General features: G+C 61.5%; 43 protein-coding genes, 6 tRNA genes and 2 pseudogenes. 35 read left to right on the top strand and 16 right to left on the bottom strand.

The features are described 5' to 3' along the window. Positions 1-125: 125 nt before the first annotated feature. The 6 genes and pseudogenes from MM194_RS18075 to MM194_RS18050 form a co-directional block, all read left to right on the top strand. Positions 126-209 (top strand): annotated as a pseudogene (locus MM194_RS18075) (branched-chain amino acid ABC transporter permease); the annotation flags it as partial. Between the two features lie 23 nt (positions 210-232). Beyond that, positions 233-316: pseudogene (locus tag MM194_RS18070) on the top strand (branched-chain amino acid ABC transporter permease); the annotation flags it as partial. A gap of 2 nt (positions 317-318) precedes the next feature. Then, a complete protein-coding gene (locus tag MM194_RS18065) occupies positions 319-660 on the top strand; it encodes an AzlD domain-containing protein (protein WP_033130678.1) in 342 nt (113 codons plus the stop codon). 115 nt (positions 661-775) lie between these two features. Continuing rightward, entirely contained in the window at positions 776-2,302 is a 1,527-nt protein-coding gene (locus MM194_RS18060) for a YjjI family glycine radical enzyme (RefSeq protein WP_241344326.1), read from the top strand. 28 nt (positions 2,303-2,330) lie between these two features. Further along, positions 2,331-3,185, top strand: a complete 855-nt coding sequence (locus tag MM194_RS18055) for a YjjW family glycine radical enzyme activase (protein WP_241344328.1) — start codon at positions 2,331-2,333, stop codon at positions 3,183-3,185. Positions 3,186-3,298: 113 nt separating this feature from the next. Next, entirely contained in the window at positions 3,299-3,622 is a 324-nt protein-coding gene (locus tag MM194_RS18050) for a DUF1820 family protein (RefSeq protein WP_033130680.1), read from the top strand. A gap of 33 nt (positions 3,623-3,655) precedes the next feature. Here MM194_RS18050 and MM194_RS18045 read toward each other — a convergent pair whose 3' ends face one another. The 4 genes from MM194_RS18045 to MM194_RS18030 all read right to left on the bottom strand — a co-directional run bounded on the left by MM194_RS18045 (position 3,656) and on the right by MM194_RS18030 (position 8,261). Beyond that, a complete protein-coding gene (locus MM194_RS18045; RefSeq protein ID WP_241344325.1) occupies positions 3,656-4,585 on the bottom strand; it encodes a LysR family transcriptional regulator in 930 nt (309 codons plus the stop codon). A 79-nt stretch (positions 4,586-4,664) separates the two neighbouring features. Further along, positions 4,665-5,861 carry an amino acid aminotransferase gene (locus MM194_RS18040; RefSeq protein ID WP_033130682.1) on the bottom strand — a complete coding sequence of 399 codons (1,197 nt, stop codon included), beginning with the start codon at positions 5,859-5,861 and terminating at the stop codon, positions 4,665-4,667. Positions 5,862-6,018: 157 nt separating this feature from the next. Further along, positions 6,019-7,623, bottom strand: a complete 1,605-nt coding sequence (locus MM194_RS18035; protein WP_241344324.1) for a diguanylate cyclase — start codon at positions 7,621-7,623, stop codon at positions 6,019-6,021. A gap of 362 nt (positions 7,624-7,985) precedes the next feature. Next, positions 7,986-8,261, bottom strand: a complete 276-nt coding sequence (locus MM194_RS18030; RefSeq protein WP_033130683.1) for a metal/formaldehyde-sensitive transcriptional repressor — start codon at positions 8,259-8,261, stop codon at positions 7,986-7,988. 71 nt (positions 8,262-8,332) lie between these two features. Here MM194_RS18030 and dmeF point away from each other — a divergent pair, with 71 nt between their 5' ends. Next, positions 8,333-9,289 carry a CDF family Co(II)/Ni(II) efflux transporter DmeF gene (gene dmeF / locus MM194_RS18025; RefSeq protein WP_241344323.1) on the top strand — a complete coding sequence of 319 codons (957 nt, stop codon included), beginning with the start codon at positions 8,333-8,335 and terminating at the stop codon, positions 9,287-9,289. Positions 9,290-9,391: 102 nt separating this feature from the next. On the opposite strand, the gene MM194_RS18020 is transcribed toward dmeF, so the two are convergent. Next, on the bottom strand, positions 9,392-9,784 hold the full coding sequence (locus MM194_RS18020; protein WP_033130685.1) for a hypothetical protein: 393 nt from the start codon (positions 9,782-9,784) through the stop codon (positions 9,392-9,394). A gap of 260 nt (positions 9,785-10,044) precedes the next feature. Here MM194_RS18020 and pulA point away from each other — a divergent pair, with 260 nt between their 5' ends. Next, positions 10,045-14,106, top strand: a complete 4,062-nt coding sequence (gene pulA, locus MM194_RS18015) for a pullulanase-type alpha-1,6-glucosidase (protein ID WP_241344322.1) — start codon at positions 10,045-10,047, stop codon at positions 14,104-14,106. A 219-nt stretch (positions 14,107-14,325) separates the two neighbouring features. Here pulA and MM194_RS18010 read toward each other — a convergent pair whose 3' ends face one another. After that, positions 14,326-16,770: a zinc/cadmium/mercury/lead-transporting ATPase gene (locus tag MM194_RS18010; RefSeq protein WP_241344327.1), complete on the bottom strand. Its 2,445-nt coding sequence runs from the start codon at positions 16,768-16,770 to the stop codon at positions 14,326-14,328. 230 nt (positions 16,771-17,000) lie between these two features. Here MM194_RS18010 and tpx point away from each other — a divergent pair, with 230 nt between their 5' ends. From tpx to MM194_RS17995, 3 genes are all read left to right on the top strand, one after another. After that, positions 17,001-17,501 (top strand): thiol peroxidase, encoded by a 501-nt coding sequence (gene tpx / locus MM194_RS18005; RefSeq protein WP_241344321.1) that lies wholly within the window; start codon positions 17,001-17,003, stop codon positions 17,499-17,501. 213 nt (positions 17,502-17,714) lie between these two features. Further along, entirely contained in the window at positions 17,715-18,935 is a 1,221-nt protein-coding gene (locus tag MM194_RS18000) for a DEAD/DEAH box helicase (protein WP_241344320.1), read from the top strand. Positions 18,936-19,035: 100 nt separating this feature from the next. Next, on the top strand, positions 19,036-20,529 hold the full coding sequence (locus MM194_RS17995; protein WP_241344319.1) for an alkaline phosphatase D family protein: 1,494 nt from the start codon (positions 19,036-19,038) through the stop codon (positions 20,527-20,529). A gap of 79 nt (positions 20,530-20,608) precedes the next feature. On the opposite strand, the gene MM194_RS17990 is transcribed toward MM194_RS17995, so the two are convergent. From MM194_RS17990 to MM194_RS17970, 5 genes are all read right to left on the bottom strand, one after another. After that, the gene (locus MM194_RS17990; RefSeq protein WP_241344318.1) at positions 20,609-21,400 is read right to left on the bottom strand and encodes a hypothetical protein; all 792 of its coding nucleotides are present in this window, start codon (positions 21,398-21,400) and stop codon (positions 20,609-20,611) included. Next, positions 21,397-22,713: a sphingomyelin phosphodiesterase gene (locus MM194_RS17985; protein ID WP_241344317.1), complete on the bottom strand. Its 1,317-nt coding sequence runs from the start codon at positions 22,711-22,713 to the stop codon at positions 21,397-21,399. The genes MM194_RS17990 and MM194_RS17985 overlap by 4 nt, the downstream gene beginning before the upstream one ends. 178 nt (positions 22,714-22,891) lie before the next feature. Next, positions 22,892-24,451, bottom strand: coding sequence for a PAS domain-containing methyl-accepting chemotaxis protein (locus tag MM194_RS17980; RefSeq protein ID WP_033130692.1), 1,560 nt, complete (start codon positions 24,449-24,451; stop codon positions 22,892-22,894). A gap of 166 nt (positions 24,452-24,617) precedes the next feature. Then, positions 24,618-24,917, bottom strand: coding sequence for a hypothetical protein (locus tag MM194_RS17975; RefSeq protein WP_033130693.1), 300 nt, complete (start codon positions 24,915-24,917; stop codon positions 24,618-24,620). A gap of 127 nt (positions 24,918-25,044) precedes the next feature. Continuing rightward, positions 25,045-26,649 carry an ABC transporter substrate-binding protein gene (locus tag MM194_RS17970; RefSeq protein WP_241344316.1) on the bottom strand — a complete coding sequence of 535 codons (1,605 nt, stop codon included), beginning with the start codon at positions 26,647-26,649 and terminating at the stop codon, positions 25,045-25,047. Positions 26,650-26,824: 175 nt separating this feature from the next. On the opposite strand from MM194_RS17970, the gene MM194_RS17965 reads away from it, so the two are divergent. Next, positions 26,825-27,532, top strand: a complete 708-nt coding sequence (locus tag MM194_RS17965; RefSeq protein ID WP_033130695.1) for a ParB-like protein — start codon at positions 26,825-26,827, stop codon at positions 27,530-27,532. Between the two features lie 48 nt (positions 27,533-27,580). On the opposite strand, the gene MM194_RS17960 is transcribed toward MM194_RS17965, so the two are convergent. Continuing rightward, complete coding sequence (locus MM194_RS17960) at positions 27,581-28,246, bottom strand: CatB-related O-acetyltransferase (protein ID WP_241344315.1); 666 nt, start codon at positions 28,244-28,246, stop codon at positions 27,581-27,583. A 295-nt stretch (positions 28,247-28,541) separates the two neighbouring features. Between MM194_RS17960 and MM194_RS17955 the strand changes: the two genes are divergently transcribed. Then, positions 28,542-28,970, top strand: coding sequence for a DUF2753 family protein (locus MM194_RS17955; RefSeq protein WP_033130697.1), 429 nt, complete (start codon positions 28,542-28,544; stop codon positions 28,968-28,970). 9 nt (positions 28,971-28,979) lie between these two features. On the opposite strand, the gene MM194_RS17950 is transcribed toward MM194_RS17955, so the two are convergent. Beyond that, on the bottom strand, positions 28,980-29,723 hold the full coding sequence (locus MM194_RS17950; RefSeq protein WP_241344314.1) for an enoyl-CoA hydratase-related protein: 744 nt from the start codon (positions 29,721-29,723) through the stop codon (positions 28,980-28,982). An 89-nt stretch (positions 29,724-29,812) separates the two neighbouring features. Between MM194_RS17950 and MM194_RS17945 the strand changes: the two genes are divergently transcribed. The 3 genes from MM194_RS17945 (at position 29,813) to MM194_RS17935 (ending at position 31,721) form a co-directional block, all read left to right on the top strand. Further along, positions 29,813-30,253, top strand: coding sequence for a copper chaperone PCu(A)C (locus MM194_RS17945; protein WP_033130699.1), 441 nt, complete (start codon positions 29,813-29,815; stop codon positions 30,251-30,253). Between the two features lie 92 nt (positions 30,254-30,345). Further along, complete coding sequence (locus MM194_RS17940; protein WP_033130700.1) at positions 30,346-30,975, top strand: TIGR04219 family outer membrane beta-barrel protein; 630 nt, start codon at positions 30,346-30,348, stop codon at positions 30,973-30,975. Positions 30,976-31,040: 65 nt separating this feature from the next. Further along, positions 31,041-31,721 carry an SDR family oxidoreductase gene (locus tag MM194_RS17935; RefSeq protein ID WP_241344313.1) on the top strand — a complete coding sequence of 227 codons (681 nt, stop codon included), beginning with the start codon at positions 31,041-31,043 and terminating at the stop codon, positions 31,719-31,721. A gap of 487 nt (positions 31,722-32,208) precedes the next feature. Here MM194_RS17935 and MM194_RS17930 read toward each other — a convergent pair whose 3' ends face one another. The 3 genes from MM194_RS17930 to MM194_RS17920 form a co-directional block, all read right to left on the bottom strand. Further along, on the bottom strand, positions 32,209-32,838 hold the full coding sequence (locus MM194_RS17930; RefSeq protein ID WP_241344312.1) for a 3'-5' exonuclease: 630 nt from the start codon (positions 32,836-32,838) through the stop codon (positions 32,209-32,211). Positions 32,839-33,032: 194 nt separating this feature from the next. Then, positions 33,033-34,757 (bottom strand): proline--tRNA ligase, encoded by a 1,725-nt coding sequence (locus MM194_RS17925; protein WP_241344311.1) that lies wholly within the window; start codon positions 34,755-34,757, stop codon positions 33,033-33,035. Between the two features lie 229 nt (positions 34,758-34,986). Further along, positions 34,987-35,364 carry a hypothetical protein gene (locus tag MM194_RS17920; protein WP_241344310.1) on the bottom strand — a complete coding sequence of 126 codons (378 nt, stop codon included), beginning with the start codon at positions 35,362-35,364 and terminating at the stop codon, positions 34,987-34,989. 365 nt (positions 35,365-35,729) lie between these two features. Between MM194_RS17920 and ruvA the strand changes: the two genes are divergently transcribed. From ruvA to MM194_RS17825, 19 genes are all read left to right on the top strand, one after another. Beyond that, positions 35,730-36,344, top strand: coding sequence for a Holliday junction branch migration protein RuvA (ruvA, locus tag MM194_RS17915; RefSeq protein ID WP_033130704.1), 615 nt, complete (start codon positions 35,730-35,732; stop codon positions 36,342-36,344). 60 nt (positions 36,345-36,404) lie between these two features. Beyond that, positions 36,405-37,424 (top strand): Holliday junction branch migration DNA helicase RuvB, encoded by a 1,020-nt coding sequence (gene ruvB, locus MM194_RS17910; protein ID WP_033130705.1) that lies wholly within the window; start codon positions 36,405-36,407, stop codon positions 37,422-37,424. Between the two features lie 943 nt (positions 37,425-38,367). After that, positions 38,368-39,924, top strand: coding sequence for a cytochrome ubiquinol oxidase subunit I (cydA, locus tag MM194_RS17905; RefSeq protein ID WP_241344309.1), 1,557 nt, complete (start codon positions 38,368-38,370; stop codon positions 39,922-39,924). A 12-nt stretch (positions 39,925-39,936) separates the two neighbouring features. Then, positions 39,937-41,073 carry a cytochrome d ubiquinol oxidase subunit II gene (gene cydB / locus MM194_RS17900; protein ID WP_033130707.1) on the top strand — a complete coding sequence of 379 codons (1,137 nt, stop codon included), beginning with the start codon at positions 39,937-39,939 and terminating at the stop codon, positions 41,071-41,073. Between the two features lie 14 nt (positions 41,074-41,087). Then, complete coding sequence (cydX, locus tag MM194_RS17895) at positions 41,088-41,204, top strand: cytochrome bd-I oxidase subunit CydX (RefSeq protein WP_033130708.1); 117 nt, start codon at positions 41,088-41,090, stop codon at positions 41,202-41,204. Continuing rightward, positions 41,191-41,502: a cyd operon YbgE family protein gene (locus tag MM194_RS17890; RefSeq protein ID WP_241344308.1), complete on the top strand. Its 312-nt coding sequence runs from the start codon at positions 41,191-41,193 to the stop codon at positions 41,500-41,502. The genes cydX and MM194_RS17890 overlap by 14 nt, the downstream gene beginning before the upstream one ends. A gap of 240 nt (positions 41,503-41,742) precedes the next feature. Next, positions 41,743-42,150 carry a tol-pal system-associated acyl-CoA thioesterase gene (gene ybgC, locus MM194_RS17885; protein ID WP_033130710.1) on the top strand — a complete coding sequence of 136 codons (408 nt, stop codon included), beginning with the start codon at positions 41,743-41,745 and terminating at the stop codon, positions 42,148-42,150. Beyond that, positions 42,140-42,829 (top strand): protein TolQ, encoded by a 690-nt coding sequence (tolQ, locus tag MM194_RS17880; protein WP_042639137.1) that lies wholly within the window; start codon positions 42,140-42,142, stop codon positions 42,827-42,829. The genes ybgC and tolQ overlap by 11 nt, the downstream gene beginning before the upstream one ends. Continuing rightward, positions 42,829-43,275, top strand: a complete 447-nt coding sequence (gene tolR, locus MM194_RS17875) for a protein TolR (protein ID WP_005331545.1) — start codon at positions 42,829-42,831, stop codon at positions 43,273-43,275. Before tolQ ends, tolR begins: the two co-directional genes overlap by 1 nt. 5 nt (positions 43,276-43,280) lie before the next feature. Beyond that, on the top strand, positions 43,281-44,411 hold the full coding sequence (tolA, locus tag MM194_RS17870; protein WP_241344307.1) for a cell envelope integrity protein TolA: 1,131 nt from the start codon (positions 43,281-43,283) through the stop codon (positions 44,409-44,411). A gap of 94 nt (positions 44,412-44,505) precedes the next feature. Further along, positions 44,506-45,831, top strand: a complete 1,326-nt coding sequence (gene tolB, locus MM194_RS17865; protein WP_033130713.1) for a Tol-Pal system beta propeller repeat protein TolB — start codon at positions 44,506-44,508, stop codon at positions 45,829-45,831. 50 nt (positions 45,832-45,881) lie between these two features. Continuing rightward, positions 45,882-46,406 carry a peptidoglycan-associated lipoprotein Pal gene (gene pal, locus MM194_RS17860; RefSeq protein WP_033130714.1) on the top strand — a complete coding sequence of 175 codons (525 nt, stop codon included), beginning with the start codon at positions 45,882-45,884 and terminating at the stop codon, positions 46,404-46,406. Between the two features lie 234 nt (positions 46,407-46,640). Beyond that, positions 46,641-47,444 (top strand): tol-pal system protein YbgF, encoded by an 804-nt coding sequence (ybgF, locus tag MM194_RS17855; protein ID WP_033130715.1) that lies wholly within the window; start codon positions 46,641-46,643, stop codon positions 47,442-47,444. A gap of 174 nt (positions 47,445-47,618) precedes the next feature. Further along, a tRNA-Lys gene (locus tag MM194_RS17850) sits at positions 47,619-47,694 on the top strand. 32 nt (positions 47,695-47,726) lie between these two features. Beyond that, a tRNA-Val gene (locus tag MM194_RS17845) sits at positions 47,727-47,802 on the top strand. A 45-nt stretch (positions 47,803-47,847) separates the two neighbouring features. Further along, positions 47,848-47,923, top strand: a tRNA-Lys gene (locus MM194_RS17840). Positions 47,924-47,943: 20 nt separating this feature from the next. Beyond that, positions 47,944-48,019, top strand: a tRNA-Val gene (locus MM194_RS17835). Between the two features lie 46 nt (positions 48,020-48,065). Continuing rightward, positions 48,066-48,141 (top strand) — tRNA-Lys (locus MM194_RS17830). A gap of 20 nt (positions 48,142-48,161) precedes the next feature. Continuing rightward, positions 48,162-48,237, top strand: a tRNA-Val gene (locus MM194_RS17825). Positions 48,238-48,283 lie beyond the last annotated feature (46 nt).

The following is a 48,283-nucleotide window of genomic DNA, read 5'->3' as shown; positions in this document are numbered from 1 at the left end:
AGCTGGCTGAAGATAGGGCTACTGGCGGAGGTCTACACCATCATTGTCTCGGCCCTGGCCGGCATGCTGGTGGGATATGTGCTGCACCGGATGAGGAGGTAATCATGAGCTGGCTGAAGATAGGGCTACTGGCGGAGGTCTACACCATCATTGTCTCGGCCCTGGCCGGCATGCTGGTGGGATATGTGCTGCACCGGATGAGGAGGTAATCATGAGCTGGCTGAAGATAGGGCTGCTGGCGGAGGTCTACACCATCATTGTCTCGGCCCTGGCCAGCATGCTGGTGTGTTATGTGCTGCACCGGATGAGGAGGTAATCATGAGCTGGCTGATGATAGGGCTGTTGACCCTGATCACCTTCTTCAACCGCTTCGCCTTCTTCTCGAGGCTGACCCGTTATCAACCCGGCGCCGAGATGGGGGCCTTCCTCAGCTTCTCGGCCCAGTCGGTGCTGACCGCTATCTGGTTGCCCATCGTTTTCAGCTACGAACCTGGCAAGGGGCTGGACTGGGATCCCGACTATTTGGCGGCGACCCTGCTGGTGACGGCCCTGACCCTGCTGCGGCTGCCGACCCTGCTGGTGGTGGTGGTCGGCATGGGGGGCTTCTTCCTGCTGCGCTGGCAGGGGGGCCTGCTCGCCCTGCTGCCCTGGCTGGGATAAGCCGTGATCGCACGCAGCGGATGTTCATTATGGATATCCGCTCTGTTGTGAATGTCACTTCAAATAAGGCCCTGCAAGTGTGAGGATTTAGCCATCATCCGCTTTGGAGCCTTCTATGTCCCTCACCGCCACCTGTCAGCGCATAGTGCGCGACCCTCTGCTCTCGCCGTCCCAAAAAAGCCACGCCCTGGCGCTGGCCGCCGAGAATGCCCTGCCTTACCCCGACCTGCCCGCCACCGTCATCGATGCCATGGCGCAGGGGGTGCTGTGCGATATGTTCGAGGGGCACGCCCCTTACAAGCCGCGCTACGTGCTGCCGGATTACCAACGATTCCTGAGTCAGGGATCCCCCTGGCTGGAGCTGGCGCCACCGCAAGACTTCGACGAGGCGCTGGATGCCTTGCGGATCCTCTATCACCACGTGCCCTCGGTGACCGGCATGCCGGTCTGGCTGGGGCGGCTGGATCACCTGCTGCTGCCCTTCGTCGGGGCGCTGGACGACGAGAGCCTCCATGGCAAGTTGCGGCGCTTCTGGATCTACCTGGACAGGGTGCTGCCGGACGCCTTCATGCACGTCAACATAGGGCCGGATGACAACCGACTCTGCCGGCTGATCCTGCGCATCGACGGCGAGCTCAAGCAGGTGGCGCCGAACCTCAGCCTGTTCCACGACCCCGCCCAAACTCCGGATCCCTTGCTGATGCAGGCGGTACAAAATATCGCCTCGTGCGGCAAACCCCACATCGTCAACTATCCGCTGCACAGAGATACCTTCGATGCCCGCGGGTTTGGCATCGTCAGCTGCTATAACGCGCTGCCGCTGGGGGGCGGTGCCAACACCCTGGTACGGATCTCCCTCAAGGGGGTGGCCGAGCAGAGTGCCGGCATCGACGACTTCCTGGAGACCTGGTTGCCCCACTATTGCGAGCAGGCCTCCCTGCTCATCGAAGCCCGTGCCCGCTTCCTGCATCGAGAATCCGGCTTCTTCGACAGCTTCCTGGTGCAGGAGGGACTGATCGAGGAGGGGCGCTTCGTGCCCATGTTCGGCATCTATGGCATGGCGGAGGCGGTCAATATCCTGATGGACAAGGAAAATCGGCCCGAGCGTTACGGCCGGGACGAGGAGGCGAACCGGCTCGGCTATCGCATCTCGGCCCAGCTCTCCGGCTATGTGACCAACAGACCCCAACCCCATGCCTGGGGTGGGCGCGCCCTGCTCCATGCCCAGGGCGGGCTGAGCCTGGATCGGGACGTGACGCCCGGGGTGCGCATCCCCTATGGGGAGGAGCCGGATCCCGCCAGCCACGTGCTGGCGCTGGCGCCACACCACGGTTTTTACGGCTCCGGCATCAGCGAGATCCTGACCCTGGATCCCACCATACGTCAGAACCCCCAGGCCCTGCTCCAGCTGTGCAAGGGGGCCTTCGTCCTCGGCATGCGGGAGTTCAGCGCCAACGTAGGGGATAGCGATCTGGTGCGGGTGACCGGCTACATGATCCGCAAGAGCGACGTGGCCCGCTTCGCGGCCGAGGGCTCGCGCCTGCAGACCACCTGTCTCGGCGCCGAGGCGAGCGAGCTGACCGGCATTCGCCAGCGGGCCCCCAGGGTCATCGGGCGTGAGAGCCGCCTGGGTGAGCGCTGACCCGAGCCGGCTGCTGACGAGGACCGCCATCGTCAGCAGAATATTGCCCTTCTCCTGCGTGGACGGGCCGGGTAATCGTCTGGTGCTGTTCCTGCAGGGGTGTAACTTTCGCTGTCCCGGTTGCCACAACCCGCACACCATAGGGTTGTGCGATCACTGTGGCGACTGCGTGCCCGCCTGTCCGAGCGGCGCCCTGCGGCTCGAGGAGGGGCGGGTGAGCTGGCAGGCGGCACTCTGTACCCATTGCGATCGCTGCACCGACCTTTGCCCGCGCCAGGCCAGCCCCAAGACAATGGTCATGTCGGTGGCAGAGGTGCTGGCGCAGTTGCGCCGCTATGGCCCGCTGCTGAGCGGCATCACCGTCTCCGGCGGGGAGGCCAGCACCCAGCTGCCCTTTGTGATCGCCCTGTTCACCACCATCAAGGCCGACCCCGGGCTCGCTCGCCTGAGCTGCCTGCTGGACAGCAACGGCTCCCTGGCCCCGGCGGGCTGGCAGCGGCTGCTGCCGGTGCTGGATGGCGCCATGCTCGATCTCAAGGGGTGGCGGGATCCCGTGCACCGTGCGCTGACCGGCTACGATCGCGAGCGGGTGCTGGCCTCTCTGCAACTGCTGGCACGGTGCGGCAAGCTGACGGAACTGCGGCTGCTCCATGTGCCGGGCAGAACAGATTTCGTCGATGTGCGGGGGGAGCTGGACGCCGGTCTCTGCGCCTTCTTGCGAAGTCTCGGTCCCGTTTCTATCCGCCTCAACGGTTTTCGCCATCACGGGGTACGCGGAGCGGCGCTGAGCTGGCGGGAGGCCGGCATGGATGAGTTGCAAATGCTGGCCAATGCCCTGATGGCCAAGGGGTTTGGCCCTGTCTCACTGCCCGCCATCGGGTGACAGGCAGGTTAAGCGCTTTGAGACCCGATATGACGCAACTGTGAAGTTCGTCTATATGGCGTGCGCGAAGTGACGGCTAGAATGGGAAAACCGCCCACCATCAACAGATAAATATGAGTGAAGCCAACGCCTTATACCGAGTGCAGTTTATTTGCCACAGCGAGCGCTACGAGGTCTATGTCAGGGAGGTCAATCAGGGTCCACTGTTCGGCTTCATCGAGATAGCGAATTTCGTCTGGGACAACCACACGGCGCTCATCGTCGATCCCGGTCACGAGAAGCTCAAGAGCGAGTTTGCCGACGTCAACCGCACCCTGATCCCCATGCATCAGGTGCTGCGCATCGACCAGGTGCGCAAGCAGGGGGCGGCCCGCATCACTGAGCTCGGCAACAACGTCGCCTCCTTCCCCGGCCCCATCTATACCAAGAAACCCTGAGCCGGACCAAAAAGCCCTGAGCCCGTTCAGGGCTCATCCCTGTACCATGACCCGCCCCAATTGCAGGATCCGTTGGCGGAACCAGCGCAGAGCGGGCTCTTCCCCCGTGGGGCCGTACCACACCAGGCTGTGGGTCACGGCGCCATAGTCGAAGGGAGGCGCGAGGCGCACCAGCCCCGGCAGGTCGGCCTGGGTCGCCCAGCCTTCGATGGCGGTGAGGATGAGATCGCTCTGGCGCAGCAAGGCCGCCGCGCAGCCAAAGTCCGGCAGGGTGGCCCCTATCTGGCGGCGCACCTGCAACTGGGCCAGGCTCTGCTCGAAGAAGGGGTTGGCCAGCTCGGTGTCGCGAATGGCGATGTGGCGCCAGCTCAGATAGGCGTCCAGATCCCAGGGCTTGTCCAGCGCCGGGTGATCTGCCCGCAGCAGGCAGACGAGCCTGTCTTCCCGCAAGGGCTCCCACACCAGCCCCGGGTGGCTCGGCAGGGGTTGGCTCTGATCGTGGGGCAAGATCACGAAGTCGAGTTTGCCCGTCGCCAGCCGCGCCAGCGCCTGCTCGTCCTTGTTCCAGATGATGGGCATCATCCCCGGCACCTCCCGCATCAACTGACCCAGAATGGGCCCCATGGGCCAGACCATGCCGCTCTCTCGCAGCGCTATGTTCAGCTGTCCCTGCCAGCTGGCGGGGGTGAACCCCTCCTGGCTGGTGAGGCCGTTCAACTCGCGCAGCAGCCGCTGCAGGCTGGGGCCGAGCCGCTCGGCGAACGGGGTGAGCAGCAGCTGATTGCCCTGGCGATAGAGCAGCTGATCCCCGAGCAGGGCGCGCAGTTGATTGAGCGTCTTGCTGACGGAGGAGGGGGTGGTGCAGAGGCGCTCGGCGCTGCGGGTGACGCTCTGGCTGTCCAGCAGCAGGTGCAGGGTGACCAGATGGCGTCCTCCCAGGCGAGAGAGTGCGATCAGATCCATAGTGGCTCCTGATACATAGCGGTTCCTGATAAAGGCGGGAAGGGGAAACAAAAAGCCCCGCCGAGGCGGGGCTTGGGGCTTAGCCCTTGAGCACGGCGGCCATGGCGTCGGCCACGTAGTCGACGTTGCGGCTGTTGAGGCCCGCCACGCACATGCGACCGGAGCGCACCAAGTAGACGGCGAACTCCTCACGCAGGCGATCGACCTGCTCCGGGGTGAAGCCGGTGTAGCTGAACATGCCGCGTTGGTTGACGAAGTAGCCAAAATCGCGGCCCGGCACCTTGGCGCTCAGCACCTCGAACAGCTTCTGGCGCATGGCCTTGATGCGGGTGCGCATCTCGGTCACTTCATCGACCCAGAGGGCGTGCAGCCCTGCGTCGTTCATCACGGCCGCGGTAATCTGGCCACCGTGGGTGGGAGGGCTGGAGTAGTTGCGACGCACGGTCGCCTTCATCTGACCCAACACCCGGCCCGCCTCTTCCGCATCCTGACAGATGACAGACAGGCCGCCGCAGCGTTCACCGTAGAAGGAGAGGTTCTTGGAGAAGGAGTTGCTGACGAAGAAGCTGACCCCCGCATCGACCATGGCGCGGATGGCGTAGGCATCCTCCTCCAGGCCGTCACCGAAGCCCTGGTAGGCGATATCCATAAAGGGGATCAGCCCCTTATCCACGACGAGCGCGATCACCTGATCCCACTGGGCGCGGGAGAGATCCACCCCGGTCGGGTTGTGGCAGCAGGGGTGCAGCAACACGATGCTCTTGGCCGGCAGGGTCGTGAGGCAGTCCAGCATGGCGTCGAAGTTGACGCCGCCGGTGGCGGCATCGTAGTAGGGATAGTCGTGCACCTTGATGCCGGCCCCCTCGAACATGGCCTTGTGGTTGTCCCAGGTCGGATTGCTGACCCAGACCTCTGAGGTCGGGAAGTAGCGCTTGAGCAGATCGGCCCCGATCTTCAGGGCGCCGGAGCCGCCTATGGTCTGGATGGTGGCGATGCGGCCGGCCTTGACCGCGGCATGCTCGGCGCCAAACAGCAGATGCTGCACGGCGGTGCGGTAGTTGGCGGCCCCTTCCATCGGCTGGTAGGGGCGCGGTGCCGGCGCGGCGGCGCGGGCGGCTTCGGCCTGCTGTACCGAGCCCAGCAGCGGAATGCGGCCCTGCTCATCGTAATAGAGGCCGATCCCCAGGTTCACTTTCTGTTCGCGGGTGTCTTTGTGGAAAGTCTCGACGAGCGTGAGTATGGGGTCGCCAGCATAGGCATCGACGTGTTCAAACATGGGGGGTCCTTGCGAAGTGGAGTCCAGAAAACGGAGATCAATGATCGGCGGTCATCATGGCGTAAAGCTGGCGAGGCCTCAAGCCCTTGTGTGGATGACCATCTCAAAGAGAGAGGGAGGTCGGTCGCCTCCCTGATTCATATGGTCCGGTATCAACCTATTCCTGCTCTGTCGGGGCTGGATCGTCATAGTCATCCACCGAGGTGATGCGGTTCTTGCCGGCGTGCTTAGCGCGATAGAGTGCGCCGTCAACCAGGACAAAGAAGGCCTCCTGGCTCAGTCCGTTGCGTCGGCCAATGCCGCTGCTGAAGCTTATCTGCATACCGACCTCACGCCAGGTCAGGGTGCTGGCGATCTCCCGCCATTCGTCCATGGTCAGCCGGGCAAGCTCCAACGACATATCCTCGAAGATGGCGATGAGCTCCTCGCCGCCGAAGCGATAGAGCGAGGCTCTATCTCCCAGCAGTTGCTGACCCAGGGTCGAGATCCGCCGCAGGACTGCATCCCCGGTGGCGTGGCCGTGGGTGTCGTTGATCGACTTGAAGTTGTCGATATCTATGATGGCCATGACATAGTCGCTGTCAGTTTCATGCAGCCGGGCCAGCTTCTCGTTCAGGCTATGGCGATTGTAGAGCCCGGTCAGAGGGTCACGGTTCATTCGCTCGAACGAGGCTTTCAACTGCTCGGAGACGATGGAGATCTCCTGCTTGAGCACATGGGCCTCGGGCAGATGGATCTTGTCCAGGTGGCTGAGCTGCTCCTCCTGGGACATGACCCGCAACTGCTTGACGGTCTGTAGCAGGGTGGCGATCAGTCGCTCGATCTTCAGCCGGAAGATGATGGCGGCGAGCACGAACAGGGTGCCGGTCAGTATGGTCACCACCAGCACCATGGTGCCGTAGCGCAGCGCCGCCTTGTCACGACGCAGCTGGATGGTGATGGCCAGCAGCTCGGGGCGAGCGGGTACGGTCGAGTAGGCAACGAATTCATCCTCGTCCGACGAATAGAAAGAGCCGGTGGTGCCGACCAGCTGATTGGACCAACTCGGTGCGAATAACAGGCCGATCCGGTTGGGATTGGAGTGGACCAGTATCCGGTTGCTCGCCCTGTTCAGCAACAGGTGCTGCAGGGCGTTGTCCCGGCTCAGCATGGCATCCAGCCGCTGTGACCAGGCCGGCAGATCGATGTCGGCCCCGACGACACCGTACGAGGTGCCGTCGTGGTGGTCGATGAGGCGAGCCACGGTGATGGTCATTCTGTGGGTCAGCGCATCTTCATAGGGAGGGGACCAGTAATAGTTCCCCGGCACGGCCTCTGCCCCCTTGAACCAGACCCGGGTGCGCGGATCGACAGCGTTGCTGTTGTGCTCGATGGAGAAGCGAAAATCCTGCTGATCATCGCTGGAGAACCACTCCCCGCTGGAGTTGGCGTAGAAGATGACACTCAACAGATCGTTCTGTTTGACCTGATCCCGCCAGATGTCCCTGTAGTACTTTTTGCTCTTATCGGATTGCGCGATGGGGATGATCTTGTCTGCGGTGATGGAGGTTCCCAGCGCCCGCACTAGCTGCTTGTGAATGTCCCCTTCGGCCAGCGACAGGGCATGGTTGATCGATACCAGTTTCTGCTCGATGGTGTCCTGATAGTGGAGCTTTGAGACGATATAGAGCGTGAGCATGGCCAGCAGCAGCGGCATGGCCAGCAGGATCAAATAGCCAGTCAGAAAAGAGGATTTTCCCTGCGGTGTATTTGAACGAGACATAAACCATCCTCACTGATGGCGGGGGAGCCGTCACCGTCCCATCGTGGCGGTTCTGGCAGCCCTGGCAGAATAAAATCTGAACGATGAAAAGGACGAGGTGTGGCCTGTGATTCTTCCTGTTTGAGAATAGGTTGGGAGCAAGGGAAAAGCATCGGCAGGCTGGCCAACGAGCATGACACCGCCGAGAGCCGTGGCAGAAAGCGGGGAGATGAGCAGCCACGACAACCGGCGATCTTTTTGTGACAGTGAGGCCAACCACGTCAGCGGGGGCTCCAGCCACTTGGGGGCGCGTATTCCTATGCCGCAGGCTGTACCGGCGAGGATGCACCAAGCCACGCGGGTTATGCCAATTCCTGGCCGGTTTATTTGAGGTAGGAGCGCAGTACCCGCACCACCTGATCCAGATCCTCAAGCCGCTCGGTCGGGGTCGCCTCGGCGGCGCCGAGGTGCTCGCGCATGTGACCCTCCAGCACCTCCAGCATCAGGCCGTTGACGGCGCCGCGAATGGCCGCTATCTGCTGCAAGATGGCGGCGCAGTCGCTCCCTTGCTCCAGCGCGCTCTCAAGCGCCCCTGTCTGCCCCTTGATGCGGCGGACTCTGGCCAGCAGCTTCTTCTTGTTGTGTACCGTGTGTGACATGCAGGATCCTCTCGCGCGATAAAACTATACTGGGGTATAGTATATTGCATCGTGCCCCGCAGGAGAAATTCATGTCGTCCGTCGCCTCACACTGTCAGCAACCCGTGGTACACCAGGGCAATCCGCTGGCCGAACAGAAGACCCGCTGGGCCGTGCTGCTCACCCTCATCATGATGGTGGCGGAGATAGGCGGTGGCTGGGTCTTCAACTCCATGGCACTGCTGGCCGATGGCTGGCACATGAGCTCCCACGCGCTGGCCCTCGGTCTCTCGGTGCTGGCTTATCGCGCCGCCCGCCACTATGCCAGGGACCACAGGTTCAGCTTCGGCACCTGGAAGATAGAGGTGCTTGGCGGCTTCACCAGCGCCCTGCTGCTGGTGGGGGTGGCGGGGCTGATGCTGTTCGAATCGGTGGCCCGCTTGCTGGATCCCAGCCCCATCCACTATCAGCAGGCCATCGGCATCGCCCTGCTTGGCCTGCTGGTGAATCTCGCCTGTGCCTGGTTGCTCAAGGACGATCAGGGCCATCATCACGGTCACGACCATGGTCACGACCATGATCATCATAATGGCCACGCTCATCATGAGCACGGCGGCAGGCACGAGCATCAGGATCTGAACCTGCGCGCCGCCTATATCCACGTGCTGGCGGATGCGGCGACCTCGGTGCTGGCCATCTTCGCGCTGGTGGGGGGCATGTTGTGGGGGGCCGACTGGCTGGATCCCCTGATGGGCATAGTGGGGGCCGTGCTGGTGGCGGTCTGGGCAAAGGGCCTGCTGCGCGACACCGGGCTGGTGCTGCTGGATGCGGAGATGGATGCGCCCGTGGTGGAGGAGATCCGCGAGGTGATCGGCGACCTGCCTAGCACCGAGATCCGCGATCTGCACGTCTGGCGGGTCGGACAGGGGCAATACGCCGGTGTGCTGTCGCTGCTGATGGAGGAACCCGTACCGGCCCGGCAGATCCGCGAGCGGCTCGCCATCCACGAGGAGCTGGTGCACCTGACCATAGAGATCGACAGGGCCTGAATCAGGCCGGTGCGGCGGCTCCTCAAGGCGACCGCCCTGCTGGCTGGCGCCCGACTGCGGTGTTAGCCGAAGGGCGCTGTCTCTCAGGCAACGGCGAGGGGTTCACGCCTCGGGCTTGTGCTGCCAGACGGTGCCCAGCAGCAGCCTGAGCAACAACCGGGGCGGGTCATCCAGCAGGCGGCCCGCCTCCAGTTGCAGCTGGCCATCGGCACTGAACCTCAGGCTGGCGTGGGGCAGTTCCTCCTCATCCACAATCTGGATGATACCGTGCAGGGTGCCCCGCTCCCCGGGCTGGCAGCGCAGCCTCAGTTCGCGCGGCTCCCCCAGCAGGGTGAAGGCGCGGGAGAGCTGCGGGGTATCCTCGTAGTCCGGCCATTTGAAGAAGTGATACTGCTCGGCGAGGGCCCCGGCTCGCTGGCAGAATTGATCGAACAGCTGGCTGATGGCCAGGTACTCCTCGTCCAGCCGTTTCGCCTGTTCATCGATACGCGTCATCGACATCTCCTGATATCCATTTGATCGGAAATAGATTTTTACTGCATCACCGGGACAGATTCCGGTATGGGGACAATATTGGCCCCAGTCTGTGAGCTCGCTCCAACTTTCGTTATGAAAACGTTATCTTGTTGAAACGGATTGGTTTTTTTTGCCGCCCTGCTCACATTTACAACAATCTCCGCTGATTAATATGACAGCGCTCGGCCAAGGCCGGGTACTCGTCTATCGAGACTAACTACAGCGGGAATTATAAAAAAATGGATATGAAAAAGACCAAAGTGGCGCTGGTTACAGCCTCACTGCTCGCGCTTTTGTCTGGCTGTAATGACAACAGCTCCTCTGCTACCACCCCGACCCCTCAGGATGAGCCCGTCGCTCGCCTTCCCAATGTGCAACCCCCGGCCGAACAGCTGGTAGCCGGCCCCAATGAAGCGGTGATCGCCCTGGTCGACACCCAGACCAGCGCCGCACGGGGGGTCGACGGCCCCTTCGCCGGCCACAGCATGCACCTGTGGAACAACGATGCCTGTAACTCGACCGCCGACAGTGGCCTGAACGCGAGCTGGGATGACAAGAGCAAGACGCCGTCTGCGGCGGACAGCTTCGGTCCGAGCTGGGTGGTGCCGCTCTCCAAGATGGAAGGCTGCATCAACTTTATCGCCCGTAACGGCGATCTGGCGAACCTGACCGGCTCCGATATGAAGGTCGTCTTCAGCGATCACCCGGATCGCACCGTGGCCATAGTCGCGGGCAAGAACGAGATCTTCGGCAGCCGTGCCGAGGCCTTCACCGCCGCCTTCGGCGTGGCGGGGGCCAGTGCCCACCTGATCGATGGCAACACCCTGATCTGGCAAGGGGGCAAGGACAAACCCCATGTGCGCCTCTACTACACGGACTCCGGCACCATCACCGCCAATAGCGAGGGGGTGTTCGACTTCCCCTATCTCAAGCTGACCCCCACCAGCCTGACTGCCGAGCAGCAGGCCAAGTATCCGCATCTCAAGGATGCCGCCGCCTTCGCCCTGCCCTCTGGCAAAGATCTCAAGCCCCTGCTCAAGGGTGAGCTGGTGGCCATCGGTACCGATCAGAGCGGTATCCTGCAGGGGGCAACCCTGGTGCAGAGCGCCGGGGCTCTCGACGCCGTCTACGCAGAGGCGGCCACCAAGCTCAGCTATGGCGCCATCGTCGAGGGCGGCAATGTCACCTTCCGGCTCTGGGCGCCGACCGCCAAGTCGGTCAAGCTGGCGCTGTTCGACGAGCAGCACAAATCCCTGGGCGAGCGTGCCATGACACAAGACGAGGCCAGCGGCAGCTGGAGTCTGCAGGGTGGTGCCGATCTGGTGGGCAAATATTACCGCTATGACATTCAGGTCTATCATCCCCTGAGTCGCAAGCTGGAATCCTATCAGGTCACCGACCCCTACTCCCTGAGCCTGGCCATGAACTCCGAGTTCAGTCAGGTGGTGGATCTCAACGATCCCGCCTTGAAACCGGCGGGTTGGGACAGCCTGAAGGCCCCCCACAGCCAGGCCAATCCAGCCGACATCGTCATCTATGAGGCTCATGTCCGGGATCTGACCGGCAACGATGAATCCACTCCGCCCGAGCATCGCGGCAAGTTCCTGGGGCTGACCGACAGCGACAGCGTGCCGGTGACTCACCTCAAGGCGTTGGCCAAGAGCGGCGTCAGCCACCTGCACCTGCTGCCGGTGTTCGACATCGCCACCATCAACGAAGATCCGGCCAAGGTCGCCAACATCGGCGACGACTTCAGCAAGCTGTGCGAGGTCAATCCCGAGGTCAAGAACTCCAGGTTCGCCAGCCACTGTGGCGGTGGTGAGACCATAGAGACGGTGCTGGCGGATCTGCAAGGGAGCGACAGCAAGGAGAGCCCGGTAGTGCAGGAGCTGTACGGCTATCTGCGCGGGGTGGACTCCTTCAACTGGGGTTATGATCCCTTCCACTACACCACCCCGGAAGGCTCCTACGCCACCAATGCGGAGGGGACGACCCGGATCAAGGAGTTCCGCGAGATGGTGCAGGCCATCAAGCAGGACATCGGCATGAACGTGGTGATGGACGTGGTCTACAACCACACCAACGAGGCTGGCCTCGGCCCGAAATCGGTGCTCGACAAGATAGTGCCCTGGTATTACCAGCGTCTGAACCCGGAGACCGGCTCGGTCGAGAACTCCACCTGCTGCTCCAACACGGCACCGGAACACGCCATGTTCGCCAAGCTGATGGATGACTCCCTGGTGACCTGGGCGCGGGACTACAAGGTCGACGCTTTCCGCTTCGATCTGATGGGTCACCATCCCAAGGATCAGATGGTGCAGGCCCTGGCCGAGGTGAAGAAGGTCAACCCCGAGATGTACTTCTACGGGGAAGGCTGGAACTTCGGCGAGGTGCAGGATGACAAGCGCTTCGTGCAGGCTATCCAGAAGCACCTTGGCGGCACCGGCATCGGCTCCTTCTCCGACCGGCTGCGGGATGCGGTCCGTGGCGGCAGCCCGTTTGACGGTGGCGAGGCCATCCGCAAGACCCAGGGCTTCGGCAACGGCGCCTATGTGGATCCCAACGAGGTGAACGGGGTCGATCTCGACACCGCCCTGCACCAGTCCGACCTGGTGCGCCTCGGCATGGCGGGCAATCTCAAGGAGTTTGTGCTGACCGACAAGGACGGCATCCCGAAGAAGGGCGTTGACATCGACTACAACGGTCAGCCCGCGGGTTATGCCCAGGATCCGACCGAAGTTCAGAACTATGTCGACAAGCACGACAACCAGACCCTGTTCGATAACCTGGCCTACAAGGCGCCTGCCGGTGCCGATCTGGTGCGGATGCAAGGGGTGTCACTTGCGACCGCCATGCTGGGGCAGGGGATCCCCTTCACTCACGCAGGGGTAGAATTGCTACGCTCCAAGTCCATGGAGCGGGACAGCTACGACTCGGGCGACTGGTACAACAGAGTCGACTACAGCCTCGGCGACAACAACTTCGACAAGGGCTTGCCGCGCAAGGACAAGGATGGTGACAACTATCCGCTGATCGAGCAGGTACTGGGCCAGCATGCCAAACCGGGTGCCGCCGAGATGGAGCGCATGGTGGGCTTCTATCAGGAGCTGGCCGAGCTGCGTCAATCCTCCCGTCTGCTGCGTCTTGGCAGCGGTGCCGAGGTGATCAAGCGGGTCGACTTCCGCAACACCGGGCCGGATCAGGTGCCAGGCCTCATCGTGATGAGCGTGGATGACGGTGCGAGCGCAGGTGCGGATCTGGATCCCGCCATCGACGGCCTGGTGGTGATGATCAACGCCACCAACGCGCCCCAGAGCATTGGCGATTTCCGTGACGGCAACGATCAGCCCATCGATCTCTCCGGCATGGCGCTGAGCGGTGCTCACCACTCGGGTGACAGCATCGCCAGCGGTGCCGCCGTGGGGAACGGTGAGTTGACGCTGGGGGCCTGGTCTGCCGCTGTCTTCGTCAAACCGCAAGCCGGTGCCCAAGGCGCGGGTCTGCCGGTCGGCAAGAAGACGGACTTGAGCACCCTGCCACCCTTCGGTGACACCGGCGTCTATCTGAAGGGCTTCCTCGGTGAATGGGGCGACGCCAACGAGTTGCATTTCACCACCAACTTCATGTACGAGTTCAGCACCGAAGTGACGGCCGACCAGCTGGGCACGACGGAAGTGAAGATCGCCGACGCCAGCTGGGGTCCGATCAACTACGGCAGCTGCAACGCCGGTGACAAGTTGGCAGTGGGGACGCCGTTGACCCTCTGTGCCGGTGGTTCGACTGGCAACATCGGACTGGATCTGGCCAAGGCCGGTACCTACAAGTTCGTCTTCACCGCCATGAACAAGGACAAACCGACCCTGAGCGTCAGCTACACCGAGCCGGTGCAGAGCTGCAAGGTACTGGATACCGTTGCCGGTAATCCGCTTGGCTACCCGATCTTCGTGCGTGGCAGCCTGAGTGACTGGAATGCCCAGCCGGCCTACCAGTTGAACTACAAGGGGATGGAGGGCAACCTTGCCGTCTATCAGGCCGCGTTCAACTACGCGGGCAGCTTTGACTTCAAGTTTGCCAACGATGACGGCAGCTGGAGCAAGCAGTTCTTCGTCAAGGATGCGGGCGGCAAGTTGATCGCGCTGGAGACCGAGCTGGCCTACCCGCTTCAGCATGGCGATGGCGGCATGGGCAACAACAGCATCACGCTGGCAGAGGGTCTGTGGAGCTTCCTGGTCAAGGTTGACCCAAGCAAGACATCCGGCGAAGTGGGCTCAGTCATAGTGCAGGAGTGCAGCGCCAAGTAAGCAAACCCATCGAGTCCGGGGCTGGCTCGGCAGCCCCGGGTTGAATTCCACCTCGCCAAGGGTGGGATAAGCCGAGAGAGTAATCACAAAGCGCGACTGCCAGAGGGCAGCCGCGCTTTTTCTTTGCAGGTTCTGCTTCGCTGGTGCCAGGGGAGAGGGGAAAAGAGAAAAGCCGTCACCCCGGGGTGACGGCTTTTGGTGTTTGGCTGGAGCCGAGGATCAGCGCTTGCGCAGCAGCCGCAGGGCGTTGGCGGTGACCAGGGCGGTGGCGCCGGTATCGGCCAGCACCGCTATCCAGAGCCCAGTGATGCCGAGCAGGCTGGTGACCAGGAAGATGGCCTTGAGCCCCAGCGCCAGCGCTATGTTCTGGTGGATGTTGGCGAGCGCCGAGCGCGACAGCCGGATCATGGCGGCGAGGCCGCCGAGCTGGTTGTGGGTCAGGGCCGCATCGGCGGTCTCCAGCGCCACGTCGGTGCCGCCGCCCATGGCGATGCCGATGCTGGCCCGCTTCATGGCGGGGGCGTCGTTGATGCCATCCCCTATCATGGCCACCTTGCGGTGCTCGGCCAGCTTGGCGATCTCCTCCACCTTGCCCTCCGGCAGCAGGCTGGCGCGCCAGCCCATGCCGAGCTCGGTGGCAATGGCCTCGGCGGCGCGGGGGTTATCCCCGGTCAGCATGATGCTCTGCAGCCCGAGTCCGCGCAGCTCCCGCAGCGCCGCCGCGGCTTCTGGCCGGATCTGGTCGCGCAGCGCCAGCAGGGCGGCCGGTGCGGCATCCGCCTGTGCGAGCACCACCACCGTCTTGCCCTGTGCCTCCAGGCGGCTGACTCGCTGGTTGATGGCCTCATCGAGGCTCGGGATCCGGCTCGGGGCCAGCAACTGCCAGAGGGCGCCGTCGATGCGTCCCTCCACCCCCATGCCCGGCAGGGCGCGCAGTTCGCTTGCTGCGGCCAGGGTCAGCCCCTGCTCGTTGGCGGCGGCCACCACGGCGCGGGCCAGGGGATGATGGGAGCCCTGCTCGATGGCCGCGGCCAGGGCCAGCAGCGCGTTTTCGGATTGGCCGTTCAGGGCGATGAAATCGGTCAGCTGTGGCTTGCCCAGGGTCAGGGTGCCGGTCTTGTCGAAGGCGACTGTGTCCACGTGGGCCAATCGCTCCAGCGCGGCGCCCCCCTTGATCAGGGCTCCTTGTCGGGTCGCCGCCGCCAGGGCCGAGGTCACCGCCGCCGGGGTCGATATCACCAGGGCGCAGGGGCAGCCGATCAGCAGCAGGGCCAGGGCACGATAGATCCACTCGTCCCAGCTCTGGCCGAAGGCCAACGGTGGCACCAGCATCACTAGCAGGGCGACCAGCATCATGGCCGGGGTGTACCAGCGGCTGAAGCGGTCGATGAAGCGCTCTATGGGCGCGCGCTGGGTCTCGGCCTCCTCGATGAGATGCAGGATGCGATCGATGGCGTTGTTGCCGGGCTCGGAGACTACCTCGAGACGCAGCACTCTATCCGCCGCCAGACTGCCGGCGGCCACCTTGTCTCCCTGGCGGCGCTCCACCGGGATCGACTCACCGGTCAGGGCGCTCTCGTCAAAGGCTCCGAGGGCATCGAGCAGGCGGGCATCGGCCGGCAGGCGGGCGCCAGGGGCTATCTCTATGATGTCGCCGGGACGCAGCGCGTCAGCCGCCACCTCTTCCCGAACATCACCAGTTGGCGTGGGACGGATGCGCAGCGCCTTGTCGGGCACCAGCGCCATCAGGGCGGTGACCCCGGCACGGGCACGGCCGGCGGCATAGGCCTCCAGGTGCTCCCCCAGCATGAACAGCAGCAGCACCATGGCCGCCTCGGCGGTCTCGCCGAGGAAGAGGGCGCCGAGCGCCGCCACCGTCATCAGGGTCTCGATGGCGAAGGGAGAGCCGCTCTTGGTCAGGGCCCAGGCCTTGCGGGCGACGGGCCAGAGCCCCCACAGGGTCGCCAGGATAAACAGCGGTTTGCCAAGGGTGTCGGGCAGCAGGGCCGCCACCAACATCAGGGCGGCCAGCGACAGGGGCTGCCAGTATTTGCCAAGCAGCGTCAGCCAGGGGCTACGCGGCTGGCCGTCGGCCGCCTTGCCCCGGGTCTCGCCCTTGAGCCGGAAGCCCGCGGCCAGCACGGCCGCGGTGATGGGGTCGGGGGAGAGGCCGGGGGCGAGATCCACCACCAGCTTCTCGGTGGCAAACAGCACGCGGGCCTGCTGCACGCCGGCCACCCGACCGACGGCGGTCTCTATCTTGCGGGCGCAGCTGGGGCAGTCCATGCCCAGCACCTGCCAGCTGTGGCGGCTGACGTTCTGCTCTGGCTCGTGCAAAGGGGCGCGCTCGTCGGGAGCCTCGTCATGGTCATGATGGCCGTGTGCATCTTGATGCCCATGATCATGGGCGTGGTCGGGGGCCTGAGGTTGATCGCTGCAACAGGCCCGGTCGCTGCAACTCCCTCTGGGGGGCTCTTCATCTCCTGGCGGGTCGTTCTCGCCATGCGCCTGGTGGTCATGGGGGGCCTGGTTGGTGCAGCCAGTGACGGGCGCCGCATTGTCGCAGCAGTGGCTGTCGTGGCTGTGCTCGGCTTGAGGCGTGGCTGCCTTGCTGACCGCCTTGATGGGGGCGGCCTGTGAATGGTTGCAGCAGGTTTTGCTCATCATATATCCCTCTTGAACGGATCCCGCCGGTGCGAAACCCTGGATGATTGAGCCGAGTGTAAACCTTGGTGTTTAGTCCAAGGTCAAGCCTGTTCTCCTCTTCTCTTTTCACCGGGCAGGATTGGTCGGTGCAGCCGAGGGATAAATCCCTCTTGTTGGCGGGTGTTTGTCCCCGCCGGCAGCGCCTATACTGGGAACCCCGATCCTCCCTCGATAATCAAGGACACAACATGAGCAATACCGTCACCCTGCAAGGCAACCCTGTTTCCGTTTCCGGCCATTTCCCCGTTGCCGGTGAGCAGGCCAAGCCTTTCTCCCTGGTTGCCAAAGACTTGTCCGATGTGACCCTGGCGAACTACGCAGGTCAGCGCAAGATCCTGAACATCTTCCCGAGCGTCGATACGCCGACCTGCGCCACCTCGGTGCGCAAGTTCAACGAGCAGGCCAGCGCCCTGAACAACGCCGTTGTGCTGTGCATCTCCGCCGATCTGCCGTTCGCCCAGTCCCGCTTCTGCGGCGCCGAAGGCCTGGACAAGGTCGTGAGCCTGTCCACCCTGCGTGGCGTCTCCTTCCTGCAGGATTACGGCGTGGCCTTCTCCTCCGGTCCCCTGGTTGGCCTGGCCGCCCGTGCCATCGTCGTGCTGGACGAGCAGAACAAGGTGCTGCACAGCGAGCTGGTAGCCGAAGTCGCCGACGAGCCGAACTACGCCGCCGCCCTGGCCGTGCTGTAATCTCGTTAGCACCCTGATTGCCCGACGGCCTGCCCTGTTTCAACACAGGCGCAGGCCGTTTTTATTTCTGGCGCGGGGAGTTCACCCCCGTTTCTTTAACCTGCCCCCACAATCCCTGGCGGCGCCGGAGTCGGCACCATCCTTTTACTTATCAGGGCAGTCTGGCTAGACTTCGCCTCCCACTTCTTCATTCAGCCGATACCTGCCTAGCCCATGACCTTTAACGAACTCGCCCTCGCTCCCGCCCTGTTGGCCGCCCTGCCTGCCGACTTGCATACCCCGACCCGCATACAGCAATTAGCCATTCCAGCGGCGCTGGCGGGGCAGGATCTGCTGGCGCTGGCCCAGACTGGCAGCGGCAAGACCCTGGCGTTCGGTCTGCCGTTGCTGCAACGGCTGGACTCGACCTCCGATCGGGTGCAGGGGCTGGTGTTGGTGCCGACCCGCGAGCTGGCCACCCAGGTGAGCGCCGCGCTGCAGGGCGGTGCCGAGGCGCTGGGGCTGCGTGTCCTGACCCTGTGTGGCGGGGTGGCGCAGGAGCAGCAACAGGCCGAGCTGGCGCTGGGGCCGCAACTGCTGGTGGCGACCCCGGGGCGGCTGCGCGACTTGCTGGCCCAGCGCTTGCTGGGGTTGAGCAACCTGCGTGCGCTGGTGCTGGATGAGGCGGATCGCCTGCTGGAGATGGGCTTCTGGCCCGATATCCAGTGGCTGATGAACGCCATGCCTGCGCAGCGGCAGAACCTGCTGTTCTCCGCCACCCTGCCAACCGAGCTGGAGAGCCTGGCCACCGGTCTGCTGACGAACCCGGTGCGCATCGAGGCGGATCCGCTCAACGGCCTGGTGAGCGAGATCGAGGAGCGGCTCTATCTGGTCAACAAGAGCGGCAAGGTGCCGGCACTCATCGGCTTGCTCAAGGAGCAGGATTGGCCTCAGGTGCTGGTGTTTATCAGCGCGCGGGACGATGCCGACGGCGTGGCCAGGAAGCTCGCCAAGGCAGGCATCCCGGTGGCAGCCCTGCACGGGGACAAGGATCAGGCTGTGCGGGAGCAGGCGCTTGCCGACTTCAAGGCGGGCAAGGTACGGGTGCTGGTGGCCACGGATCTGATGGCGCGCGGCATCCATGTGGAGGCGCTGCCCGTGGTGATCAACCTGGACCTGCCCGCCAGCGCCCCCGTCTATGTGCATCGCATCGGCCGCACCGCCCGCGCCGGGCGCAAGGGTCTCGCCATGTCCCTGGTCTGCCACGGCGAGACCGAGACTCTCGCCGCTATCCGCACCCTGACCGGCCGTGAGCTGGCGCTGGCCGAACTGGCCGGCTTCCCGGTGACCGACCAGCCCGCGAGCGGGGAGGGCAAGCGCGCCCCCAGAGACAAGCAGGCGAATCGCCGCACCGCCAACAAGCGCAGCGTCAAGCAGTTCAAGGGCAAGGTGTGATGTCGCTCGCCGCAGCCTGAGATAGCGCCTCCCAGCTGGTCAGTATCAAAGGACGCCCGTTTCGCTATGCTGCATGGGTGAAATCATGGAGGGATAAGCGATGACGACTTTGGTAATGGGCCCCCTGCTGGGGCTCGAATCCGACACTCAATACAGCATCTGTTTTCTGGCGGGGGCGGACTGCAAGGCGGCTGACGTCAGAGTCAATGGCAAGCTGCTGGCCGCCAGCAAGCAGGCGGATACCCCCAAAGGCGGCTTCTGGCGAGCGCTCTGGTCGGCACCCGCCAAGGCCAAGACCAGCACCATCGGCTACGAGATCCTGCTGGATGGGGTGCCCGCCCAGGATCTGGCCGGGGCTGAGCAGTGGCAGTTTCATCTGCCGGGCCTGAAAGATCAGGTGCTGATTGGCTATGCCTCCTGCAACGGTTTCTCCGACTTCAAGCTGCTCACCTCCACCCCCCAGCCCTACGCCATGTGGGACAAGCTTGCCGCCGAACACCAGGCGCATCCCTTCTCCCTGCTGCTGATGGGGGGGGATCAGGTCTATGCCGATTCCCTCTGGACCACGGTACCGACCCTGAAGGCCTGGAACGAGCTGGACAGAACCGAGAAGGTCAAACGCAAGGCGACCCGCACCATGGAGGAGCAGCTCGACCGTTTCTATTGCGAGCTCTACTGCAAGCAGTGGGGCCGCCCCGAGGTGGCGCGCATGCTGGCCCGGGTGCCCAATGCCATGATGTGGGACGATCACGACATCTTCGATGGCTGGGGCAGCTACCCCGCCGACTTGCAGGGCTGCGAGGTCTATCAGGCCATCTATGCCGCCGCCGCCAAGTATTTCCGGCTGTTCCAGCTGCGCTCCGGCGCCAATGGATCCTTGCTGGATCCGGCGAACCTGAGTCACCACTCCTGGCGGCTGACCTTTAGGGGCTATCAGATCCTGGCCCTGGACAACAGGGCAACCCGCAGCCAGAGCCAGGTGATGAGCCGGGGGCAGTGGGATCAGGTCAATACAGCGCTGGCCGCTTGCAGCGAGGGGCACCTGCTGGTGATGGCGGGGGTGCCGGTGGTCTATCGAGACTTCTCCTTCACCGAGGCGGCGCTGGATGCTACCCCCTGGGAGGAGGAGCTGACCGACGATCTCAAGGATCACTGGCGCGCCAAGGCCCACGAGGGGGAGCGGGCCCGTCTCATCATGCGGCTGCTGGACAACGCCCAGCAGCGGCGCAAGGCCGACAAGGGCGCCTCGAGGACCCTGATCCTGTCGGGGGATGTGCACGTGGGTTGTCTCGGGGTCATCCAGGACAGGCGGGTGGGCAAGGGAGTGATGAATGTGCACCAGCTGGTCTCCTCCGGCATAGTGCATCCCTGCCCGACCCAGTTCCAGTGGATGGGGATCCTCGCCATGACCAACGATGAGCCCGAGTACCTCGACGAGAGCCGGCTGATCCGCACCGAGCTGATCAAGCCGTTTGGCGCCACCCTCTACCTGCGTACCCGCAACTTCGCCACCCTGCAGATGGGCAGCGATGACAAGCTGTGGGCCAACTGGCATTGCGAGAACGGTCTGGCGGCCAGCTACCCGCTGGCCTGAGGCGATTGAGCAAGAAAAGGGCCCATAGCGGGCCCTTTTTCGTGTCTGCTGCGTGCCGGACCGTGATGTCAGCCTGGCGTCAATCCGTTCGGGGGCGGCCCTGCTCCTGGGCGAAGAAGCCGCGCCTGAACTGGCCAAGCACCTCTTCCCGGTGCTGCTGCCAGCGCTCGTCGTCCATGGCCCCCTGGCTGGCCGTGAGCTGCTGTTCCAGCTCGGCCAGCTGCAGCTGATAGCGGCTGCGTTGATCCAGCTGCTGCTGGCGCGCCCCGGCGAAGGCCAGGCTGGCCTCGGCCCGCCCGGCGGGCAGGAAGTGGCGCGCCAGGGTCTCCAGCTCCTCGTCCCCCCACAGCTGACGCGCCTGCTGCAGGCGGGCGTCTGGGTTGAACAGATCCGCCGCCAGATCCGGGTATTGCGCCGCCCACTCGTCCTGCAACCGGGTCAGGGCGGCCAGCCGCTCGCTCAGGGTCAGCTGCTCGCCGTCGCTGGCCAGCTGCGCCAGCGCCTCGGCGTAGCGCCCCTGCAACAGGGTCAGGCTCTCCCCCTCGCTCAGCCACTGCGACTCCACGCCGGCCAGATTGGCCAGCCGCTCGGCCAGCGGCTGGTCGCTGTCGGTGATGTCGCCGGCGAGCTGCTGGCTCATCCCCTCCGGCATGGCGCGCCAGCTTTGGGGGGCCTTGGTGGCGCCAGTGGCCGCGGTGGCGGTGGCGTCATGTGCGGCGACCCCTGGCTGAACGGGCTGCGGCGGGCTGGCAGTCGGCGGCGTCCCTGCTTGGGAGGCTGCCGCCGCCGATCCGGACTCATCCTGCCGGCCGAGCGTGAGCAGCAACAGCGAGAGGACCGCCAGGGCCAGGATCCCGTGGCGGCGTTTCATCGGGCTATCTCTCCCTTGACCGGGAAGTGATCCGAGAGGTTGCTGGCGGGCCAGAGGCTGCCATCGCTGGTGCGGGGGATCCAGACGCTGTTGAGGTTGTGGCTGGCGGCGCCGTATTCCCGGCTCACCAGCAGATAGTCCAGGTATTCCACGTTGGCACCGCCGGAGAGGGGCCCGCCGGCGTAGGGGTTGAGCCTGGGGTCGAAGGTGGCCTCGGTGTAGCCGCCATAAGCGGGGGCATGGGCGTTCAGATTGGCCAGCATGTTGGCGTAGTCGTCGGCGAACTTGCGCTTGTTGACGTTGAAGTCGCCGCCGTAGATGACGGTGTCCGTGGCCGGGATCTTGAGGCTGGCGGCCAGGGTGCGGATCTGGCCGAACTGGATCTGGCGCAGCCTGCGCGCCTCGTCGGTGTCGAAGCTGGCGGTGTGGGTGGCGAACAGGTGCCAGGCCTTGCCGCCCTTGATCACCTCGGCGTACATCACCCCCTTGTCGGCGAAGCAGTCGGTGCCGGTGCACTGGGGATAGACCAGCTGGGCCTCGCGCACTATGGGGTAGCGGCTGACGATCACCACGCCGCCGTCATGGATGTTGATCCCCGGCTTGTCGAGCACCTTGGTCTGGTAGGGATACTCCTTCGCCAGCGCCTGCAGGAAGCCCTCGCGCCGGCCATCGAACACCTCTTGCAGCAGCAGGGCGTCATAGCCCTTGAGATAGCCGGGCAGCAGGGTCAGCCGCTCGCCGATGCTGGAGGCGATCACCGGCAGGGCCCAGACGTTGTAGCTGGCCACCTTGAGCTTGTCTTCCGCCGGCTCCGGCTGCTCCTCTTGCCGGGCGGGCGTCAGCATATAGTGCAGATCGTCGTAACGGCCGGTGTACTTGGCGGCGAAGGCCAGCTCCTGCGGGCCCGCGGTGCGATGCAGGGTGCGATCGCTCTGCCAGCCGGAGCTGGCGGTCGGCGTCTCGCCGCCGTGCTGCAAGGTGGTGTTCCACCAGGTGCCCTCCATCAGCTGGTTGAGGCGATAGGTGTCGCCGCCGGCGGTGGTGACGCGGGTCTCGAACAGATAGTTTTTGCCCGCCTTCACCCCCTCGTAGCGATTGAAGCTGAGCACCATGGCGCTCTCCCAGGGGCCCAGCTCTGTCCTGTGCTGAGTCCACTGGCTGCCCGGTTGCAACTGGCCGCTGCCGCTCTGGCGGATCTCCAGCTGCAAGGGCTCGGGGCCGTTGTTGGTGAGGTAGACGTCGGTATCGGCCAGCGCCTGCAACGGTAACTGACAGGCCAGCAGCAGGGCGGCATAGCTGAGGGATTGGTGCATCATGAAGTCCTTTTGGTTGAGGCACGGTGGAAACTGACTGTTATGGCGGGCATAGAGGTCATTTCATTTACATTTCTGTTACAAATAAATGAAAGGCCCCATATGGGGAGTATTTGAAGGGAAGGCGGGAAAAACAGCAGCGCGTCCTGAGACGCGCCTGGCTACACGGGGAGCGGGTTCAGTCGTGGAACTGATTGATCAGGCGGGAGAGATTTTGCAGCCGCTCCACCAGCAGGGTGATGCCATCCAGGGCCTGTCGACTGCTGTCGGCGGTGTGGTTGGCGAGCTGGTGGATCTGGTGGATCCCCTGATCCAGGGTGCTGGTGACGTCCGCCTGCTGGCTGACGGCCTGGGCTATCTCGTCGCTGGTGTGGGTGACCTGGGCCAGCATCTGGTTGATCTGGTCGAGCACCTCGGCGGTGGCCCCCATGTGTTGCTGGCAGAGAGCCGAGGTCTGGGCCCCCTGGATCATGCCATCGGACAGCTGCCGGGTGCTCTGCTGCAGCGCCCCTATCATGTCGCTGATCTCGCCGGTGGAGCTGCGGGTCTTCTGGGCCAGCGCCCGGATCTCGTCGGCTACCACCGCAAAGCCGCGTCCCTGCTCACCGGCCCGCGCCGCCTCGATGGCCGCGTTGAGGGAGAGCAGGTTGGTCTGATCCGCTATCTGGCCTATCACCTCCAGGATCCCGCTGATCTTCTGACTGTCCTGGGTCAGCCGGGCCAGCACGCCCTGGCTGGCATCAAGCTCCTGATGGAGCTGGTTGACCGACGAGCGGGTGGTGGCCAGCGCCTGCTGGCCGCTGGCGGAGACCTGTTGCACCTCGCTCACCAGCGCATTGGCCTGATGGGCGCTATTGGCCACGTCGCGGATGGAGTGACTCATTTGCGTGATGGCGGCGGCCAGCTGCTCGCTCTGCAGCCGCTGCTGCTGCAGGTGGGTGTCTATGGTCTGGATATGGCCCCTGTCATCCTCGGCGGCCTGCAGGATCTGCTGGTTGGTGTCGGCGCTGCGACCCACCACGGCCCTGAGCTCGGCCTTCTTCATGCGCAGCAGCAGCTCGATGGCCCCCAGGCTGTCCCGCCGCCTGGTGTAGAGCACCTGACAGAGCGGGGTACCCAGCTCCTCGCCCGCGGTGGCCAGCAGCCGATCCAGCCGTTGTTGCAGCTGCCAGCCATGGGCCATCTGCCCCAGCAGGCAGAGCAGGGAAATCAGACTCCACCAGGGCTGGCTCGTGACCAGGCTGGTGCCCAGCCCGAGCAGGGCTGTGGCCGACAGCAGCAGGCTGAGTTGACCCGGCTCCAGGGCGAGGCGGCTCGGCCAGGGCAGGGCCTTGCCCGCCCGGATACGGGCATAGAGCCGATCCGCCCAGGCGATGTCCTGCTCGCTCGGACGGGTGCGCACCGACTGGTACTCGATGATCTGCTGCCGCTCGTTGAGGATGGGGGTGACATAGGCGTTGACCCAGTAGAACTGGCCGCTCTTGGCGCGGTTCTTCACCAGTCCCATCCAACTCTTGCCTTGCTGCAGCCGGCGCCACATGTCGGCAAAGGCGGCCTTGGGCATGTCCGGGTGGCGCACCAGATTGTGGGGGACGCCGTCCATCTCGCTGGCGCTGTAACCGGCCACGTCGCAGAAGTGCTGGTTGGCATAGGTGATATGGCTGGCGGGATCCGTGGTCGAGATCAGTGATATGTGGTCGGGGAAACGGATCTCCCCTTCTCGCTGGGGTGTGGTCATGTGCGCATCCTGATTTGAGCCAAGTAACTGATAAGTTTGTTTTTATTGTGTGTGGTTGTTACGGCTTCATTGTAGATGCGGGCCATGGCCCGACCTTGGCTTAGGTCAATTAATCGCCACAGGGGAGGCTGAAAAGAGACAATGCAAAGGCTTATTCAAGTCGGGCTCAATGCAGGGGGGTAAAATCGTGGACTTCTCCCTCCCTCGGCTTGAAGCGAAGATCCTGGCGCTGCTCGCCTGCGACCCAGGCCATGGTCTGGCAGAAGCTCTCCTGTTTGGCGAACTCGTCGCGGGCCTGATCGATGGTGCGCTCGGCGTTGCGCCGCGTCATCTTGCTGGCCTTGCGATCGCTGAACTGCTGTTGCTGGTCCAGCATCCATTCGACGAAGGCCCGCTGGCATTCGGCTTCGGTGGCGGCCCGGACGGGCAGGGTACAAAGCAGGAGGATCAGGAGCAGGGTGCGCATATGGGTAGCGTGTTCACGAAGTTTAGCGACAGAAAGGCAGCATTCTATGCCGTAAAATGAGAGCGGGACAGTGCCTGAACGGGGCCGGCCTGGCTGGCCCCGTGGTGTCGGCGTCTGATGAGCGGGATCAGTGCTGGATAAGGTAGAGCTGGCGGCTGTAGGCCACGTCCTCCGGGTTGTTGATGGGATAGCCCTTGAGCCAGGGCTTGATCAGCCGGGCGTTGGTGTACTGGTAGATGGGGGCGATGGGCGCCTCGTCCTGCAAGATGGTCTCGGCCTCGTCGAACAGGCGGGCCCGCTCACGGGGATCCTGGCTGCTGGCGGCCTGGGTCAGCAAGGCGTCGTAGCCGGGGTTGGCGAAGCGGGCCATGTTGCCGCTGTGGTGGCTGCCCCAGAGGCCGAGGAAGGCGGAGGGATCGTTGTAATCGGCGACCCAGGAGGAGCGGATCACCTCGAACTGGCCGCTCTGGCGGCTGTCGAGATAGGTCTTCCACTCCTGATTGGTGAGCTCGACCCGGGCACCGAGCTTCTGCTTCCACAGGTTGGCGATGGCCAACGCCATCTTCTTGTGGATCTCGGCGGTGTTGTAGAGCAGGGTCAGCTTGAGGGGCTTGTCCGGGCCATAGCCCGCCTCTTTGAGCAAGGCCCTGGCTTTGTCATCCAGCTCGCGCTGGCTGCTGGTGGAGAGCAGGTTCGGTTTGGGCTCGAAGTCGGCGGTCACGTCCGGGGTGAAGTGGTAGGCCGGTTTCTCGCCGGTGCCCAGCACCTTGTTGGCGATGAGGCCGCGATCGATGGTGTAGGAGAGCGCCTTGCGCACCCGCACGTCATCCAGCGGCGCCCGCTGGGTGTTGAAGGCGTAGTAGTAGGTGCCGAGTTGCTCCGGGGTATAGACCTCTCCCGGGATCTGCTGCATCAGCTTCTGGTACTGCTCCTTGGGGAAGGACTCGGTGATCTGCAGATCCCCCGCCAGGTAGCGGTTGGTGGCGGCGCTCTCCTGGTTGATGGGCACGAAGGTGACCTTGGTCAGTACAGTGTGGGCCCTGTCCCAGTAATAGGGGTTCGGGGTCAGCTCCAGTCGCTCGTTCACCACCCTGTTGTTCAGCACGAAGGCGCCATTGCCCACCAGTTTGCCCGGCTGGGTCCACTGGCTGCCATATTGCTCCATGCTGGCCTTGTGCAGCGGTGACAGGCTGGGGTGGGTCAAGAGGCTCAGGAAGTAGGGTACCGGCTGGGACAGGTTCACCTGCAAGGTATGGTCGTCGAGGGCCTGCACCCCGAGCGCCTCGGGGGCCAGCTTGCCCGCCACTATCTCGTCCACGTTATCGAAGTGAGCCAGCTGGGCAAACCAGGCGAAGGTGGCGGCTTCCTTGGGATCCACCAGCTTGCGCCAGCCATAGACGAAATCGCTGGCCTTGACCTCGTCGCCGTTGGACCAGCGGGCATCCGGCCGCAGGTGGAAGGTGAATTGCCGGTTGTCCTTGTTCTCCCAACGCATCGCCACGCCGGGCATCACCTTGCCATCCGGCCCCTGGGTCAGCAGCCCCTCGTAGAGATCCCGCAGCACCTGTAACTCGGGCAGACCGACCAGTTTGAGCGGACTCAGGCTGGTGGGCTCGTCTTTGAGATGACGCACGACCACCTGTTCGGTGGCGAGTTGGGTGCCGGGCGGCACATCGGCGGCCTGGACACAGGCGGCGCCCAGCAGGGCCAGCAAGGGACTCCATCCTTTCATGGCTAATCCTTCAAATTGTGTGAAGCGGGGAGAAAACTCGGCGAGAAATCATCGCCGATAGACGGGGAATCATGATATCTCCTTTGCTGGTCAGACCGCCAGCATGAGTCCCGTGAGAGCCGGGTGTGGCGCCCTATCAATCCCCCGTGCCAATGCGGGGAAGAGGAGTGGAAGAATGAGAGCATGGATATTATTGGCTTGTCTCCTGAGCCCGGGCGCCTGGGCGCTGGATCCGTGTGCGCCAACGACTGCGGTGGGTCGCTGGTGCGAGTTGGGCATCACGCAGTTGCATCCGACCCAGGGCGGAGTGGGCCAGTTGCAGGTCGATGCCACGGCGCGCGAGCTGGCGGACAAGAGCCCGGAGCAGCTCGACAAGTTGATGAAGAAGAAGGAGATCCCCGTGGTCATCGCCCCCGATGGTGGCTACTGGCTGGTGGACAGGCATCACCTGACCAAGGCGCTGTGGCAGCAGGGGGTGAAGCAGGCGAGGGTCAAGGTGATCGCCCGGCTGCAGGACAAGACCAACTTCTGGAGCCAGATGCAGAACAACCACTGGGCCTGGTTGAAGGATGAGCGGGGCCAACCCCTGACCCCGGAGCAACTGCCCAAGCAGATCGGTGAGCTGCCGGATTACCCCTACCGCTCCCTGGCGGGTCAGTTGCAGGATGCGGGCTACTTCAGCAAGAAAGATCAGGTCTACTTCGTCGAGTTCGCCTGGGCCAGCTGGCTCGGCCAGCAGATGGACTGGCTGCCGGTCAATGCCGCCAATCTGGCGGATCGCCTCGGTCAGGCCAAACGGTTGGCCTGCAGCAGCAAGGCCGAGGGGCTGCCGGGCTATCCCGGCAAGCAGTGCCGCCTCAACCCCCTGCGCAGTGGCAACTAAGCAGGGGCCCAGGATTGGATGAATGCGGGGCGCCTGGGCGCCCCGCAGTCATTCGCCCAGGCCGACGGCTTGCCAGCGGGCGGCGGCCTGCTCCAGCAGTGCCACCTCCCCTTGCTGGATCAGCGGCAGCAGGGCTGCCACCTGCTCATCCGGCCAATCCCACCAGGCCAGTGCCAGCAGCCGTGCGATGTCGTCCTGGCCGAAGCGTTGGCGGATCACCCTGGCGGGCGACCCCGCCACCACGCAATAGGGCGGCACGTCCCGGGTGACCAGGCTGCGGGCGGCGATGATGGTGCCGTCCCCTATGGTGACCCCCGGCATGATCATGGCCTCCATGCCGATCCAGACATCGTTGCCGATCCGGGTATCCCCGGCGGGGCGGTAGCTACGCTCGAGTGCCTCCCCATCGGAGAACGGATAGGTGCTGATGAAGCCGGTGTTGTGGGTGTGGTTGCCACCCATGATGATCTTCACGCCAGCGGCGATTTGCACATAGTCGCCGAGATGGAGCTTGTCTATGTGCCAGATGGGCTCCCAGCCGGTATCGGGGTTGCGGCTAAAGCGGTCGCCGTGCAGGTAGCGCACCACTTCCTCCTCGAAGGGGCCGTCCCAGGCGCCGGAGTAGTAGCTGTGCTGCCCCTTGAGGCAGATGTTGGGATTGGTCACCGTCAGGTGCAGGTATTCGACCTGCGACCAGTGTTGGCAGGGTTTCATGGCTGTGTTCCTCGTTGAATGGATCAGGGTAAGCGTGGCGCGCGTCGGCCAGCTAATAGATCCAGACCAGCAGGCGGGGCACGCACAGGGTGGAGCAGCCCAGCGCCTGGGGTAAACGGGGTCGTTGCATGAGGAGAAGGTTCCCGACGAAAGAGCACAGATGGTAAGGGATGGGGAGGGCGATGCCAAGCGGACGGAGGAGAGGCTGGCCGGATCCTGCACAAATCGTCTGGTTGATATTTATTCTCAATTAGCCATGATACTGGCTCCACTCATGTCGGCAGGGGAGAGGGGTATGACGAATCAGAACTGGCAGCGTTACATGCTGGAGGCGGAGAATGCCCTGGGCAAGGGGGCACTTGGCACGGCTATCTGCCTCTATCAGCAGGCGCTGGGGGAGGTCTATGAGCTGGAATCGGACGATCTGGACGAGCTGGCCAGCATGAGGGTCGCCACCTGTCATCGCCTCGCCGACTTCTGGCGCGCCATGGAGGAGCCCGCCTACGAGCTGCGCTACCTCAAGCTCGCCTCCGAGCTGGTCACCGCCCTGGTGCCCCAGTGCCCCAACCGCGAATGCGAGAGCCTGATCAGCGAGCTGGGCTGCTGCCGCGCCGCCCTGCTCTCCTTCCTGAAGCGCCACCCCAACCCCGAGATCGCCAGGCTGATCCAGCTGCAGGACAAGGTGCAGGGCTGCGAGCTGATCGGCCGCTTCCGCCTGAACTAGCGGCTCGTCTCAGCGCCTGAGCCTACGGGCAATGCGCTCCTGGGCCTCTTCCCCCTGCAGGGCTTGGGAGAAGGCGCGGGCCTCCAGATCGATGACGAAGTGCACCGCCTGCCTGAGCTCCTGCTTGAGCAGGGCCTTGCTCTTTTGCAGTGCCTTCGGCGGCTTGGCCGCGAGTTTCAGCCCCTGCTCCCGGGCAAAGGCTAGCAGGTGGTCAGTCGGCAGCACCCGGTTGGCGAGCCCGAGATGCAGTGCTTCATCGGCATCGATGGCCTCCGCCAGCAGCAATAGTTCGGCCGCCTTCAGGTGGCCGACGGCCCTGGGCAGCAAGAGGCTGGAGGCAAACTCCGGCACCAGCCCCAGCTCGACGAACGGCAGTTGCAGCCGGGCGTTGTCCCCCAGATAGACCAGATCGCAGTGCAGCAGCATTGTGGTGCCTATGCCCACGGCGGGGCCGGCGACCGCGGCGATGACCGGCTTGGAAAAATCGGCGAAGGTATGCAGGAACTGCAGTATGGGATCGTCCGCCTCCAGACTGGTTTTGCCCATGAAGTCGGCCAGATCGTTGCCGGCAGTGAAGCAATCGTTCTGCCCCTGCAGCAGCACCACATGGACGCTGTCGTCCTGGGTCGCCTGATGCAGCGCGGCGGTGAGGGCCAGGTACATCTGGGTGTTGAGGGCGTTGCGCTTGTCCGGCCGATGGAGGGTCAGGATGAGCAAGCCATCCTGCTGCTCGGTCAGAATTGTGAGGGCCATGTCTGAATCCTTGTTATCGGAGGCTGTCAAAAGCTTGCTACAGGGGTAAGCTTCGCTTCTTTTAACAACATCATAAAAGGATTCCAACCATGTTTAAACGTGCGTTTTACGCCATCCTGACCCTGTTGTTGGCGGCCCCCGCCCTGGCCAAGGTCGAGGCCGTCGACGGTTATGTGCGCCTGCTCCCCCCTGGCTCCCCCAACACAGCCGCCTTCATGTTGCTCAAGAACGATGGCGACAAACCCGTGACCCTGACCGCCGTCGCCTCTCCCGACGCGGGCCGGGCCGAGCTGCACACCCACCTGCACGAGAACGGGGTGATGAAGATGCGCCAGGTCGAGGGCATCTCCATTCCCGCCAACGGCGAGGTCGCCCTCCAGCCCGGCAGCTTCCACATCATGCTGTTCGAGGTGCGTGCACTGTCACAGGACGTCCCCTTCCCGCTGACGCTGACCCTGGACGATGGTCAGACCATCAGCCTGAGCCTGCCGGTGAAGCCGGTTGAACCGATGAAAGGCATGCAGCACTGACATTTCTGGACGCTTGTTCAGCTTTTTACTCTAGGTATTCCCTGTATAGAGGGTAAAATAGTGGCCTTTCCAGTCCATTAGGGAGCGATATGATGAAAAAGACTTTGATTGCAGCCAGTTTGTTGGCCCTGTTCAGCCACACCGCCATGGCCGCCGATGACTGGCGTTTTGCCGCCGGTGCCGATATGTGGAACTCCCAGGGCAGCGGCAGCATCCACGGTATGGATGCCAACGGCAGCTACGATGACCAGTACAACTGGACTGGCTACCTGCAACTGGAGCATGACATCTTCCTGCTGCCCAACGCCAAGTTCGAGATCACCGACTTCAGCACCTCCGGCGGCAATTTCAGCAATGATCTCGAAGCCTATGATCTGACCCTTTACTATCGCCTGCTGAACAACGACCTGTTCAAGATCGATCTGGGTCTGACCGGTCGTCAGTATGACGGCAAGTTCCACACCCTGAACGAATCCTATGACGAGGGTGAGCTGATGGCCTACACAGGCGCAGAAGTCATGCTGCCGGGCACCGGTGTCTCCTTCTTCGGCGACGCTCGCATCGAGAATGGCGATCACTATGACTACCGGATCGGGGCGGCTTACCAGTTCTCCTCCATCCCGATGCAGATCCGCGCCGGCTGGCGTGATGCTGCCATCGACATCGCCGAGATGGATCAGGGTATCGAAGGCTGGTTTGTCGGCGCCGCGTTCCGCTTCTAAGCATGCAGGGATGCGTTACGACGAGGTAGCGCACTCTCTGGCTTCCACCGTTAAGGGGTAACAACATGAGCCACATCATAGTGACTGGCGCAGGCTCCGGCCTCGGCCGCGCACTGACAATCGGACTGGTAGCGCGTGGTCACCAGGTCTCCATGATGGGGCGCCGTTACCAGAAGCTGCAAGAGCAGGAGCAACTGCTCGGTCGCGCCGTGGTCGGCATCGCCGCCGATCTGGCGCGCCACGAAGAGGTGGAGATGGCGTTCTCTGCCGCGGTGGCCTGGGGTGGCTTGCCCGAGATGGTGATCCATTGCGCTGGCGCGGGGGAGTTCGGCCCGGTCGGCGTCTACACCGCCGAGCAGATACGCCGGGTGGTGGAGAGCAATCTCATCTCCACCATACTGGTGGCCCAGCAGACGGTGAAACTCATCGGCAGCAAGGGGGGCGTGCTCGCCAGCGTGCTCTCCTCCGCGGCCCAGGCCGGCAAGGCCAACGAGAGTCTCTATTGCGCCTCCAAGTGGGGCATGCGCGGCTTTCTGGAGTCCCTGCGGGTCGAGCTCAAGGGATCGAGGCTGCGCCTGGTGAACCTCTATCCGAGCGGGATCCGCAGCGAATTCTGGGACAACTCGGATCATGTGGACTCGAGTAACTTCATGACCCCGGAAGACGCGGCCGCCTATATGCTGGATGCACTGGAAGCGCGCAGCAGTTGTCATGTGACCGATCTCTTTATCGGCCGTAACGACTAGGTTTCTCATTCTGAGTGGTATTAACCGCTGCCTGCACAACAAAAAGCGCGCCGATTGGCGCGCTTTTTTTATCGAGCCTAGTGTTAAGTATCAACACCCCCGCTTGCCCTTGAACAGGGCGACGATATCGGTGATCGCCACGTCCTGCTGCTCGCCGGCGCTTGTACTCCACCACGCCGTTGTCGAAGCCCCGATCGTCGATGACCTGGGCATCTCCAGCAGGATATGGGGAATATGTTGGGCCACTGGATGTGGTAATGATGGATATATTTGAAGGCCGATAATGCAATGTCTTAATCAAGACAGGCATTGTCAACATGTAAAAATAAACATTTAGAGTGAAATGACAAAAGCAGCGATTTTTATAATGAATTATCGCAACTTACTACGCCCATGTTCAATTTTTAGAATATGGCGAATGTATATCCAGCTCATGCGAAATAATATTAAACCTCGGGTGGAGATTAGTTAATTTTACCTGAGCGACTCATTTTTGAGTCGCATATCCCTGCAGGAAGGATTGAACTGCATGCTTTGATTTCTTGCCGAGGGTTAGCAGCAATTCAAAATCAGGGTCGATAATGCCATATCGCAATTCTAATTCCTTTAATAAGGCAAGCCACAGATGCGCCGTCACCTCGGCATCGGCCAGTGCGCGGTGAAATACGCCGTCATTGGGCAAGCTGTGGTACTGTACCAGGGTACCCAACTTATGATCCGGCGCCTCGGGGAATAACCGTCTCGACAGCAGCAAGGAGCAGGCGAACTGCCCAGGATAGTGCGCCGACAGCCGCTCTATTTCAGCATCCAGAAAGCGCTTGTCGAAGGAGGCATTATGGGCGACCAGGTTATCATCACCGATAAACTCGACGAAGTCCGCCATCACCTCGCCGCAAGGTGGCGCCTGTTTCAGCATGGCATTGCTGATCCCGGTATATTGCTCAATAAAGCTGCTGACGTTAAAACCGGGATTCATCAACGCCGAAAAACGCTCACTGATATGGCCGTTTTCAATCCGGACGGCACCAATTTCTATCGCTCTATCACCTTGTCCTGGTGAGAGCCCGGTAGTCTCGAAATCGAGTACGACAACGGTATTGGCTAAGGCAGTGGACATAATCTCTCGGGCAATCTGGATAAAGAACGTCAGTCTAGAAAATCTGCTACTTCATGTACAGCGCAATATCGCGATACAACTGGAGCCTTGTGTTTGTGATGAGCAGCAGCGACAGGCAACATATAAAAAGCCCCGAGTGCGATTCACACCCGGGGCCTTTTATCGAAAACGAAAAGCAGAGTTAGCAGGCGCTATTAGCGACCCAGCTTGCCCTTGAGCAGGGCGACGATGTCGTTGATCGCCACTTCCTGCTTTTCGCCGGAGCGGCGGCACTTGTACTCCACCACGCCGTTGTCCAGACCGCGCTCGCCGATGACGATGGCGTGCGGGATTCCGATCAGCTCCATGTCGGCGAACATCACGCCCGGACGCTCCTTGCGGTCGTCGAACAGCACGTCAACGCCAGCGGCCTTCAGCTCGGCGTAGAACTGTTGCGCCTGCTCGGCGACGCGCTCGGATTTGTGCATGTTCATCGGCACTATGGCCACTTCGAACGGGGCTATGGCGTCCGGCCAGATGATGCCGTACTGATCGTTGTTCTGCTCGATGGCGGCAGCCACCAGACGGGAGACCCCGATACCGTAGCAACCCATCTCCATGGTGACGGACTTGCCGCCCTCGTTCAGCACGCTGGCCTTCATGGCCTCGGAGTACTTGGTACCCAGCTGGAATATGTGGCCCACTTCGATACCGCGCTTGAGCAGCAGGGTGCCCTGGCCGCAGGGGCTGGGGTCGCCTTCCACCACGTTGCGCAGATCGGCCACTTCATAGGTGGCGATGTCGCGATCCCAGTTGGCACCGGTCAGGTGGAAGCCGGTGTCGTTGGCGCCGCAGACAAAATCGGCCAGATGGGCGGCGCTTCGATCGGCGATGATGCGACCGGCAAAGCCGACCGGACCGATGGAGCCAGCGTCACAGCCGGCGGCGGCCTTGATCTGCTCCTCGCTCGCGAAGGTCAGTGGGTTGGCGACACCCGGCAGCTTCTCGGCCTTGATCTCGTTCAGCTCGTGGTCGCCACGCAGCACCAGGGCGATGACGGCCTGCTGGCCGTGCTCGTCCGCCTCGGCCAGCACCAGCAGGGTCTTGGCGATGGCAGCCGGCGCGACACTCAGGAAGGCGGCCACTTCATCTATGGTGTGCACATTCGGGGTGGCGACCTTGGTCAGGACCAAGGTGGCTGCGGCGCGCTCACCGGCCGGTGCAAGGGCCTCGGCCATCTCGATGTTGGCGGCGTAGTCGGAGCTGTCGGAGAAGGCGATCAGATCTTCACCGCTCTCGGCCAGCACCTGGAACTCGTGGGAGCCGGTGCCCCCGATGGAGCCGGTATCGGCCTGCACCGGACGGAAGTTCAGGCCCATGCGGGTGAAGGCGGCGCAGTAGGCGGCATGCATCCGTTCGTAGGTCTCGATCAGCGATTCCTTGTTGATGTGGAAGGAGTAGGCATCCTTCATCAGGAACTCGCGACCGCGCATCACGCCGAAACGGGGACGGACCTCGTCGCGGAACTTGGTCTGGATCTGGTAGAGGTTGAGGGGCAGCTGCTTGTAGCTGTTCACCTCGTAACGGATCAGGGAGGTGATCACCTCTTCGTGGGTCGGGCCCAGCACGAAGGGACGGTTGTGGCGGTCGGTCAGACGGCACAGCTCGGGGCCGTAGTCGTCCCAGCGGCCGGACTCCTGCCACAGCTCGGCCGGTTGCACCACCGGCATGGAGACTTCGATGGCACCAGCATTGTTCATCTCTTCGCGAACAATGTTCTCGATCTTCTTCAGTACCCGCAGGCCGGACGGCAGCCAAGCATACATGCCGGAGGCCAGTTTGCGGATCATGCCGGCGCGCAGCATCAGCTGATGGCTGACGACTTCCGCGTCGGAGGGGGTTTCCTTGAGAGTGGAAAGCAGATATTGGCTGGTACGCATCGCGATGGACCTTAAACGTGGGACGGGCCGCCTGGCCCTGGATAAATTCAAGGGCGGAATTTTAACATGGGTCACTGCCCTAATGCGATTATCTGTTCGCGATAGAGAACGAATACGCGCTATTCGTGAGTAACGGCCTGTGCTTGTGAGCAGGTGATGAAAGAAAAAGGCAGAATAACAACAGGGCGGCCTGGGGGCAGGCCGCCCTGTTCAGAGGAGGGGACCTGACTTAGCCAAGGTAGTCGATCATGATCTTCGATACCTTGCCATCCAGGCCATTATGGTAATGGCTGGTAACGACCACGTTGCCACCGTCCAGATTGGCGCTGCTGTTGAAACTGCTGACGATGACGGAGTCGGCAATGGGGCCCTTGACCAGGATCTGGGCCCAGTCATCGTCGGTACTGGCTGAAGGGCTGTCATAGACCTTGATCAGGGTGATGCCAGGAAGACCCTCCAGCTTCAGGGAGCGGGCTTCATCGTTGCTAAAGCCATGGTCTCCGCTCTTGCAGTTGATGTTGTAACTCGCACCACCGCTGAGGGTATTGCCGACTTGATCCTGAGTGGCGCCATTGCCTTCCCAAAAACTGATTTGTCCATTAGCCATCTTGCTCTCCTTGCGCTGTGCTGCGCGTGACAAAGGTGAAGGAAAACCATTGAGCCTCATTCAGATCTCTTTGGCGGATTCAGACTAGTCAGCCAGAGGTATATAGTCAGGTCCAATTGACGATGTTTTTTGTAATGCTTTGAATTTAAATGAATTAAAGATGATGGTTGAACCGGATCCGCCTTGGGGTTGCCGGGCAGGGGCGGATCAGGGGGATTTTCCTCCCGATTGGGAATAAGCCGGGGAGGAAGCCGATCGCGCGGGGCGGGGATACCATGGGCCTGCCGCCCTATGCTGGATACTTATCCAGTTATTCTTTATGCTATGACCCAATTTGAAAGAGTCTGCGTGGCGAGGAAGAGAACATGATTGGTCGCTTGAGAGGCGTTGTGATTGAGAAGAATCCCCCTGAGGTGTTGATCGAGGTCGGGGGCCTGGGCTATGAGGTGCAGATGCCCATGAGCTGCTTCTACGATCTGCCCGAGCTTGGCAAGGAAGCGACCCTTCACACCCACTTCGTGGTGCGTGAAGACGCCCAGCTGCTCTATGGCTTCAATCACAAGCAGGAGCGGGCGCTGTTTCGCGAGCTGATCAAGACCAACGGGGTCGGCCCCAAGCTGGCGCTGGCCATTCTCTCCGGCATGACGGCCACCCAGTTCGTGCTGAGCGTCGAGCGCGAGGAGATAAGCTCCCTGGTGAAATTGCCCGGCGTGGGCAAGAAGACCGCCGAGCGACTGGTGGTAGAGATGAAAGACCGTCTCAAGGGCTGGGTCAGCCACGATCTCTTCTCCCCCGCCGCCATCAGCTTGCCCGCCCAGGAGAGCCAGCTGCGCGCCCCCGATGCGAGCGAAGAGGCAGCCAGTGCCCTGGTGGCACTCGGCTACAAGCCGCAGCAGGCGAGCCAGATCGTTAGCAAGGTGGCCAAGGATGGGATGTCGGTTGAGTCGATCATCCGTGAATCCCTGCGTAGCCTGGTGTGAGGATGAACATGAATCAAGCAGCTCGCCCTGTCTCGATCTTCGGTGTGCGTGGGGTTATGCATGATTGAAGCGGATCGTCTTATCTCGGCCACCGCCATCGGCGGGGGGCGTGAAGATGAGGTCATCGATCGGGCCATCCGTCCCAGGAAGCTGGCGGATTACACCGGTCAGGATCCCGTCTGCGCCCAGATGGAGATCTTCATCGAGGCGGCGCGCCAGCGCGGGGAAGCGCTCGATCATTTGCTGATCTTCGGCCCGCCCGGCCTTGGCAAGACCACGCTCGCCAATATCGTGGCCAACGAGATGGGGGTCAATATCAAGACCACCTCGGGCCCGGTGCTGGAGAAGGCCGGGGACTTGGCGGCGCTGCTCACCAACCTCGAGCCGAACGATGTGCTGTTCATCGACGAGATCCACCGTCTCAGCCCCGTGGTGGAGGAGGTGCTCTATCCGGCCATGGAGGACTACCAGCTCGACATCATGATAGGGGAGGGCCCGGCCGCCCGCTCCATCAAGCTGGATCTGCCTCCCTTCACCCTGATCGGCGCCACCACCCGGGCCGGCTCCCTGACCAGCCCGCTGCGGGACCGTTTCGGTATCGTCCAGCGGTTGGAGTTCTACAACGTCAAGGATCTCACCGACATAGTCGCGCGCAGCGCCCGCTGCCTCGGACTCGAGATGTCGGGGGATGGGGCACTGGAAGTGGCCCGCCGCTCCCGTGGCACGCCGCGTATTGCTAACCGCTTGTTAAGACGGGTGCGGGATTTCGCCCAGGTGAAGTCCGATGGCCGGATAGACGGATCCATAGCGGCTCGTGCCATGGACATGCTGGACGTGGACAACGAAGGGTTCGACTTCATGGACCGCAAGCTATTGTTGGCTGTCATCGACAAGTTTATGGGTGGCCCCGTTGGCCTCGACAACCTGGCGGCGGCCATAGGGGAAGAGAAAGACACCATAGAGGATGTGCTGGAGCCTTATCTCATCCAGCAGGGCTATTTGCAGCGCACTCCCAGAGGGCGGTTGGCGACCCCCAGAGCCTATGCCCACTTCGGCCTGCAACGGCCGGAAGAAGGATAAACACAGCTGATTGAACAAAAACCGCCTCCAGGGGCGGTTTTTTACTATTCTGACAAAAAAAAGCCCACGGCACAGGCGGTGGGCAAAGACAATTCAGGATGGATGTTCACAGACAGTGAGCGCGTCTGGAGACAGGCCGGGAAAAAAACAAAGGAGCCGTCGCGAGGCCTCAGAGTCGGTTCATTTGATAGAGCTGAACGAACGAAAGCTTGTAGTAACGTATGGTCTTGGCAACAAACTTTTTCATCATTAATCCCAACAAACAGGTTCGAAATGTTCATCGAATACGTACCGGGAACCCAGATTGACCGGCCTGTATCCAGAGGTATGCCCTCACTGCGAGGCGCATTGTAGGAGCTCTTCCCAGGCCGGACAAACAAGAAATTCTATGCGTTTCAGATTAGATTAAGTAATTAATGTTTTTGGGCGTCGTCAAGCATAAACATGTGTTTTTGTTGGTTTTAAATTGAAAGAAGGGTGGCCTGTGCGATTTTGTAAATATCGAGTTGATGAGGCCGTAAATACTCAAGAGTTTTATTTTTTTAACAGAATTGAAACTAATCTGATGTTATTTAAAATTGATTTAAATCAATCAGTTATGACTTGATGTTTTTTGTGAGCAAGCTCTCATAATTAGTGATTATCGATCTTTAAGTTGCCCCAAAAAGGCATGTATTGGTGATGGTTTTACATTGATTTCAATCAAATAAAGGTGATATAAAACAGCGGTCATTATAGGCGGGAATAGAATCACCACTAATGTTTACCAGATGTTAAACATTAGCTTTTTTTGTTCTTGTATATTGCCTTGTTGTTAATGTGGTGGCATTCGAATCTGGTCATCGGTATCAACCGAGTTATGACCGACCATTCGGGGACTTCCAACGGAAGCATTGTCCTTAAAACTTAAAATAGCCGTGCCAATAATCGGTGAGGAAACATCATGATTGCTGAGCATGTGGTAGACCTATCGCGGTTCCAATTTGCCGCGACGGCCCTTTATCACTTCCTGTTTGTACCCCTGACGCTGGGGATGGCCTTCATCCTGGCGATCATGGAGTCTGTCTATGTGATGACCAACAACACTGTCTACCGGGACATGACCAAGTTCTGGGGCAAGTTGTTCGGGATCAACTTCGCCCTCGGGGTCACCACAGGGCTGACCATGGAGTTCCAGTTCGGTACCAACTGGGCCTACTACTCCCACTATGTCGGCGATATCTTCGGGGCTCCGCTGGCCATCGAAGGGCTGATGGCCTTCTTCCTGGAGTCCACCTTCGTCGGTATGTTCTTCTTCGGTTGGGATCGCCTCAGCAAGCGCCAGCATCTGGCTGCCACCTGGTTGATGGCGCTCGGGACCAACCTCTCCGCGCTCTGGATCCTGGTCGCCAACGGCTGGATGCAGAACCCGGTTGGTGCCGAGTTCAACTTCGAATCCATGCGCATGGAGATGGTGAGCTTCGCCGATCTGGTGTTCAACCCGGTTGCTCAGGTCAAGTTCGTCCACACGGTCGCGGCCGGCTACACCACGGGCGCCATGTTCGTGCTGGGTATATCTTCTTATTACCTGCTGAAGAATCGTGATGTGGCCTTCGCCCGTCGCTCCTTCGCCATCGCCGCCGCCTTTGGCATGGCCTCCATCCTCTCCGTGCTGGTGCTGGGTGACGAGTCCGGTTATGAGACGGGTGAAGTGCAGAAGGTGAAACTCGCGGCCATCGAAGCCGAGTGGAACACCGAGCCGGCGCCGGCCTCCTTCACCCTGTTCGGTATCCCGAATCAGGAGGAGATGCGCACCGACTACGCCATCAAGATCCCCTATGCCCTCGGCATCATCGCCACCCGTTCCCTGGATACCCAGGTAACTGGCCTCAAGGATCTGAAGAGCGAGCACGAACTGCGCGTGCGTAACGGCATGGTCGCCTACGACCTGCTGACCAAGCTGCAATCCGGTGACAAGTCCGACGATACCCGCGCCCGCTTCGACGAAGTGAAGCAGGATCTGGGCTACGGTCTGCTGCTCAAGCGCTACACCCCCAACGTGACCGACGCGACTGACGAGCAGATCAAGTCTGCTGTGGATGATTCCATCCCGCAGGTGGCCCCGCTGTTCTTCGCGTTCCGCATCATGGTGGCCTGTGGCATCGCCATGCTGCTGCTGATCGGCATCGCCTTCTACGACAGCACCCGTCACCGCATCGGTGAGCGCAAGTGGCTGCTCAAGAGCCTGCTGTGGGGGATCCCGCTGCCCTGGATCGCCATCGAGTGTGGCTGGTTCGTGGCGGAATACGGTCGTCAGCCCTGGACCATCGCCGAGATGCTGCCGACCTCGGTCTCCGCATCCAATATCCCTGCGTCCGAGATCTGGTTCTCCCTGATCGGGATCTGCCTGTTCTATACGGTGCTGCTCGTCATCGAGATGTACCTGATGTTCAAGTATGCGCGCCTGGGCCCCAGCAGTCTGAGAACGGGCAAGTACCACTTCGAACAGAGCAAGGCATAAGGAGAGGATCCCATGTTTGATTACGAATTATTGCGTCTGGTCTGGTGGGTGCTGGTCGGCGTCCTGCTGATTGGCTTCGCCATCACCGACGGTTTCGATATGGGGGTGGGTGCCCTGCTTCCCTTCGTCGGCAAGAAGGATGTTGAGCGTCGGGTGATGCTCAACACCATGGGCCCGCACTGGGAAGGTAACCAGGTCTGGCTGGTGACGGCGGGCGGAGCCCTGTTCGCGGCCTGGCCCATGGTCTATGCGGCGGCCTTCTCCGGCTTCTACATCGCCATGATCCTGACCCTGATGGCCCTGTTCTTCCGTCCGGTCGGCTTCAAATACCGCTCCCTGATGGAAGGCTCCCAATGGCGTACCAGCTGGGACTGGGCGCTGTTTATCGGCAGCGCAGTGCCGCCGGTGATCTTCGGGGTGGCGTTCGGCAACCTGCTGCAAGGGGTACCGTTCAGCTTCAACCAGTTCCTGATGCTGACCTATCACGGCAACTTCTTCGGCCTGCTCAACCCGTTCGGCCTGCTGGCCGGTCTGGTCAGCCTGTTCATGATCGTGACCCAGGGCGCCGCCTGGCTGATGATGAAGACCGAAGGGGAAGTGCTGGCTCGCTCCCGCACCGCCGCCATGATCTTCTCCCTGCTGACCCTGGTCTGCTTCGCGCTGGCCGGTGTCTGGGTGAGCGGCATGGACGGTTATGTGATCGTGGGCAACATGGCCACCGACGCTGTCACCAACCCGCTCCATAAGGAAGTGGTGGTGCAGGCCGGTGCCTGGATGCAGAACTACAACCTCTATCCCTGGATGATCGCCGCCCCCGTACTGGGTCTGGTGATGAGCCTGCTGACCGCCGTGGTGGCCAAGCTGGGCAAGGGTTGGCTGGCGTTCCTGTGCTCCTCCTTAGGCATTGCCGGCATCATACTGACGGCGGGCTTCTCCATGTTCCCGTTCGTGATGCCCTCCAGCCTGGAACCCTCACAGAGTCTGACCATGTGGGATGCCACCGCCTCCTTCAACACCCTCAAGGTGATGACGGTCGTCGCGGCCATCTTCGTCCCGACCGTGCTGGCCTATACCCTCTGGACCTACATCAAGATGTTTGGCCGGGTGAGTAACAAGCACATCGAAGACAACCAACAATCGCTCTACTAAGAAGGTGCCCTGATATGTGGTATTTCACCTGGATCCTGGGTTTGTTGCTGGCTTGCGCGTTTGGGATCATCAACGCGCTCTGGCTGGAGCACACCGAGAACCTGGATCGTCAGATCGATGAAAATAAGTGACGGACTTGCCCGGCTGGCCGCTCCCCTGGAGCGCCAGCCATGGCAGGGACTGATGTTGCTGGCGGCGGCCCTGCTGGGCGTCGCCATCTTGCAGGCGTCGAACCTGATCGCCGCCAACACCAGCGGGCACGGGCTGATGCTCGCGCCCTGGCTGATGTGGGCGGTCTGTTGCGGCGTGATGCACGGACTGGGGTTCCATCCCCGCAGTCTCATCGGTCGAGTCCTGTTTTTCCCTTGGCTCGCCTTGCCCAGTCTGTTGTATGGGCTCTGGTTGACCCAAGGCTATTTCCTGTCATAAAAATGGAGGGAGGCAGACAGTTATCTGCCTCCCTCCTGCTTTTACAACGCCAGTCGGCGACCCGCTTACCCCCCGGTTCACCCAGCCAGGTCTGTTATGCAGGTTCTGATTGACCATGAGTTATTGCCTGCCATAAAAACGGGGGGAGATGGGATTTCCCTGTCTCCCCCTGCTTCTTTCCTATTCAGCCCTGCGCTATGATAGCCCCCCATCTGACTGTCGAATGGATCACAGATTTTTATGGGGGAAGTCTCTGAGTTTCCGGTGCGTGTCTACTACGAAGACACCGACGCCGGAGGCATCGTCTACAACGCCAATTATCTCAAGTTTATGGAACGGGCTCGTACCGAATTCCTGCGCGCCGGTGGCATCGAACAAGATGTCCTGTTGCAGGCGGGGCTCGCCTTCGTGGTGAGTCGCACCGAGATCGATTTCCGCTCTGCGGCCCGCTTCAATGAACTGCTGACCGTAATGACGCAAGTGACTGAAGTGAAACGCGCTTCCATGCGCTTTTCGCAACGGATCCTGGCGGCTGATGGACGACTGATCACCCAGGCCATGGTACAGATAGCCTGTGTCAGTCATCCGCAAATGAAACCTGTCGCGATACCTGAAAAAATCAAGGGAGTGCTGTTAAGTGCACGCTGAAATTTCGTTTATTGGTCTGTTCTGGCAAGCCAGCCTGTTGGTCAAACTGGTCATGATGACCCTGATGGGCATGTCGGTCGTCTCCTGGGCGCTGATCTTCCAGCGTTCCAAGGCCATCAAGGCCGCCAACCTGGCCTCCGAGCAGTTTGAAGACAGATTCTGGTCCGGGGTGGACCTCAATCGTCTCTATCAGGAGTCCTCCTCCCGTCGCGATGACATCGAAGGCATGGAAGACATCTTCTACTCCGGCTTCAAGGAGTATGCCCGTTTGCTCAAGGCCGGCGCTCGTGGCCAGGATGCGGTGATGGACGGTACCTATCGCGCCATGCGGGTCTCCTTGTCCCGTGCGGTGGACGAGCTGGAGTCCAATCTGCCGGTACTGGCGACCATCGGCTCCATCAGCCCCTATATCGGCCTGTTCGGTACCGTCTGGGGCATCATGAACGCCTTTATCGCCCTGGGTCAGGTGCAGCAGGCGACCCTGCAGATGGTGGCACCCGGTATCGCGGAGGCGCTGATCGCCACCGCCATGGGTCTGTTCGCGGCCATCCCGGCGGTCATCTTCTACAACCGTTTCACCAACAAGGTGGAGCGGCTGGAAAACGCCTACGCCAACTTCATGGACGAGTTCACCACCATTCTGAACCGCCAGATCGCACAGCAGCAGGGTGAGAAGTAATGCAAACCTATCAGCGGATCCGGCGCAAGAAGGTGGCCGAGATCAACGTGGTGCCCTATATCGACGTCATGCTGGTGCTGCTCATCATCTTCATGGCGGTGACGCCGGTGATCACCCAAGGGGTCAAGGTTGACCTGCCCCAGGCGGAGTCGGAGCAGTTGCCCGAGGATGCCAAGCCCCCCTTCATCGTCAGCGTCAATACCGAAGGCGAATATGTCATCAAGGCCGGTGAGGCGGATGACGAGCCGGTACCGAGCGGTACGCCCGAGGCGATGCAGCAATACATCACCGAGAAGGCCATGGGCTATCTGGCCATCAACCAGAATGCCCCCGTGGTGGTGGCCGGTGACAAGTCCGTGCGCTATGAAGAGGTGATCCTGTTGATGGTCGCCCTCAAGAAAGCCGGCGTGCCTCAGGTTGGCCTGATGACGGATCCGGTGAACTGACGGAGATGGATGTGAAGCGTGGTATTTCCGGTTATCTCATCGCGTCGCTGCTGCTGCACCTGATCATCGGCATCATATTGCTGGTCGGGGTCGACTTCAGTAAACCCAAGCGCCCCGAGTCCAAGGGGGAGATCGTCAATGCGGTGATGCTGGACAGCGAGTTCCTGGAACAGCAGGCACAGCAGATCCAGCAGCAGAAGAAGGCGCAACCCAAGGCTGCACAGCAGCAGAAGGAGAAGGACAAGGAAGACGCCGATCAGGCCCGGCGTGAGCTGGCGCAGGAGCAGGAGCGTCTGCGCGTTGCCGAGACCAAGCGCAAGGAGGCCGAGGAGGCCACTCGCAAGGCGGAAACCGAGAAGCAGAAGAAAGTCGCCGAGCAGAAGCAGGCGGAGGAGCAGGCCCAGAAAGCCGAGGACGCCCGCAAGCTGGATGCGCAGAAGGCCAAGCAGGCCGAAGCCAAGCGTCAGGAGGCCGAGTTGGCCAAGGCGCTGGCGCTGAAGAAAAAGAAAGAAGAGCTCGAGAAGAAGCAGGCCGACGATAAAGCCAAGGCGGATGCGACCAAGAAGGCCGACGCCGACAAGAAAGCCAAGGCCGAGGCGGAGAAGAAAGCCAAGGCGGAAGCTGACAAGAAGGCCAAGGCTGAGGCCGATAAAAAGGCTGCGGACGAGGCCGCCAAGAAGGCAAAAGCTGACGCAGAGAAGAAGGCGAAGGCCGAGGCTGACAAGAAGGCCAAGATCGATGCCGAGCGCAAGCGCAAGGCAGCCGAGGAGGCCAAGCTGCAAAAAGAGATGGAAGCCATGATGCAGCAGCAGCTGGAGGCTGAGGCCAATTCTCGTAGCCAGGCCGCCTCGGCGGCAGCCAAGGGTGAGGTCGACAAGTATGCGGCCCTCATCAAGGCGACGGTCGAGCGCTATATGATTTTGGATCCCACCATGCGGGGTAAAACCTGTACTATCGGTGTCAAATTGGCCAGTACCGGTTTCGTCATCTCGGTGGACAACGGCCAGGGCGACCCGGCGGTTTGTCGCTCCGGCAAGGCGGCCGTGCTGAAGGCCAATCAGCTGCCGGTGCCGAAGGATCCGGCGGCGTTCGAGATGTTGAAGGAGTTTAACCTCAAGTTAGAACCGAACATCTAGGTGTGGTAGAACGGGGTCATTGACTGTGGTTGGCAGGGTCTGCTGATAAAGGAATTTCACCTCTCAATTTTTATTGGAACAGAGTATTTAAGCCATGATAAGAAAAGTGTTTTTTGCTTTGGTTGGCTGCCTTCTGCTGGGCCAGAGCGCTCAGGCGGCCTTGGACATCGTCATCACCGGCGGTATTGACAGCGCAAGACCCATCGCGATTGCGCCCTTCAAGTGGGAAGGCAATGGCCAACTGCCACAGGATATCGCCGAGGTGGTCTCCAACGACCTGATGCGCAGCGGCAAGTTCAAGCCGCTGGCCCGTGGTCAGATGCCGCAGACCCCGAGCACCAGTGGCGAGATCAACTTCGCCCCTTGGGCCTCCCAGGGCGTCGAAGCCGTGGTGGTCGGTACCGTCGCCGCCGTAGGCGATGGCACCTACAAGATCAACTTTGAGCTGGTTGACGTGCTCAAGGGCCAGTTGGCCAAGACCCAGGGCGGTGAGAGCAATGGGTACATCCTGGACAGCCGCATGGCGACCATCCCGGGTGCCCAGATGCGCCAGTTCGCCCACCGCATCTCCGACATCGTCTACGAGCGTCTGACCGGTGAGCGTGGCGCCTTCCTGACGCGACTGGCCTATGTCTCCGTCCAGCAAGGCACCCAGTTCCCGTATCAACTGCGTATCTCCGACTATGACGGTTACAACGAGAAGACCTTGCTGCGCTCCCGTGAGCCGCTGATGTCCCCGGCCTGGTCACCGGATGGCAGCAAGCTGGCCTATGTCAGCTTCGAAAACCAGAAATCCGAGATCTATGTGCAGGATATCTATAACCAGCAGCGCAGCCTGATCACCAGCTTCCGTGGCATCAATGGTGCCCCGGAATGGTCACCGGATGGTCGCCGATTGGCTATCGTATTGTCCAAAGATGGGCAGCCTGATCTCTATGTCATTGATGTGGCTAGCAAGCAACTCACTCGAGTCACAAATAACCGCACCATCGACACCGAACCCTCCTGGATGCCGGACGGTCAAACTTTGCTATTCACCTCTGAACGTGGTGGCAAACCCCAGATTTATAGCGTAAATTTGGCGACTGGCGTCACTCGCCGGATGACCTGGGAAGGGGATTCCAATCAGGGGGCATCCATCACGCCGGACGGCAAGTCCATGGTGATGGTGACCCGGGTTCAGGGACAATATCGCATCGCTCGCCAGGATATGGAAAACGGCGCCATGTTGGTTCTGACTCAGAGTGCTCTGGACGAGTCGCCAAGTGTGGCTCCCAATGGCAGCATGATCATCTATGCCACCATCTATCAGGGTCGTAAAAGTCTGGCTTTGGTCTCGACCGACGGTCGTTTCAAGGCTGTGCTTCCGACCAGTAGCGGTGAAATTCGTGCACCAGCTTGGTCGCCCTTCTTGAATTGATAAAAAAATCGATTGTTTTTTGTTTTGTTATAAAGGTTTAAGGAAATAGCATGCAACTCAATAAACTGCTCAAGGGTTTGGCCATCGCACTGCCACTGTTCACCCTGGCTGCCTGTAGTTCTTCTTCCGACTCCGACGCCGCTGGTGCCGAGTCTGGCATGACCGACGGCATGGGCGGTGTACAAACCGGTGGCGCCAACGGCATGTTGTCCCCGGAAGAGCAGATGCGTCAGAAGTTCGAAGCTCTGCAACGCGACAACGTGATCTTCTTCCCGTACGACGGTTACGACATCCAGGGCCAGTACGCCGACCTGCTGGATGCCCATGCCAGCTACCTGCGTGAGCGTCCGTCCGTCAAGGTGTTGATCGAAGGCCACGCCGATGAGCGCGGTACTCCGGAGTACAACATCGCTCTGGGCGAGCGTCGTGCCAAGGCCGTTGCCAAGTATCTGCAAACCCTGGGTGTGCAGGCCGAGCAGCTCTCCATCGTCAGCTATGGCGAAGAGAAGCCGCTGGACTTGTCCCACACCGAGGACGCCTTTGCCAAGAACCGCCGCGCGGTCCTGGTTTACTAAGGCTTGAACCGAACAAAATTCGTGTATATACAAGCGGCCATTTCGATGGCCGTTTTATTTACACTGAAGCTATCGGTTTGATCTGAATGAAATTTGTGTATAAACAAGCGACTATTGCGATGGCCGTTTTATATACACCGAGGCTACCGATTTGATCCGAATGAAATTTGTGTATAAACAAGCGACTATTGCGATGGCCGTTTTATTTGCACTAAACGCTAAGGTTTGATCCGAATGAAATCTGTGTACAAGCAAGCGACTATTGTGATGGCCGTGTTAGTGGCGCTGAATGCTCAAGCGGCTGCACCGGTGAGCGATCTCAGTGGCGACAGCGGCAGCGCCGTGGCCCTCAGTGGCAACAATGGCGCCATCGTGCCCACAGGCAGCCTGGAAGACAGAGTCGCCTTGCTGGAGCGCACCCTCAATGCCCGTCTGCGCCTGCAGGCCGAGTTGCAGCAACAGGTGGATTCCCTGCAAGGGGAGGTCTCCGAACTGCGCGGTCAGCTGGAACAGCAAACCTATCAGATGGAGCAGTCCCAGGAGCGCCAGCGCCAGCTCTATCAGGAGCTCGACAAGGTGGCGAACAGCCAGCCTGCCGCTGCGCCCGCGACCCCGGCAGCCTCTACCACGGCTCCAGCCGCCGCGGCCAATTACTCGACCAATCAGGACGAGAACCAGGCCTACGACGCCGCCGTGAACATGGTGCTCAAGGAGAAGAACTACGACAAGGCCATTCCCGCCTTCGAAGGGTTCATCAAGCAGTTCCCGAACTCCAGCTATGTGCCCAATGCCCATTACTGGCTTGGCCAGCTGATGTTCAACAAGGGCGACAGAGCCGGTGCCTCGGCCCAGTTCTCCACGGTCGCGAACAAGTACAGCAAGTCGCCCAAGCGAGCCGATGCCCTGCTGAAACTCGGCATGCTGGCACAACTCGATGGCAAGAAGGCGGAAGCCAAGGCGTTCTATGAGCAGGTGATCAAGGGGTACCCCAACACCTCGCCGGCCCAGTTGGCCAAGCAGAGTCTGAGCAAGTTGTAGCATTGCTGTAGGTCACTGTTTTCGTAACAGTCTTGTAAATACGGCACCGCTTTGTACGCGCAGTGAGCAAACAGATTTAATTTAAGAATTTTCTATTGCGCCAGGATGATAAATCCGTAATATAGGCCGCCGTCAGAGCCGGTGCAGCAGTGCACTCGGACCTGGTCGTGGTGAGGGTCGTTAGCTCAGTCGGTAGAGCAGTTGACTTTTAATCAATTGGTCGCTGGTTCGAATCCAGCACGACCCACCATTTCTTCACTGTGGGTGAAGACAGAATTCCCAGGTCGTTTAGCTCAGCTGGGAGAGCACCTCCCTTACAAGGAGGGGGTCACTGGTTCGAGCCCAGTAACGACCACCATGTTTAACACGGGCTGCCACATGCGGTCGGTGACAGGTTCAAGATGGGTCGTTAGCTCAGTCGGTAGAGCAGTTGACTCTTAATCAATTGGTCGTAGGTTCGATCCCTACACGACCCACCATCTTGACCACAGAGTTCCCAGGTCGTTTAGCTCAGCTGGGAGAGCACCTCCCTTACAAGGAGGGGGTCACTGGTTCGAGCCCAGTAACGACCACCATGTTTTAACACTGCCCGCCACATGCGGTTGGTGACAGGTTCAAGATGGGTCGTTAGCTCAGTCGGTAGAGCAGTTGACTCTTAATCAATTGGTCGTAGGTTCGATCCCTACACGACCCACCATCTTGATCACAGAGTTCCCAGGTCGTTTAGCTCAGCTGGGAGAGCACCTCCCTTACAAGGAGGGGGTCACTGGTTCGAGCCCAGTAACGACCACCATGTTTTAAAAATGATTTAGATGGGTCGTTAGCTCAGTCGGTAGAGC

This window comes from Aeromonas sp. MR16 (assembly GCF_022549315.1).
GTDB classification, from domain to species: Bacteria; Pseudomonadota; Gammaproteobacteria; order Enterobacterales; family Aeromonadaceae; genus Aeromonas; species Aeromonas aquatica.
Note: the sequence above shows the minus strand (reverse complement) of the source record. Positions and strands in the feature narration are given on the sequence as shown.

What these genes read in the sequence shown, in the direction of transcription:
- cydX (WP_033130708.1), top strand. Translation starts at nt 41,088, where the DNA reads ATGTGGTATTTCACCTGGATCCTGGGTTTGTTGCTGGCTTGCGCGTTT.
- MM194_RS18010 (WP_241344327.1), bottom strand. Translation starts at nt 16,770, where the DNA reads ATGAGCAAAACCTGCTGCAACCATTCACAGGCCGCCCCCATCAAGGCG.
- MM194_RS17950 (WP_241344314.1), bottom strand. Translation starts at nt 29,723, where the DNA reads ATGGCCCTCACAATTCTGACCGAGCAGCAGGATGGCTTGCTCATCCTG.
- MM194_RS17940 (WP_033130700.1), top strand. Translation starts at nt 30,346, where the DNA reads ATGAAAAAGACTTTGATTGCAGCCAGTTTGTTGGCCCTGTTCAGCCAC.
- tolR (WP_005331545.1), top strand. Translation starts at nt 42,829, where the DNA reads ATGCAAACCTATCAGCGGATCCGGCGCAAGAAGGTGGCCGAGATCAAC.
- MM194_RS18030 (WP_033130683.1), bottom strand. Translation starts at nt 8,261, where the DNA reads ATGTCACACACGGTACACAACAAGAAGAAGCTGCTGGCCAGAGTCCGC.
- MM194_RS17985 (WP_241344317.1), bottom strand. Translation starts at nt 22,713, where the DNA reads ATGCACCAATCCCTCAGCTATGCCGCCCTGCTGCTGGCCTGTCAGTTA.
- tolA (WP_241344307.1), top strand. Translation starts at nt 43,281, where the DNA reads ATGGATGTGAAGCGTGGTATTTCCGGTTATCTCATCGCGTCGCTGCTG.
- MM194_RS18065 (WP_033130678.1), top strand. Translation starts at nt 319, where the DNA reads ATGAGCTGGCTGATGATAGGGCTGTTGACCCTGATCACCTTCTTCAAC.
- cydB (WP_033130707.1), top strand. Translation starts at nt 39,937, where the DNA reads ATGTTTGATTACGAATTATTGCGTCTGGTCTGGTGGGTGCTGGTCGGC.
- MM194_RS18000 (WP_241344320.1), top strand. Translation starts at nt 17,715, where the DNA reads ATGACCTTTAACGAACTCGCCCTCGCTCCCGCCCTGTTGGCCGCCCTG.
- MM194_RS17960 (WP_241344315.1), bottom strand. Translation starts at nt 28,246, where the DNA reads ATGAAACCCTGCCAACACTGGTCGCAGGTCGAATACCTGCACCTGACG.
- MM194_RS18045 (WP_241344325.1), bottom strand. Translation starts at nt 4,585, where the DNA reads ATGGATCTGATCGCACTCTCTCGCCTGGGAGGACGCCATCTGGTCACC.
- MM194_RS18020 (WP_033130685.1), bottom strand. Translation starts at nt 9,784, where the DNA reads ATGACGCGTATCGATGAACAGGCGAAACGGCTGGACGAGGAGTACCTG.
- MM194_RS17920 (WP_241344310.1), bottom strand. Translation starts at nt 35,364, where the DNA reads ATGGCTAATGGACAAATCAGTTTTTGGGAAGGCAATGGCGCCACTCAG.
- MM194_RS17935 (WP_241344313.1), top strand. Translation starts at nt 31,041, where the DNA reads ATGAGCCACATCATAGTGACTGGCGCAGGCTCCGGCCTCGGCCGCGCA.
- MM194_RS17925 (WP_241344311.1), bottom strand. Translation starts at nt 34,757, where the DNA reads ATGCGTACCAGCCAATATCTGCTTTCCACTCTCAAGGAAACCCCCTCC.
- ybgC (WP_033130710.1), top strand. Translation starts at nt 41,743, where the DNA reads ATGGGGGAAGTCTCTGAGTTTCCGGTGCGTGTCTACTACGAAGACACC.
- dmeF (WP_241344323.1), top strand. Translation starts at nt 8,333, where the DNA reads ATGTCGTCCGTCGCCTCACACTGTCAGCAACCCGTGGTACACCAGGGC.
- MM194_RS17965 (WP_033130695.1), top strand. Translation starts at nt 26,825, where the DNA reads ATGAGAGCATGGATATTATTGGCTTGTCTCCTGAGCCCGGGCGCCTGG.
- MM194_RS18050 (WP_033130680.1), top strand. Translation starts at nt 3,299, where the DNA reads ATGAGTGAAGCCAACGCCTTATACCGAGTGCAGTTTATTTGCCACAGC.
- ybgF (WP_033130715.1), top strand. Translation starts at nt 46,641, where the DNA reads ATGAAATCTGTGTACAAGCAAGCGACTATTGTGATGGCCGTGTTAGTG.
- pulA (WP_241344322.1), top strand. Translation starts at nt 10,045, where the DNA reads ATGGATATGAAAAAGACCAAAGTGGCGCTGGTTACAGCCTCACTGCTC.
- cydA (WP_241344309.1), top strand. Translation starts at nt 38,368, where the DNA reads ATGATTGCTGAGCATGTGGTAGACCTATCGCGGTTCCAATTTGCCGCG.
- MM194_RS17995 (WP_241344319.1), top strand. Translation starts at nt 19,036, where the DNA reads ATGACGACTTTGGTAATGGGCCCCCTGCTGGGGCTCGAATCCGACACT.
- MM194_RS17930 (WP_241344312.1), bottom strand. Translation starts at nt 32,838, where the DNA reads ATGTCCACTGCCTTAGCCAATACCGTTGTCGTACTCGATTTCGAGACT.
- MM194_RS17975 (WP_033130693.1), bottom strand. Translation starts at nt 24,917, where the DNA reads ATGCGCACCCTGCTCCTGATCCTCCTGCTTTGTACCCTGCCCGTCCGG.
- MM194_RS18040 (WP_033130682.1), bottom strand. Translation starts at nt 5,861, where the DNA reads ATGTTTGAACACGTCGATGCCTATGCTGGCGACCCCATACTCACGCTC.
- MM194_RS17945 (WP_033130699.1), top strand. Translation starts at nt 29,813, where the DNA reads ATGTTTAAACGTGCGTTTTACGCCATCCTGACCCTGTTGTTGGCGGCC.
- MM194_RS18060 (WP_241344326.1), top strand. Translation starts at nt 776, where the DNA reads ATGTCCCTCACCGCCACCTGTCAGCGCATAGTGCGCGACCCTCTGCTC.
- MM194_RS17970 (WP_241344316.1), bottom strand. Translation starts at nt 26,649, where the DNA reads ATGAAAGGATGGAGTCCCTTGCTGGCCCTGCTGGGCGCCGCCTGTGTC.
- MM194_RS17955 (WP_033130697.1), top strand. Translation starts at nt 28,542, where the DNA reads ATGACGAATCAGAACTGGCAGCGTTACATGCTGGAGGCGGAGAATGCC.
- pal (WP_033130714.1), top strand. Translation starts at nt 45,882, where the DNA reads ATGCAACTCAATAAACTGCTCAAGGGTTTGGCCATCGCACTGCCACTG.
- MM194_RS17990 (WP_241344318.1), bottom strand. Translation starts at nt 21,400, where the DNA reads ATGAAACGCCGCCACGGGATCCTGGCCCTGGCGGTCCTCTCGCTGTTG.
- tolB (WP_033130713.1), top strand. Translation starts at nt 44,506, where the DNA reads ATGATAAGAAAAGTGTTTTTTGCTTTGGTTGGCTGCCTTCTGCTGGGC.
- MM194_RS17980 (WP_033130692.1), bottom strand. Translation starts at nt 24,451, where the DNA reads ATGACCACACCCCAGCGAGAAGGGGAGATCCGTTTCCCCGACCACATA.
- ruvA (WP_033130704.1), top strand. Translation starts at nt 35,730, where the DNA reads ATGATTGGTCGCTTGAGAGGCGTTGTGATTGAGAAGAATCCCCCTGAG.
- ruvB (WP_033130705.1), top strand. Translation starts at nt 36,405, where the DNA reads ATGATTGAAGCGGATCGTCTTATCTCGGCCACCGCCATCGGCGGGGGG.
- MM194_RS18035 (WP_241344324.1), bottom strand. Translation starts at nt 7,623, where the DNA reads ATGTCTCGTTCAAATACACCGCAGGGAAAATCCTCTTTTCTGACTGGC.
- MM194_RS17890 (WP_241344308.1), top strand. Translation starts at nt 41,191, where the DNA reads ATGAAAATAAGTGACGGACTTGCCCGGCTGGCCGCTCCCCTGGAGCGC.
- tpx (WP_241344321.1), top strand. Translation starts at nt 17,001, where the DNA reads ATGAGCAATACCGTCACCCTGCAAGGCAACCCTGTTTCCGTTTCCGGC.